The sequence below is a fragment of the Actinospineispora acaciae DSM 45401 genome (assembly GCF_000620785.1).
Classification (GTDB): Bacteria; Actinomycetota; Actinomycetes; order Mycobacteriales; family Pseudonocardiaceae; genus Pseudonocardia; species Pseudonocardia acaciae.
In genome coordinates this window covers 1-41,434 of the sequence record NZ_JIAI01000031.1, presented here as the reverse complement: position 1 = coordinate 41,434, position 41,434 = coordinate 1, and the positions used below count along the sequence as shown (strand labels likewise).

Here is a 41,434-nt window from a genome sequence, read left to right as displayed (position 1 = left end):
GTGTGCCCGGTCTCGTTGGTGGGGAACTGGGTGCGGGAGGCGGCGAAGTTTGCGCCTTCGTTGCGGGTGTATGCGCATCACGGTGGTTCGCTACCGGTCAGCGCCGTGTTCCTTCTCTTGTCCGTGCGGCGCTACCGGTGGCTGAACACCCAGGTGCGCAGCAGCGCGAACCGGGCGGCGGTGCCCAGTGCGGACGCCGCCACCAGCACGAGCAGCTCCAGCGCCCGCCCCGGCTCCGGCACCAGCGCGTCGAGCAGCAGCAACGCCCCGGAGGTGAACGCGTAGTACAGCGCGAACACCAGCAGGCCCTTGGCGTGCACCCGGCCGGTTCCGGCACGAGCCCCGAGAAACGTGAGCCGTCGGTTGGCCTCGGTGTTGAGCACGGTGGTCACCACGAGAGCGGCGAGGTTGGCGGCCAGCGGCGCCAGCGCCTCGCGCAGCAGCGCGTACAGTGCCACGGTCAGCGCGGTGCTGGCCAGCCCGATCACCGCGAACCACAGCAGCTGCCGGCCGGTCCGCGCCCGCCTCGCACCCGGGGCGAGCACCGCGTCCGGGTGGGTCGGGGCCAGCTCGGGCCGGCGGGGCAGCCCGGCCACCCGGGCGTCGCCGTTCGCCTTGGCCAGCGCCACCCGGCACAGCCCGCGCAGGTCCTCCCACGCGGTGCCGACCACGTCGACGCGGCTGTCCACGTCCTCCATCCAGTCCACCGGCACCTCGTGGATCCGCAGCCCGTTGTGCTCGGCCAGCAGCAACAGCTCGGTGTCGAAGAACCACGACCCGTCGCGCACCGCGGGCAGCAGCGCGCGCAGCACGTCGGTGCGCGCCGCCTTGAACCCGCACTGCGCGTCGGAGAACCGCGCGCCGTGGCCGAACCGCAGCAGCGCGTTGTAGCACCGCGACACGACCTCCCGCCGCACGCCGCGCACGATCCGCGCGCCCGGCGCCAGCCGGGACCCGATGGCGATGTCGGAGTGCCCGTTGAGCAGCGGCGCGACCAGCGGCAACAGCGCGTCCAGCCCGGTCGACAGGTCGACGTCCATGTAGACCACCACGTCGGCGTCGCTGCGCCCCCACGACTCGCGCAGCGCCAGTCCACGCCCCTTGGCGGCCAGGTCGAGCACGCCGACACCGGCGTACCGCCCGGCCAGCGCCCGCGCCACGGCGGCCGTCGCGTCGGTGCTGGCGTTGTTCACGATGGTGATCCGCCACGGCACCGGGAACCGCTCGCTGAGGTACCTGTGCAGGGTCCGCACGCAGCCCGGCAGCGCGCGCTCCTCGTTGTACACCGGGATGGTGATCTCCACCGTCGCCGTGCCGGTCACGCCGTGGCGCCCCGGCGCCTCCGCTGCCACGCTCACGCCTCACCCGCTTCGCTCGGCCGTCCGGGCCCGGTTTCGAGCCCGCGCCTCCAGGTATGACGCGGCCGGCTGAAGCCCTCCCTGAGCGCCGCTGGACATCGGCTGAGAACCCGAGGGCTACCGTCGGCCGAATGCGGGACGACACCACGATGACCGCCTGGCACGAGTGGCAGGAAAGCCCCTGGGGCCGGCTGCGCTACACGCTGGCCGAGACGAACCTCGCCAAGCACCTCGACGGCCTCGACGACGGGCCGCTACGGATCCTCGACCTGGGCGGCGGAGACGGCGCCGACACCGTCCGGCTGGCCGAACGCGGACACCACGTCACGATCGTCGACAACGCCCCGGAGATGCTCGCCGCCGCGACCCGGCGGGCCGTCGGCGCCGACGTCACCGAGCGGGTCACCCTCATCGAAGCCGACGTCACCGAGCTGCCCCACGACATCGCCGACGGCCGCTACGACCTGGTGCTCTGCCACAACCTGCTCCAGTACCTGGACGACACCGCCGCCGCCCTCGCCCGCGCGGTCACCGCGCTACGGCCCGGCGGCGTGCTCTCGGTCATGGCCGTCAACCGCCACGCGACCCCGCTGAACATCGCCGTCCGCCAGGCGGACCCCACCGCCGCCCTCGCCGCGCTGGACACCGACCGGACGCGAACCGTCACCTTCGACACCACGATGACGCTGCACACCGCCGAGGAGCTCGGCGAGATCCTCGACCGGCTCGGCTGCCCGGTCACCGGCCACTACGGCATCCGCACGATCTGCGACTACATCACCGACGACGAGCGCAAGCACGACCCGGCTTTCTTCGCCGACCTCGAACGCCTCGAGCTGGCCCTCACCGGCCGGCACCCGTACATGCACACCGCGCGCCTGTTCCAGCTCATCGGCCGCAAGCACCCGGGCTGACACCCGCACCCGCAACCGGCCGCAGGAAGCGCACCAGGATCGTCCGCAGGACCGCCCGCTCGGCGGACGGGTCGAGGTCCGGATCGAGGCTGGCCCGCGAGATCAGCGCGTCGACCAGCGCGGCGACCCACCCGGCCGCCGCACTCGGCGCGACACCGGGATCGATCAGCCCGGCGTCGGCGGCCCGCTCGACCAGGACGGTCAGGCCGTCGCGCAGCGCCGCGTCGGTGCGCCGGATCAGCTCGGCGAACTCCTCGTCGCGCGCGGCGTGCGCGGCGGCCTCCAGCACGAGCCGGACGACGCCGGGGTGCATGACCTCGTCGGCCCGCTCGGCGACGAGGTCGAGCAGTGCCACCCACGGGTCGGCCGCCGACATCGACGCCGCGAGCCGGTCGGCGGTCTCCCTGGCGTCCTCCTCGAAGATCGCCGTGAACACCGCGCGCTTGCTCGGGAAGTAGTAGAAGAGGCTGCCGGAGCTGATCCCCGCGGCCCGGCAGATGTCCGCCGTGGTGGTCCGTTCGAAGCCCTTCTGGGCGAAGCACCCGGCGGCGGCGTCGACGATCGCGCGACGCTTGGCCGCCTGTTTGACGGGGTCGACGGTCCTCATCGCTCGGCGGGCGGCTCGTCGTACCAGGGACGGCCGTGCTCGGCGAACGCCCTGGACAGCTCGGTGCGGCCGAGGTCGGTCTTCTCCCTGGCGATCTCGCGGCCGTCGGTGGTGCGCAGCACCAGCTCCTTGCCGTCCAGGTAGACGGCGCCGAGGTCGGCGTCGATGCGGCGGGTCCGGTCGCCCCGGACCAGCGTGACCCGGGTCGGCGACACCGTCACGACCAGCCGCTTGTGCGCCCAGTCCGCCGCGAACAGCAGCCCGAGCACCAGCCCGCCGCCGACCGGGACCAGCGTCGCCCACGGCTGCGGCAGGTTCGTGAGCAGCTGGAACACGCCCCTGTACGGGAACGCCGGCAGGGCGCTGATCCACGCGGCGACGGCCCAGGCACCCGCGCCCAACGCGGCACCGACCAGCGGGCATCCGAACCAGGACCCGGTGCGCAGCCACGACGGCTCGTCGACGATCGTCTCCATGGCTCCATTATTAGACCGCGCGCTCGGTTTATGAAAGCCCGCGCCGTGAACTCAGCGGGTTCACAGCGAGCGTTCAGGCGAATTCCAGGCCGCCCGAGTAGACCCGGGTCATGACACGGCAACGGGTTCTGGTGGTCGACGACGAGGAGAACGTCGCGCACCTGGTCGCCTCGGTGCTGCGGTTCGACGGGTTCGAGGTGTTCGTCGCGGACAACGGCATGCGCGCGCTCATCGCCGTCGCCGAGCACCGGCCGGATCTGGTGGTGCTGGACGTGATGCTGGGCGGCTCGACCGACGACGACCCGGACGGGTTCGAGGTGCTGCGCCGGCTGCGGGCCGGCGGGTCCGGGGTGCCGGTGGTGTTCCTGACCGCCCGCGACGCGGGGCCGGACCGGGTGGCCGGGCTGCGCGCGGGCGCCGACGACTACGTGGTCAAGCCGTTCAGCCTGGAGGAGCTGCTGGCCAGGGTGCACGCGGTGCTGCGAAGGACCGCGCCGGGGCCGCAGGTGCGCGGGTCGGTGCTGCGGGTGGACGACCTGGAGCTGGACGAGGACAGCCGCGAGGTGCGCAAGGGCGACCGGGAGATCACCCTGACCACCACCGAGTTCGAGCTGCTGCGGCTGCTGATGCGCAACGAGCGGGTGGTGCTGTCCAAGTCGACGATCCTGGAGCGGGTCTGGAACTACGACTTCGGCGGCAACGCCAACATCGTCGAGAGCTACATCGGCTACCTGCGCAAGAAGGTGGACACCGACGAGCCCAAGCTGATCCACACCATCCGGGGCGCCGGCTACGTGCTCAAGGCGCCCCGGCCGGCGCAGCGGGCGTGAGCGCGGGTCGGCCGTGAGCCTGCGCGCCCGGATGGTCATCGCGGTGATGCTCCTGGTCGGGGTGGCGATCGGGACCGTCTCCACGATCACCTACGTGGCGCTGCGCGCGTTCCTGGTCTCCCGGGTGGACAACCAGCTGGTGGCCACCCCGCCCGACCTGGTGGACCGGGTCTGCTACCGGTCCGACGGCGACCTCCCGCCGCCCCCGCCGCCGCCCACGCCGCACCGGCCGTTCCTGGTGGTGCGGCTGGACTCCGGCGGCGAGCCGCTCGGCCCGTGCGTGGTGAACCTGCTGTCCCGGCCGCTGCGCCCGTCGCCGTCGGACAACGTCCGGGTGATCGTCGACCGGGACCGCCCGACGCTGATCACCGACGACCAGGGCGTCGCCGCGCGGGCGCTGGCACGGCCCAGCCCGGGCGGCGGGTACCAGGTGGTGGCGATCTCGCTGGACGACGTGGACGCCACCCTGAACCGGCTGCTGATGCTCGAGCTGCTGGTCGGCGGGATCGCGCTGGCCTGCACCGGCGTGGTCGGGCTCTGGGCGGTGCGGTGGGGCATCCGCCCGCTGTCCCGGGTGACCGGCACCGCCCGCGCCGTCGCCGAGGAGGTCTCCACCGGGCGCGGCGGGCTGGGCCGGCGGGTGCCGGCGGCGCCGGCCGGCACCGAGGTCGGCCAGCTCGCCGAGGCGTTCAACACCATGCTCACCGCCGTGCAGACCGAGGTCGCCGGCCGCCAGGACAGCGAGCAGCGGATGCGGCAGTTCCTGGCCGACGCCTCGCACGAGCTGCGCACCCCGCTGACCTCGCTGCGCGGCTACGCCGAGCTGATCGGCCTGCGGGAACGCCGCGACGGCGTCCAGCGCGACCCGGAGTCGGCGGACGCGCTGCGCCGGATGACCGACGAGGGGGCCAGGATGTCCCGCCTGGTCGAGGACCTGCTGACGCTCGCCCGCTCGTCGAACACCCGCAACGGCCGCCCGTGCCGCGACGAGCCGGTGGCGGTGGACGAGCTGGCCGCCGACGCGGTCGCGGACATCCGCGCGGCGCATCCCGACCGGGAGGTCAGCCTGGACGCCCGCCCGGGCGCGGTGGTGCGCGGCGACCGCGACCAGCTCCTGCAGGTGCTGTTCAACCTGCTCACCAACGCGGCGGTGCACACCCGGCCCGGCGGCCCGATCCGGGTCCGGGTGAGCACGACCGACACCGAGGTGCGGGTGGAGGTCGCGGACGACGGCCCCGGCCTGACCCCTCGGCAGGCCGCGCACGTGTTCGACAGGTTCTGGCGCGCGGACACCGCGCGGACCAGGGCGCGCGGTGGCTCCGGTCTGGGGTTGTCGATCGTGGACACGCTGGTCAGCGGGCACGGTGGCACGATCGACTTCGACACCACCCCGGAGGCCGGCACCCGGGTCACCGTCCGGCTGCCGGCGGCGAGCTGAGGTCGTAGACGGTGTAGTCGCCCATCGTGGTCGCCCGGTAGTGCGCGCGGACCCAGTCCTCGATGCGCTGCCCCGCCGTCAGCTCGCCGCCCGCGCCGCGCGGCGGGGTGTGCGTCTGGTGCGGGCTGACGAAGTAGCGGACCTCGCCGCGCGCCACCCAGTCCTGGAACTGCTCCGGCGTGGGGGCCGGGTCGCTGCCGTTGAACCCGCCGATGTCCATCACCGCCGTGCCACTGGCCAGCGCCAGCCCGCCCGCGTCGTCCGAACCGACGGCGGCCGCCGCCCACCTGGTCCCCGCCGACCGCAGCAGCGCGACCAGCGCGGGATCGTCGACGACCGCGGCACCCGGCCCGCCCCGGGCGACACCGGGAGCGCCGGGGGCACCCGGAGCGCCGGGCATGTCCAGGCCGTTCGCCGGCCCGGCCGAGATGACCCCACCCCGATACGCCCTCAGCGCGGTGTCCGCCGAGTACCCGACGGCCCCGCCGGCCACCGCCACCACCGCTACCAGCGCGACCACCATGACCCACCTGCCCCGGTGCCGCACCAGCAACAACGCCACCGCCAGGCCCGCGCCGCCGAGCACCGCGTAGCACAGCCACGGCAGGAACTCCGGCGTCCGCCCCAACAGCACGACACCCGTGACCGCCGTACCCAGCACACCGGCCGCGAGCACGCCGCGCGCCGCCGGATGCTCCCGCCGCGCCCACACCTGCCCGCCGCCGACGGCCAGCACACCGGCCAGCCCGGGCGCCATCGCCGCCACGTAGTACGGGTGGACGATGCCGCCCATGAAGCTGAACACCGCGCCGTGCACCAACAACCACAGGCCCCAGAGCACCAACCCGGCCCTGGTCCGGTCCGTCCTGGGCGCCCGCCTGGTCAGCCACAGCCCGGCCACCAGCGCGAGCACCGCGGCCGGCAGCAGCCACCCGATGTTCCCGCCGAAGTCCGGGTTGAACATCCGGGCGATCCCCGGCGACCGCCCGAACCCCGGGCCTCCCGGGCCGAGAATCACGACGTGCGGATCGCCCGGCCCAGGCCCCTGCGTGGGTCCGCCGACGGGTCCAGGCCCAGGCCGCGGTCCCCCACCCCGGCCGAAGATGCGCCCCAGCCCGTTGTAGCCCAGCGCCAGCTCCAGCAGCGAGTTGCCCTTCGAACCGCCGATGTACGGCCGCGACGACGCCGGCCACAGCTCCACCAACGCGACGTACCACCCCGCCGAGACGACCATCGCCACCGCCGCCCCGGCGAGCTGCCCGACCCGCCGCCGCCAGCTCACGTCCGCGACCAGCAGGTACACCCCCACCAGCGCCGGCACCACCAGCATGACCTGCAGCATCTTGGCCAGGAACCCGAAACCCAGCAGCACGCCCGTGGCCAACACCCACCGCGTCCCGGCCCGCCTCCCCGCCGCATCGATCGCCCGCACGGTCGTGTAACCGGCCGCGACCATGAGCAGCACCAGCAGCGCGTCCGGGTTGTTGTACCGAAACACCAGCACCGCCGCCGGCGTGAACGCCAGCACCGCCGCCGCGCCGAGCGCCACCCCCGCCCCCGACCACCGCCGCACCGCCGCGTACAGCAACGCGACCGAGGCCACCCCCATGACCGCCTGCGGCAGCAACATCGACCACGCCGAGAACCCGAACAGCCGCCCCGACAGCCCCATCACCCACAGCGCCGCCGGCGGCTTGTCCACCGTGATCACGTTCCCGGGATCCAACGACCCGAACAGCAACGCCTTCCAGGACCACGTCCCGGCCTGCACCGCGGCGGCGTAGTACGAGTTCGCCCACCCGGACGCCCCCAACCCCCACAGGTAGCCCACCGCCGTCACGGCCAGCAGCCCACCGAGCGCGGGCCGCTCCCACCGAGGTCGGGCTCGTACGGGCGAGATGACTGTCTCGATCATGCCAACCAGCCTCGACGGGCACGCTGGACGAGAGATGGACCAAACCTGAACCCCCGCTGAGAACCCCCACTTTCAGCCCCGCCGCACCGCGGGCCCAGCCCACTCCCAGCTTCGCCCGTTTGACTCCGCACCGCGCCAAAGGCGCACTCCCCCGAAAGAAAGGGACCTCCATGTCACGCAGATCATCGCTGGCCCTGCGCGGGCTGCTCCCCGTCGCCGTCGCGTTCGGTGCCGTCGCCCTGACGACCACCTCCGCCTGGGCCGACCCGCCCCGCCCCCCGCACGGTCCAATCCAGATCAACGACGACCAGTGCACCCGCGACCACGGCCGCATCGTGATCGACCGCAACGACCACCGAACCCGCCGCTGCGAAGGCGGCCCCCACAACGGCCGCGAAGTGATCGTCAAGCGCTAGCCATCTGATCGCCCGCACACCCGGTTCGTGCCCGGCACACCTGCTTCAGCGCGTGTGCGACGTACGAAGTGGGTGTGCGGGCTACCCCTTGTACGCATGCCGGAACTGGATGCTGATGCGGGCGGCGGCGGTGCGCGCTTTGGGCACGGAGTGCCGCCAGGTCCGCTGGCAGCTGCCGCCCATCACGAGCAGGTCGCCCGGCCCGGGCAGGAACCGCACGGACGGCCCGCCGGCGGCCGGGCGCAACCGGAACGGCCGTACGCCGCCCAGCGACACCAGCGCCACCGTCGCGGTCTCCAAATCACGGGCCACCCGGTCGCCGTGCCAGGCCACGCTGTCCGCGCCGTCCCGGTACAGGTTGGCCCCCACCTGCGTGAACTCCACCCCGTACCGGCCGGACAACACCGTGGCCATCCGCACCAGCACCGGATCCGGCAGCTCCGGCCGCTCCGCGAGCACCCACCGGTGGGTCAGCCGGGGCTCCACCACGGTGCGCTCGTACATGTGCACCTCGCGCCCCCGCCAGGGCGTCCGCTCCAGCATCGTCTCGAACAGCGCGTCCGCACCCCGCACCCAGCCCGGCACCACGTCCACCCACGCGCCCTCCGCCAGCTCGGAACGGCGCAGCCCGGTAAACCCCGGGTCGATCGCCGGCGCCTCGTCACCGCCGCCGAACAACGACGGCTGCCACGCCAGCGGACCTACCACACCTTCGACACTAACCGCGTCAAGATGGCTTTATGACCAACATCCCGGACGGATACGAAGACCTCCTGGAACGGCCGAACTTCGGGCACCTGGCCACCGTCAGGCCGGACGGCAACCCCGCCGTGACCCCGATGTGGTTCTCCTGGGACGGCGAGCTGCTGCGGTTCACCCACACCACGCGCCGGGCCAAGCTGCGCAACATCGAGCACAACCCGCACGTGTCGCTGTCCGTGCTCGACCCCGAGAAGCCCTACCGCTACCTGCAGGCGCGCGGCGTCGTGGAGAGCATCACGCCGGACCCGACGGGCGCGTTCTACGTCGAGCTGGCGCACCGCTACGGCCGCCCGGACCCGGCCCCGCCGCCGGACTCCCCGGACCGCGTGGTCATCGCCGTGCGCCCGTTCGCCTACTCCAAGCAGTAGACGGGGGGTCAGCCCTACCTCGGATTGGCGGGTCCACCCACCCCGGCCGTAGGGGCTGCTCGATGGTTGAGCGCCGCCGAGCCGGGCATCCTTCCCAGCATGCCCACCTCGATCACCACGGTGCCGATCCTGAGCCCGCTCGACCGCTGTGACAGGTGCGGCGCCACCGCCCAGGCGAAGGTCGTCCTGGCCGGCGGCGGCGAGCTCCTGTTCTGCGCACACCACGCCCGCGAGCACGGCCCGCGCCTCAACGAGCTGCAGGCCAAGCTGTTCCTGCAGCTGACCTAAGGCGTGTCCCGTGGATCATCCAGCCGGCTGCGCGGCGCCCAGATCGCGCCTCGCGGCGTTCTCGTCGCCGCCGATACAACCCCGGTATCGGCGGCTCCTCGGCCTTGCGAGCCACAATCTGGATCACCGCTCGCTCGGCATAGATCCACGGGACACGCCTTAGCTACTTGCCGATCAGGCCCTGGGACTGCAGCCAGTCCGTGGCGACCTGCGCCGGGTCGCCGCCCTTGACGTCCACCTCGCCGTTGAGCTTCTGCAGCGTCTGGGTGTCCAGCGCCTTGGCCAGCTTCTCGAAGATCGGGCCCAGGGCGGGGTTCTTCTGGTAGACGGAGTCCTGCAGCGTGAGCGCCGGGTTGTAGATCGGGAAGAAGTGCTTGTCGTCGTCGAGCACGGTCAGGCCCAGCGCCAGCACCCGACCGTCCGTGCCGGTGGCCTGGCCGAAGTTGCACGGGCTGTGCTTGGCCATCGCGTCGTAGATCGCGCCCTCCTGCAGGGTGGCCAGGTGGGCGGGCTCGACGGTGAAGCCGTAGGCCTTCTGCAGGCCGGGCCAGCCGTCGTTGCGGCCGGCGAACTCGCTGGCCACGCACATGGTGGCCTGGGCGGGGTTGGCGTGCACCAGCCGGGCGAAGTCGGACAGGTTGGCCACGCCGAGCTGCTTGGCGGTCTCGGTCTTCGCGGCCAGCGCGTAGGTGTTGTTCGCCGTGGTCGGGGTGAGCCACTTGATGTGGTTCTGGGCGAGGTCCTGCTTGGCCACCTCGTCGTACTGCTTGGCCGCGTCCGGGACCGGGTCGGTGTGCTTGAGGAAGTTGATCCACGCCGTCCCGGTGTACTCCCAGTACATGTCGACCTGCTTGTTCTGCAGGGCGGTGCGGACGATGTTGGAGCCGGACAGGCCGGTGCGGTCGATGACCTCGGCGCCGGCCGCGCGCAGGGCGTGGACGGTGATCTTGCCGAGGATCTGCTGCTCGGTGAACTCCTTGGAGCCGACGGTCAGCGTGGCGCCGTTGAGCGAGGCGCCCTCGGCGAGGCTGCCGGGCTTGACCTCGCTGGCCGTGGAGCTCAGCGAGCAGGCCGACGTCACGGCGGCCAGGGCGACGACCGCTCCGGCCAGTGCGAGCTGTGGGCGCATTGTGGTTCTCCTTACGGGCGGGGTTTACAGGCCGTGCGGGCGCAGGAAGCGCTCGGCGAGTCCGGCGAGCCAGTCGATGGCCAGGGCGAGCACGGCGGTCAGGACGCTGCCGGTGAGCAGGATCGGGGTGCGGTTGACGGCGATGCCGGTGTTGATCAGGTCGCCGAGCCCGCCGGCGTTGGTGAACGCGGCCAGGGTGGCGCTGCTGACGTTGAAGATCAGCGCGACCCGGACGCCGGAGAGCATCACCGGCACCGCCAGCGGCAGCTCGATCCGGAACAGCACCGTCGCCTTGCTCAGCCCGATGCCCCGGCCGGCGTCGATCAGCGCCGGGTCGATGCCCTGGATGCCGACCATGGTGTTGCGCAGCACCGACAGCGCCGAGACCAGCACCAGCGCGATGATCGCCTTTTGGAAGCCGATGCCGATGGTGACCGCCAGCAGCACCAGCACCCCGATGGTCGGCACGGCCTGCCCGATGTTCGCCAGCGCCATCGGGACCGGCACGAACCGGCGCAGCCGCGGCCGGGTGAGCAGCACCCCGAGCGGCACGGCGATCACGATGACCAACACCGTGGACACCGCGACCAGCTCGAGGTGCTCGACCAGCTGCGTCCCGATCACCCCCGGGTTGATCGCGCGCGCCTCGATGGTGTCGAGCCGGAGCCTGGACAGGTAGAAGTACAGCGCCGCCAGCACCGCGAGCAGCAGCGCCGGCGTGGCCCACAGGCTGGTCACCCCGGTCCGGCCGCCGCCCTCGGTGGTGGCGCGGGCGGCCTCCGCCCGGTAGAGCGGGCGGCTCATCGCTCCGGGTCCAGCGACGGATCCAGCGACGGGTCCAGCAGCGGGGCGCCGTCCGGCGGCTCCGGGTCGGGGTCGTGGGCCAGGTGGTTGCGCACCACCGCCGCCCAGGTCAGCACCCCCACCGGCGCGCCGCTCTCGTCCAGCACCGCGGCCATGTCGTCGCGGGCGCGCAACATCGCGTCCAGCGCCTCGTAGACGCACTGGTCCGAGCGGACCACCGCGATCTCGCCCCGGCTCGCGCCGCTGGCCGGGTCGTCGATCGGACGCAGCCAGCCCTGCACCGTCCCGCTGTCGTCGACCAGCAGCCGCCGCCCGGAGCCCTCGTCGTCCGAGGGCCGCTCCCCCGCGCGGACCACGTGCACCGGGTCCAGGTCCACCGAACCGACCGGGTGCAGCCGCAGCCGGCGCATCGCCGCGCCGGACCCGATGAACGCCGTGACGAACTTGTCGGCCGGCGCGGCCAGGATCCGCTCCGGGGTGTCGTACTGGGCGATCGCCGCGTTCTCGCCGAACAGCGCGATCCGGTCGCCGACCTTGACCGCCTCGGTGACGTCGTGGGTGACCAGCACGATCGTCTTGCGGATCCGCTCCTGCAGGTTCAGCAGCTCGTCCTGCAGCCGCTCCCGGGTGATCGGGTCGACCGCGCCGAACGGCTCGTCCATCAGCATCACCGGTGGGTCGGCGCCCAGCGCGCGGGCCACCCCGACCCGCTGCTGCTGGCCGCCGGAGAGCTGCTTGGGATAACGGCGGCGGTAGGCGGCCGGTTCGAGCCCGACCAGGTCGAGCAGCTCGTCGACGCGCGCGGCGATGCGCTCGCGGCTCCAGCCCAGCGTGCGCGGGACCAGCCCGACGTTCTCCGCGATCGTCATGTGCGGGAACAGCCCGACCTGCTGGATGACGTACCCGATGCGCCTGCGCAGCTGGTCGGGATGGACCCGGGTGACGTCTTCGCCATTGAGAAAGATCCGGCCCGAGCTGGGCTCGGTCATCCGGTTGATCAGCCGCAGGGTCGTCGTCTTGCCGCATCCCGACGGCCCCAACAGCACCACCGTCTCGCCGGCGGCGACGTCCAGCGACAGCTCGGCGACGGCCGGGCGGTGCTGGCCGGGGTAGTGCTTGCTGACCTTGTCGAGGCGGATCATCGGCGTGCCCGAGGGTCCGCTCGGCGTGATCGGCACGATCGGGGCGCGGGGCTCGGTCGGTTCGGTCGTCGGTTCTGTCATCGAAGCCCCCTCGAGGTGGTCAGTCGGGCGATCACCACGAACATCAGGTCCAGCGCGAGCGCCAGCACCGCCACCGCGACGGTCCCGACCAGCGCCTCGTTGAGCGCGTTCGCGCCGCCGAGCCTGGCCAGGCCGTCGAAGATGAGCTGGCCGAGCCCGGGCCCGCTCACCGCCGCCGCGACCGCCGCGATCGCCACGCTCATGATCGTGGCCACCCGCACCCCGGTCAGCACCACCGGCCACGCCAGCGGCAACCGCACCAGCCGCAGCCGCCCGCCGCCGCTGAGCCCGATGCCCATCGCCGCGTCCGTCACCGCGCCGGGCACCGACTCCAGCCCGGCCAGCGTGTTGCGCAGGATCGGAAAGATCGCGTACACCACCAGCGCGGTGATCGTCGGCCCCAGCCCCAGCCCGAGCAACGGGATGAGCAGCCCGAACAGCGCCAGCGACGGGATCGTCAGCAACGACCCGGTCAGGTTGACCACGAAACGGTTGACCCTCGGATAGCCTTCCAGCGCGACGCCGAGCCCGACGCCGATCACGGTGGCGATGCCGACGGCGATCAACACCACCTCGGCATGCTGGACGAACAACAGGACGATTCGGGGCCATCGCTGGGCAAGGTAGTCACTCAAGCTCATAGATGTGCTCCCTCAGCGTCGACGGCCGTCGGCAGCAGGTTACCCAGGTCAGCCAGGGCGGTGGCCCGGTGGAGTGGCGGACCGTGCCCGGTCCGTTACTGACAGCACGGCTCGGTAGCCCTAATGGGGCTGGCTAGAGCAGCAGGTCGCCCTCGCGCTCGTTGCGCCGGGCGGCGGCGTCCAGCGCATCGAGATCTACCTCGACACCGATCCCCGGCCCGGTCGGCAGTGTCATGCGCCCGTCGGTGATGGTGAACGGCGCGGTGATGATGTCGCCGGTCAGGTACTGGTACACGGTGTCGATGGCGTAGCCGATGGCCGGCGTGGTCGCGGCGAACTGCAGGTGCACGGACGTGGAGATGCCGACCTCGCCGCCGCTGTGCAGGTTCATCCCGTACCCGAACGTCTGGCACAGGCCGGCCAGGCGCTTGGTCGGCGCGATGCCGCCCCAGCGGTGCACGTCGCCGTGCACCACGTCCACCGCGCCGAGCCGCACGGCCGGGGCGAAGTCGTCGAACTCGATCACGCACATGTTCGTGCACAGCGGGATGTTCACCCGCGCCCGCACCGCCGCCATGGCTTCCAGCCCGGCGACCGGATCCTCCAGGTACTCCAGCCCGACCGCCTCCAGACGCCGGCCGAACTCGAGAGTGCGCGGCACAGTCCAGTGCGCGTTCGGGTCCACCCGCAGCGCGATGTCCGGCTGGCCGGCCCGGATGCGTTCGAGCAGCCGCGCGTCGTGCTCGACGTCCGTGGATCCCTTGATCTTGAACACCCGGCCGCCGTCGGTGGCGCGCACCCGCGCGATCTCGTCGAGCAGCGCGTCGGCCAGCTCGTGGGCGCCGGACGGGTCGCCGACCAGGCCGGGGGTGAGGACGGTGGTCACCTCGACGCGGTCGGCCATGGCGCCGCCGATGAGGTTGGCGATCGGCTGCCCGGTGGCCTTGCCGATCAGGTCCCAGCGGGCCATGTCCACCGCGGCCAGCGCGGCGGCCCCCAGGTAACCGTGGAAGTACGGCACCATGTGGAGCTCCTGCGCCGAGCGCTCCAGCGCGAACGGGTCCACCCCGCGCAGTCGCGGGAAGATCCGCTCGACAATGGCGGCGACCGGCCGGCCGTGCATGGTCTCGCCCCAGCCCTCCAGCCCGTCGTCGGTCCGCAGCCGCACCACCGTGCGCGTAGTCCCTGCCCGCACCTCGAACGAGCTGGTGAACGGCCGGTTGTACGGCACGTTCACCGTCCACACCGTCAGATCGTCGATCTTCACAGGGTGGCCTCGTCGAATGCGCGCAATGCTCCCGCCACCGCGGCGACCCGTTCGGCCAGCAGCCGTTCCCCGGCGTCGGCGCTCGCCCCGGCCGTCGGGTCGGTGGTGCCGCCGCTGCGCGCCCACTCGCCGTGCCGCTGCATGTTCAGCCCGGCCGGCTCGCCGCGCGCGTGCAGCGCCGGCGGGCCGAGCGGGGCGGTGGTGTGCCGGTCGGTGCGGACCAGCTCCGGGCGGACCGCGAGCGCCAGGCTCGCCTCCCACCAGCCGGCGTGGCCGGGCACGTGCGCCCCGTCCGGCACCGGTTCCGACGCGCCGCCCGGGGCCACGTCCCAGTAGTTGCAGCTCGCCACCGCGATCGGCAGCGACAGCACGACCTGCTTGGTCACCGCCCTGACCGTCTCGTCGTTCCCGCCATGCCCGTTGACCAGCACGAACCGCCGGAACCCGCTTTCGTACAGGGACGAGATCAGGTCGCGGAGCACGGCGGCCAGCGTCTCGGGGCGGACCGAGGCCGCGCAGGCGAACAGGTGGTGCTGCGAGTTGCCGTAGTACACCGGCGGGGCCAGCACCAGCGCGCTGGCGGTCGCGGCCCGTGCGGCGGCGCGGCGCAGCACCGTGTCCACCAGCATGGAGTCGGTCAGCAGCGGCAGGTCCGGCCCGTGCTGTTCGATCGAGCCGACCGGCAGCGCGAGCAGTGCGTCCGGCGCGATGCGCGCGACGTCCTCACGGGTCAGGTGCCCCAGCTCGTACACGTTCTCAACCACCGGCCACCGCCCCGCGCCCGGCCACCGCCGCCCTGGCCGGCAGCTGCTCGATGTTGCCCAGCAGCACCAGGTAGCAGACGATCCCGATCGCGATCATGATCGCGGCCGCGACGAACCCTGGCGCGAAGCTTCCGGTCGCGGCGACCAGGAACCCGGTGACGATCGGCGCGGCCGAGGCGAACACCTGGTTGGTGAAGTTCAGGATGCCGCCCACCCCGCCGACGCTGCCCTCCGGCGCGATCAGCGCGACGCAGCTGGAACCGACCGGCGCGGACGCGGACAGCCCGCCGAGCCCCAGCGAGATCCAGGTCACGGCGGCGACGGCGTTGTCGGTGGTCGCGGCGAACAGCACGCACAGCCCCATCACCATGCCGCCGATGAGCACCGCCTTGCGCACCCGGTTCGCGTCGTGCCCGCGCGCGATCAGCTTGTCCACCAGCAGCCCGCCCACCAGCACGTCCGCCGCGGTGGCCACCAGCCACGGCACGGCGGTGTAGAGCCCGCCCTTGAGCACCGTCATGTGCATCTGGTCGACCAGGTAGCTGGGCAGCCAGGTCAACAGCATGAAGAACGCGTAGCCGTAGCAGGCGAACCCGAGCGAGAGCCCCCACACCTTGCGCTGGCGCAGCAGGTAGCCGAGGTTCGACACCTGGTTCGGCGGCACCACCGTCTCGTCCTGCGCGCCGCCCTCGGTGATGTAGCGCAGCTCGCCGTCGGACAGCTTCCCGGCCCGGTGCATGTCGCGCGGGTTCCGGTAGAACACCCAGAACGCGACGGCGAACAGCACGCTCACCACGCCGCACACCACGAACGCCGACCGCCAGCCCCAGCCCACCACCAGCACCGACATCAACGGCACGCCGACGACGTTGGAGAACTTGGCGGCGCCGTCGAACATCGCCGTACACAGCCCCCGCTCGTGCCTGGGAAACCAGTACCCGGTGGCCTTCTGCGAGGACACCAGCGCCGGCGCCTCGGAGATGCCGAGCAGGATCCGCGACAGCATGACCAGCCCGAGCCCGCTGACCGCCGCCGTCATGAACGTGGCCACCGACCACAGCACGGTGGTCAGCCGCATCAGCCAGCGCACCCCGATGCGGTCCATGAGCAACCCCATCGGGATCTGCATCAGCCCGTACGACCAGGCGAACGAGGAGAACAGGATCCCCAGCTCCGCCGGCGAGAGCCCGAAGTCCTGCCGCAACCCCGGCGCGGCCACCGACAGGTTGACCCGGTCGAAATAGTTGATGAGCACGCCCACGCCCAGCATGAGCGCGATCGCCCAACGAACCCTGCCCCGCGCTTCAGAAGCCATCCACACACCCTGACTTTTGCATTGCAAAATGCACTTTTGCAGTTCAGCCAGAATAGACGCCACACCGCGAGCGATGTCAAGGATGCGCCGCGGAACGCCCGGCCGCCCACCCAGCGCCGAGGCCCCATTCCCGAGACACTGTCGGCCAGCCCGGATGACACGAGTGTGGGGAGGCCAGGCGTGCCGATGTGGCTACGCGCGACCCTGCTGGTCGCGATAGCCGTGTGGAGCCTCTACGTCGGCTTCCGCAACGAGAAGCGAGTACTGGCCCGCCTCGCCCGCGCCGCCCGGGGCTCCGTCCCGCGCGCCATCGGCGTGATCACCGCCTACTTCCTCGCGCTGGTCGCGGTGCTCGCGGTGTTCGGCCTGCTCGCGTCGATCACCCACAGCGCCGGCTGGCCGACCGTCACGATCGTGGTCCTGTTCATCGGCCTCACGCTCACCGCCCCGTTCCTGTGGATCCTCGCCCCCGCCGAGGCCCACGGCCCCACAAGCTCGGCGACCTCCTTCCTCGACCTGCGCCGCCGGGGCGCAAAGAAAGGCGTGGCCCGCGCCATCGCATACCTGGCCGTGGCCTACCACTTCCTCCTGCTCTTCCCCGCAATAGGCGGCACCGCCATGGCCATCATCATGATCGTTTAGTCGCTACGCCCATTTCGCACGCCTGGCAGCGCTGTCCCGGTCGATGTCCTCGACGGCCTCGGCATCCAGCCCCAGATCGATCCGCATGTGGCGTCGCAGCAACCGGTACTGGCGTTGTCCTTCGTCCCATTCGGAACGGAGCGCGCCTTTGTCGGCGTCCGTGGCGAGCAATGCCTCGACATGACGAAACCGCGGCTCGCCCGCTTCTTGGATCAGCCGGCGGACCTCCTCCGGCGCGAGAAGGACGGCCGGCCCGAACGACTCCCGGACCTTGCCGCGCACCTCGCGCAGCTCGGCCACGTCCGCCGGATCAAGATCAAGCCCACGCAACCGCGCCAGCCTCGCCGAATACATCGCCATGTCGAACGCCTCGAACGCGCTGACCAGCTGCGCGTACGCCGCCGAGCGGGCTTCGTACGTCCGCGCGTCCCGTTCCCGCCGCCAGCGCCGCTCCTCCCGCTCCGACTCCTCCCGCAGCCGCCTGGCTTCACGCCGACTGGCCAGAACCTGCGTCACAACCACACCACTCAGACCAAAAAAGGCCACCAGAATCGGAATCCACACAGGCACCTGCGAACCCATGCGCTCACACTAGTGACGAAGAGACCATTTCCCCTCACGTGACCCAGCTCATATGAACACGACCCAACCGGACAGCGATCGCCAGGATCGTCCCCCTCGTCAACCCGAGCAATGGGTTGCCGAAACCACTGGGGGAGCGATGTATCCATCCGCACCGGACCCGGCTTTCAACCCACCGATCCCCGCGTACGTCCCGGCCCCGCGAAAGCACGGTCCGCACCTGTTGTGGATCGTCTTGAGCTGGGTGCTGTGCGTCGCGCTGGTGGTGGTCGCGATCATCACCTTCGTCGGCACCATCACGAGCGCGGTTCCGACCACGACCTTCGCCGGCGGCGAACGGGCCACCGTCACCCTCGACCCGGCGAACAGTCCGGCCCTCTACGCCACCGGCGACCAGACCAGCCGGTTCAGCTGCCAGATGTTCAGCCGGTCGCCGGCGCCCCCGGGCTGGGAGCCGCTGGTCAAGCCCACCGTCAAACAGTCGGTCAGCCTCGGCGGCGTCGAGTGGGAGCTGATCAGCCACATCCGCGTCCCGACACCGGGCGAGTACCAGGTGACCTGCGAGAGCGAGCGCCCCCTCCGCTTCGGCGTCGGGACGAACCCTCACCTCGGCGCGGTACTGCCGACGCTGATCCTCCTACCGCTGCTCGGCCTCACCCTCGCCGTCGCCACGACGATCATCGTGCTGGTCAAACGCAACTCGGCCCGTCGACGCCCCTGACCGGCGTCATGACGACAAGAAGACCGCGGCCGCCTCATCGGCGAGCGCATCCGAACGTGGGGCCTCCGTATCGGTCTGCGCCAGGTGCAACAGCCCGAGGATGGCCGCGTAGGCCACCCGCGCCCGAGACTCCGCCCGCTCCGGCGACAGCCCGAGCTCCCGATAGGTCCGAGCCAACAGCTCCAGCCGTGCCCGGTCGACCCGTCGAACCGCGTCCCTGACCCGAGGGTCGTTGCGGTCACCGAGCAGGCTCAGGTGCACCGACGGCGCCAACGGCTGAACGGCATGCACCACCGTGGTGAGCAGCTCGCGCAACCGCCGTTCCGGATCGGTGATCGCGGCGAACTCCGCGAGCCCCTCCTCACCATGCCCCCGCACCCACTCGTCGAGCGCCGCCGCAATCAGCTCGTCCCGGTTCCGGTAGTGCGCATAAAAGCTGCCCTTGGTCACCCCAAGCGTCCGCGCCAACGGCTCAACCGCCACCGCGACCAACCCACCCGCCGCGATCGCCTTCAACGCCGCCCGCGCCCAGTCCCGGGCGGACAACCGCGCCGACTCCCTCACCACCCGCAACAAGATACGCCACCGTATTGACGCTCCTTCCACCCGCAAGATACGCTACCGTATCAATACGCCAGCGTATCAATACGCCACAGTATCCAGGAGCGATCAATGCAGCGCCAGAACGTCCGCCGAGTGGTCACCGGCCACGACCCCCACGGCAAGGCCCACGTCGTCGACGACAGCCACGTCGAGCCCATCACCTCCGACCTGCTGCCCGGCTACGCCGCCTACCGCCTATGGGGCCGCGACGACCACCCCACCTTCCCCAACGACGGCTCCCCACCCCCCGCCGAGGCCTACTTCCCACCCCCAGACGGCTCCCGCTTCATGATCAACGTAATCCCCCCAGGCAACCCACTCCCCCCTCCGACCCTCGACACGGCCAAAGCCCTGGCCGAGCTGGAGCAGCAAATGCCGGGCGCAATGGCCGCAATGGAACCCGACACCCCCGGCATGCACACCACCGACAGCATCGACTACGTAGTCGTCATCTCCGGCGAAGTCACCCTGGACCTGGACGACGGCGACCAGACCGAACTACGAGCAGGCGACGTCGTCATCCAAAACGGCACCCGCCACGCCTGGCGCAACCACGGCCCCAACCCCTGCACCATCATCGGCATAGCCATAGGCGCCCACCGCACCCAGCACCGACGCTAGTCAAAACCCAACGCAACCACGCCGAGTCAAGAGGAGCTCGCACCGTGGGGGGCTTGGGGGGTTCGACCCCCCAACATCATGAACCCGACCCGGTCTGCGCTCTCCGCAGACACAGAACCCCAGAGGGTGGAGCTGAGGGGACTCGAACCCCTGACCCTCACACTGCCAGTGTGATGCGCTACCAGCTGCGCCACAGCCCCGTTGGTGACCAACCTACCCCAGGCTACCGGCCGCCCGGACTTTGGGGGGCCACTTGGCCGGCCGTTCGCTATACGCTCACCCCCCGTGAGCATCGACGCCCCCTCCCCGCCGCCGCTGGTCGACCCCGACGCCGAGGGGTGTCCGCCTGAACAGCGGCGTGAGCTGCAGGAACGGCGGCTGCGGGAGCTGGTGGACCGGCTGCTGGCGGCGAACGGCGTGCAGGCGGAGCGGTTGCGGGCGGCCGGTGTCACCGCAGGCGCGGGCGTCTCGCTGGACGAGCTGGCGAAGCTGCCCACGGTGGCGAAGGCGGACCTGTGGGAGCACTACCCGTGGGGGCTGATCGCGGTGCCGCGCGAGGACGTGGTGTGCCTGCACGGCTCGTCGGGCACCAGCGGGCGGCCGTCGCTGGTGCCGTACACGGCGGTGGACGTGTCGATCTGGGCGGAGGTGATGGCGCGCGCGCTCGGCGGCGCGGGGGCGAACCGGTCCAGCGTCATCCAGGTGGCGTACGGGTACGGGCTGTTCACCGGCGGGCAGGGGATGCACCACGGCGGGATGCGGCTGGGCGCCACGGTGCTGCCGCTGTCCGCCGGGATGACCGACCGGCAGCTGCGGATGCTGGCCGACCTACGCCCGGACATCCTGTGCTGCACCCCGTCGTACGCGATCTACCTCGGCGAGGCGCTGCGCGCGGCGGGCACGCACCCGGACGAGCTGTCACTCCGAGCGGGCGTGTTCGGCGCCGAACCATGGACCGAGGGGATGCGAACGCAGATCGAGGCGCTGCTCGGGCTGCGCGCGCTGGACATCTACGGGCTGTCCGAGATCGTCGGCCCGGGGGTGGCCTGCGAGTCGCTCGACTCGGCGGGGATGCTCAACGTCGCCGAGGACCACTTCTACGTGGAGGCCATCGACTCCGACGGCAACCCTGTCCCGGACGGCACCCCGGGCGAGCTGGTGTTCAGCACGCTGACCAAGACCGGGATGCCGCTGCTGCGCTACCGCAGCGGTGACATCGCCACGCTGGCCGGCCCGGCGCCGGGTTCGCCGCGCACGCTGCGCCGGATGAGCAAGCTGCTCGGGCGCCGCGACGACATGCTGGTCGTGCGCGGGGTGAACGTGTTCCCGACCGAGATCGAGGCGGTGCTGCTCGCGGACGAGAGGGTCAGCCCGCACTACCTGATCGTGGAGGACCGGCGGGAGCCGGCGCGCGCCGAGCTGCGGGTGGCCGTGGAGCCGATGTCCACCCCGTTCGACGCCGAGCCGCTGCGCGCGGAGCTGACCGGAGCGCTGCGCGAGCGGCTCGGCGTCGGCTGCCAGGTGTGGGTGGTCGAGCCGGGCACCGTGCCGCGCACCGAGGTGGGCAAGGCGCGGCGGCTGCTGCGCGTCGGCGAGGGCGAGCAGGTGCCCGAGCCGCTGCGCGGACTCTTCTAACGAACTACTTGGTGATGTTCTTCAGCCAGTTGTCGTCGCCGAGGTCGGCGCGCTTGCCGTTCACCATGATCGTCGGGGTGCCGAAGCTGTCCCGACCGGGCGCGCGCAGCGAGGCGTCGCCGCCGGCCCGCTGGGTCTCCACCTGGACCGCCCGCAGGTGCTTGCTGGACGTCACGCACTGGGCGAAGCTCGCCGGCGCCTTGACCTGTTGTGCCATCTCGATCAGCTGCTGGTCGGTGTAGCCGGCCGAGCGCTCCTTGGGCTGCTCGGCGTAGAGCTTCTCGTGGTAGGCGCTGAACACGCCGGCCTCGGCCGAGCAGACCACCGCGTTCGCGGCGCGCTGGGAGTAGCCGGGCGGGGTGGTCAGGCGGTTCAGGATGGCCACCGGGTGATACCTGACCTGGATCTTGCCGTCGTTGATCGCCTTGGTCAGGTCGCCGCCGTAGCTGGACTCGAACCGGCCGCAGATCGGGCAGAGCAGGTCCTCGTAGACGTCCACGGTGTTCGGGGCCTTCTTGCCGGCGACCACCACGGCGCCCTCCAGCGCGACCGGGTAGTTGCCGGCGGTGCTCGTGCCAGAGCCGCCGCCTCGGAACATCGCGATCGCCCAGCCGACCAGCGCGGCGACGACGATCACACCGATCACGATGTAAAGCACGTTGCGGCTGCCGCTCTTGGTAGTCCCAGCCACCTCTACGAACCTCCTCCACCCGGCGACGAGCCGTCGTCGTCCGGAGCCAGTACGCCGTCCAGCGCCAGCCAGGTGCGCGGACGAATGATCAGCCAGACCGCGAGCGCGAGGAACCCGGTGTCTCGCAGCAGTTCCGTACCGTAGCTGGTGTCACCTGGGGCAACCTCACCGCCGCCGCCGAAGCACCCGCAGTCGATGCTCAGCCCGCGCGCCCACGCCTGCGCCACGCCGGCCATGAACAGCACCAACACCACGCCGGAGAGCACCGCGACCAGCCGGGTCCCCACCCCGAGCAGCAGCAACAACCCGAGCGCCAGCTCGAACCACGGCAGCAGCGTGGCCACCGGGTCGACCAGCGCGTCGGGCAGCACCTGGTAGGCGTGCACGGCGGCCCAGGTCTGGTCGGCGTCGGCCGCCTTGATCACCCCGGAGGCGAACCACACGGCGGCGAGCCCCAGCCGGACCACGGTGCCGGCCACATCCAGCCGACCGGGTCGCGTCTTTCCCGCGCGTTCCGCGATCGTCGTCACCCACGCAGAGTATCCGCGGCCGGCAGAATGGATGGTCGGAGGTGGCGGATGAGCGGGGACAACCCGACCGCGGTGGCGCACGGGCCGGACGAGATCGGGCACACGCACCACGACGTGTCCGGCGGGTGGCTGCGGCCGGCGGTGTTCGGCGCAATGGACGGGCTGGTGACGAACATCGGCCTGGTCGCGGGCGTCGGCGGTGGCGGGGCGCCGCCGAAGGTGATCGTGCTGACCGGCATGGCCGGCCTGGTCGCCGGGGCGTTCTCCATGGCGCTCGGCGAGTTCGCGTCGGTGGACACGCAGAACAGGGCGGTTCGCGCCGAGGTGGCCGTGGAGCGCGAGGAGCTGCGCCGGCACCCGGACGCCGAGCAGGCCGAGCTGGCCCAGATGTACCGCAAGATGGGCCTGTCCGACGACACCTCCGACCGGCTCGCCGAGGAGGTGCACCGCAACCCCGAGCTGGCGGTCAAGGAGCACATCAGCGCCGAGCTGGGGGTGGACCCGGACGAGCAGCCCTCGCCGTGGACGGCGGCCGTGTCGTCGTTCTTCTGCTTCGCGGTGGGCGCCCTGTTCCCGCTGCTGCCGTACCTGTTCGGGCTGCGCTCGCTGCTGGCCGGGCTCGCGGTCGGCGGGGTCGGGCTGTTCGCCGCGGGCGCGGTGGTGGCCCGGTTCACCGCCCGCCGGTGGTGGCGCAACGGCCTGCGCCAGCTCGCCTTCGGCGTGATCGCGGCCGGCGCCACCTACCTGGTCGGCCTCGCCATCGGCGTCACCGTCACCGGCTAGCGAACCCGGGTGGGGAGGGTTTCGGGCGCGCGAAGCCAGGCGGCGAGGGCGAGCAGCGGTATCGCGCCGGTCAGCGCGAACGCGGCGCCGTAGGAGGATGCCTCGGCGACGGCGCCCGCCACCACGGGCCCGATGATGGAGCCGAGGTCCGAGACCATCTGGAAGCCGGCGAGCACGGGCCCGCCGCGCCCCTTCGGGCCGATCACGTCGGCCACCGAGGCGTTCATCGACGGCGAGAGCAGGCCGCTGCCGATCCCGCCGGCCAGCGCGGCGACCAGGAACAACGCCAGCGAGTCGGTGAACCCCAGCCAGGCGGTGAACACGGCGGTGAGCACCAGCCCGACCAGCAGCGGCGGCTTGCGGCCACCGCGGTCCGCCCAGCGCCCGGCCACCAGCAGCGCCGCGCCGTTGCCGGCGGCGAACACGGTCAGCGCCAGGCCGGCCCAGCTCGGCGCCTGCCGCAGCGCCTCCACGACGAACAGCGGCACCAGCGAGACCCGCACGCCGAACACCGCCCAGCCGTTGGCGAAGTTGGCCAGCAGCGCGGCCCGGTAGCTGGGGTGACGCAGCGCGTCGCGCAGCTCGGAGCGCCGTGAGCCGTCCCCGTCCGGGTCCGGCCCGGCCGGCGCGGAACGGCGCAGCAGCAGCCCGGTGACCACGGCGGTGACCACCAGCGCGACCGCGTACACCACGAACGGCGCGCGCAGGCTCACCGCGACCAGCCCGCCGCCGACCAGCGGCCCGGTCACCGTGCCGAGCAGGAACCCGACCGACCACACCCCGGACGCCCTGGCCCGCGCCCCCGGCGGCGCCATCCGGAACAGCAGCGACATCGACGACACCGAGAACATCGTCGACCCGACCCCGCCCAGCGCCCGGAACAGCAGCAGCTGCCAGTAGCTCTGCGCCAGCGCGCAGGCGCCGGTGGACGCGGCCACCACGGCCAGCCCGAGCAGGAACACCCGCCGCTCCCCGAGCTTGTTCACCAACCGGCCGCTGACCGGTGCGAACCCCAGCCGGAACACGGCGAACGCGCTGATCACCAGGCTGGCGGCGGTGATCCCGACGTCGAAGCTGCGGGCGAACGTGGGCAGCGCGGGCGCCACCAGCCCGAACCCGACAGCGACCAGGAACGCCGCCCCGACCAGTACCCAGACCTCACGGGGCAGCCGCGGTTGACGGCCCTCGTCGTTCACTCCCGGGAGAGCCCGGCGAACAGGTCGTCCTCCCAACCATGCTCGGACCCCCGACCGGCGGGACCGCGCTCACCGCGCGCCAGCTGGAAGTGCTCCAGCCCGAACTCCTCGCGCTTGACCAGGTCGGCGAAGAACCCCTCGTCCAGATTCACCTGGCTGCGGTGCGCGCCCAGTGCGGCGATCTTGGCGGGCAGGTAGTCGCGCCCGTCGATCCGCGCGGCGATCGCCTCGTCGGGCACGCCAGGCATGTCCTCGGCGATCTCGAACCCGATCTCCTCGGCCATCCGGAGCACGGCGGCGCGCGGGATCGCCGTCCAGTAGACCTTCCGCACCCGCCACGGCTCGCCCAGCTCGGGGGCGTAGCCGGGGTCGGCGGCCGGACCCAGCGCGGCCATCGTCACCCGGTGCGCCTGGATGTGGTCCGGGTGGCCGTAGCTGCCGTTCTCGTTGTCGGTGACGACCACCGTGGGCCGCTCGGCGCGCAGCACCTCGACCAGCGCGCGCACCGCCTCGGCCAGGTCCGCGCGGGCGAACGCCCTCGGGTCCTCGTTCTCCGGCGTGCCGGCCATGCCGCTGTCCCACCACCGCCCGGCGCCGCCGAGGAAGGCGTGGCGGTGCACCCCCAGCTCGGCCAGCGCGGCGGCCAGCTCGCCCTCCCGGTGCTTGCCCAGCTCGTCGGGGTCGGCGGTGCGCAGGTAGGCCAGGTCATCGGTGACGACCTCGCCGTGCTCGCCCCTGGTGCAGGTCACCAGGGTGACCGGCACGCCCTCGGCGGCGTAGCGGGCCATGGTGGCCCCGGTCGGGATGGCTTCGTCGTCGGGGTGGGCGTGCACCAGCAACAACCGGCGCGACACGGTCAGGGCTTTGCTGCTCGACGGGCTGCTCGACGGGCTCACGGGCTGAGTCGACCACATACCGCCGACAACACCGAGACATATATGCGCTATTTCATGGGTTTGCCGGCCGCCGAGGATGCCGCCGCGACGACGGCGACCCCGAGCGCACCGAGCACCAGGTTCGCGTACAGCTCGTAGCCGTCGAACAGCCCGGTCCGGTTGATCAGGAACGGGCCGAGCCAATGGCTCCCGCCCAGGTGGTCGACGACCCCGCCGGCGCCCTGCAGCACCATGAGCACGCCCAGCACCCGCAGCAGTACGCGCATCTGGCCGACGGTAGCCGTCGATGATCGTCGGGCGCGTCGGCCGGACGGCCGGGGGGCGTCGACGAAGGTATCGGCGGCGGCGACTTCGGGTTGAAGGTACGGGCGGTGGGCTTGGGTACGGGCCGTGCGGAGGTAGGTTCGCGGCCGTGAGCGAGGCCAGCGGGCGGGCACGGCGCACCGGGCACGACTGGGCGGTGGACATCGCCGCGTTCGTGTTCGCGGCCGGCTTCGGCGGGCTGCTGTCCGCGCTGCGCATCCACGAGGCCCTCGTCGCGGAGTGGATGCTCGCGCTCGACCAGGTGCTCGGCGCGCTGAGCTGCGTCGCGCTGTGGCTGCGGCGGCGCTGGCCGATCCGGGTGGCGGTGGCGACGCTCCTGGCCACCGCGGTGTCCGAGACCGCGGGCGGCGCGTCGGCGGTGGCGTTGTTCACCGTCGCGGCGAACCGGCCGCCCCGGCGGTCGGTGCCGCTGGCGGTGCTCGGGGTGGCCACCATCGTGCCGTTCGCCATGTTCCGCCCGGAGCCCGGGCTGCCGCTGTGGTTCCTGTTGCTGTTCAGCTCGGCGGTGACGTTCGCGGTGCTCGGCTGGGGTTTGGCGGTGCGCCACCGCCGGCAGTTGCTGGCCTCGCTGCGGGAGCGGGCGGCGCGCGCGGAGTCGGAGGCGGCGCTGTGGGCCGAGCACGCCCAGGCGCAGGCCCGCGAGCAGATCGCGCGCGAGATGCACGACGTGCTCGGGCACCGGTTGTCGCTGCTCAGCGTGCAGGCCGGCGCCCTGGAGTACCGCCGCGACGCCAGCCGCGAGGAGATCGCGAACGCCGCCTCGGTGATCAGGGCGAGCGCGCACCAGGCGCTGCAGGACCTGCGGGTGGTGATCGGCGTGCTGCGCGCGCCGGTCAACGAGCTGCCCCAGCCCACCTTCGCCGACCTGGACGACCTGGTCGCCGAGTCGCGCGCCGGCGGCATGCCGGTCACGCTGCGCACCCGGATCGACGGCGGCATCGACGGCGGCGAGGTTCCGGAGGGCCTGGGCCGCACGGTGTACCGGATCGTGCAGGAGGCGCTCACGAACGCCCGCAAGCACGCGCCGGGCGCCGAGGTCACCGCGTACGTGGACGGCGCGCCGGGGCACGGGCTGAACGTGGAGGTGTGCAACACGCTGCCGGCCGGTGCCGGCCCGTCGCCGGGGTCCGGGCTGGGCCTGATCGGCCTCGCCGAGCGGACCGCGCTGGCCGGCGGCTACCTGGCGTACCAGCACGGCGCCCGCTGGCGGCTGTGGGCCTGGCTACCGTGGCCCGGTGAAGGATGACGCCGTGACCGACGACGACCGGGCGCCGGTGCGGGTGCTGCTGGTGGACGACGACCCGCTGCTGCGCGCCGGGCTGACCATGATGCTCGCCGGCGCGGCCGAGCTGAGCATCGTGGCCGAGGCCGGCGACGGCGCCGAGGTGCCCGACCTGGTCGCCGGGCACCGCCCGGACGTGGTGCTGATGGACATCCGGATGCCCGGCACCGACGGGCTGACCGCCACCGAACGGCTGCGCGCCCGCCCCGACGCCCCCGAGGTGATCATCCTGACCACCTTCGACGCCGACGAGCACGTGCTGCGCGCGCTGCGGGCCGGCGCGGCGGGGTTCCTGCTCAAGGACACCCCGCCGGCCGAGATCGTGACCGCCGTGCTGCGGGTCGCGGACGGCCAGCCGGTGCTCTCCCCCTCGGTGACCAGGCGGCTGATGTCCCGGGTCGCCGAGTCCGACCGCGACCGGCGCCGCGACCGCGCCCGCCAACGGCTGGCGCTGCTCACCGACCGCGAGCGGGACATCGCGGTGCGGGTCGGCGAGGGCAAGCCGAACATCGACATCGGCCGCGCGCTCTACCTGAGCGTGCCGACGGTGAAGACGCACATCTCCCGCATCCTCACCAAGCTCGACCTGAACAACCGCGTCCAGATCGCCCTACTGGTCCACGACGCCGGCCTGGTCGACGAGCCCTGACCGCGCGCCCCAGTAGTCCGGCAGCTCGATGCCGTCGGCGGCCCTGCGCAGCGGACGCATCGACAACGCGACCAGCTGACGCCGGAACGGCAGCCGGCTCATCGCGCGCATCACCTGGATCGCGCACCAGTTGCCGAACCGGGTGCCCTTGCGTTTCGCCGCGCTCAGCGCGAGCGCCTGGTTGGCCTCCACGAAGCCGGCCATCCGCTCCTGGTACCGCTCGAAGCCCCGCGCGTGGTTCCCGTCTCCCGCCGAGGCCAGCTCGCCGGCCAGCACGTACGCCCCGACCAGCGCCAGGCTGGTGCCCTGGCCGGACAGCGGGGACGGGCCGTACGCCGCGTCGCCGACCAGCCCGATCCGCCCCGACGACCACCGAGGCAGCCGCACCTGGCTCATCGCGTCCAGGTAGAAGTCCGGCGCGGCCCACATCGCGTCCAGGAACTCCGGCGTGCGCCAGCCGACGCCGGCGAACCGCCGCGCGATCAGCCGCCGCTGCTGGTCGGGGTCGCGCAGGTCGACCTCGCCCGGCTCGACGGAGAACCCGAACATGATCCGTGACTGGGTGTTGCGCCGGGCGCTGTACGCCCCGACGACCTTGCGCTCGGCCAGGTGGAACTCCTGCCACCTGTCCAGCCCGAGCAGGTTCGGCGCGCTGAACACCGAGATCGCCATGCCGAGGTGGCGCAGGAACCGCTCCTCCGGCCCGAAGGCCAGCGCCCGCACCCGGGAGTGCTGGCCGTCCGCGCCGATCACCATGTCGAACCGCCGGCTGCCACCCCGCTCGAAGTCGACGTACACCCCGTCCGGCCCGTCGCGCAGCGCGGTGATCGAGTCGTCGAACAGGTACTCGGTGTCGTCCCTGGTCGCGCCGTAGAGCAGCTCGACCAGCTCGTCGCGCATCACCTCGATGTCCGGCCCGTCCGTGGCCCCGCCGGTCAGGGTCAGCTCGGTGAGGCTGACCAGCGGACGCCCGCCGGCGTCCACGAACGACATGCCACGCATCGCCGTGCCGGCCGCGCGCACCCGCTCCAGCAGGCCCATCCACCGCACCACGTCGATCGCCGCGCCCCTGATGTCGATCGCCTGGCCTCCGGTTCGCGGCGCGGGCGCGCGCTCCACGATCGTCGTTGTGAACCCGTACCGGCGCAGCCAGAAGGCCAGCGCGGGGCCGGCGACGCTACCGCCGGAGATCAGCACCTCACGATTCCGCATATACACTGTATAAGTGCACTACCCAGCGTACGACAAGGCGAATCGATAGCTCGCACTAGTACACTAGTTCTGACATGCGGGACGGCTGACGCCCGCACTAGTACACCCCGGAGGCAGGATGCCGAAGCCCCCATTCGTCCGGATCGCCGACGAGCTGGCCGCCCGCATCGACGCCGGCGAACTCCGCGCGGGCGACCGGGTCCCGTCCACCCGAGAGATCACCCAGACCTGGGGCGTGGCCATGGCCACCGCAACCAAAGCCCTGGCCCGCCTCCGCGAACGAGGCCTGGTCCACCCCCAACCCGGCCGCGGCACGCTCGTAACGGCCCGCGAGTCGGGGCTCTCACCACACCGAGTCGCGCGTCCCAGCACACCTCCCAAGCAAGACGTCACCGCCGAGCGCATCATCCGCCTCGCCATCGAGATCGCCGACGCCGACGGCCTGAGCGGGCTGTCCATGCGCCGGATCGCCACCGAGCTCGGGGTGCCCACCATGTCGCTGTACCGGCACCTGGCCGGCAAGGACGCGCTGCTGGGCGGGATGTACGACACGGTGTTCCGCGACGCGCCACTCCCCGAACCGCCGCCGCAAGGCTGGCGGGCCTGCCTGGAGCTGGCCGGCCGCGCCGAATGGTCGCTCTACCGGCGCCATCCGTGGCTGGCCACGGCCGTCTCGCTCACCCGCCCGCAGCCGACACCGCACGCCATGCTGCACACCGAGTGGGTCCTTCGCGCCCTGGACGGCCTCGGTCTCGACGGCCAGACGATGCTGCACGTCGCCGTCACCATGCACGGCTTCAGCGCCGGGCTCGCGGTCAACGTGGAGATCGAGAACGCCGCCGTCCGCGACACCGGCCAGAGCGCGGAGCAGTGGCTGGAGGCACGCAACACCGTGTTCGACGACATCCTGCGCAGGTACCCGATGCCGATGCTCACCAGTATCACCGCCGCGCCGGAGCTGAGCGTGACGCTGGACGACCTGTTCGAGTTCGGCCTGGCCCGGCTGCTGGACGGGTTCGCCGCCCTGCTCCCGCCCACCCCATGAGAGCTGCCCAAACGGCCGGTGTACGGCCGCATTTGCGGTGTTATCGTCCGAGCGTGAGTTCGGCAAGCGGATCGACGAGGCCGGCCGGTCCGAGACCATGCAAGATCGCCGACGCGCTGGCCGCCGTCGGCGACCGCTGGTCGTTGCTGATCATCCGTGAGGTCGCGCTCGGGGTGCACCGGTTCAGCGACATCCGCGCCAACACCGGGGCGCCCCGGGAGATGCTCACCGCCAGGCTGCGCAAGCTGGAGAAGGTGGGCGTGCTGCGGCGCAGCCGCTACCACGAGCACCCGCCGAGGGACGAGTACCTGCTCACCGAGGCCGGGCAGGACCTGGGGCCGGTGCTGCGCGCGCTGCGCCGCTGGGGTGAGAAGCACACCTGAGGCGGTCAGGCGGCGCCGGTGCGCAGCTTGTCGAAGGAGCCGAAGGTGTCCATCGCCTGCCGCAGCGACTCCGCACCGCGCGCACAGACCCCCCGCTCGTACTCCGCCAGCGCCGGGATCAGCTCGCGCGATCCGTCCCGCACCTCCACCAGCGCGCGGCACAGCAGGTCCGCGTCGATGAACGCCAGGCTCGCGCCGAGCCCGCCCGGCGGCACCGGGTGGGCGGCGTCGCCGAGCAGCGTCACCGGCCGGGTCGGCCACGGCGTCACCGGGTCGCCGACCCTGATCGGACCGAGCCCGCTGTTGCGCCGGTCGGCCTGGCGGACCAGCTCGCGCAGCTCCGGATGCCACCCGTCGAGCAGCTCCAGCAGCGCGGCCAGCGCGGCGTCCGGGTCGTCCTCCAGCCCACGAAGATCACCCGGGTGGCCGACCGGGATCATCAGCACCCAGCGCAGGTAGCTCGGCGTCTCCGGCAGCCGCACGTCCGGCGCCAGCTCGGCGGCGGCCAGGTGCGGCGGCCGGCGAAACGGCATCTTCCCCAGCATCAACTGCAGGTCCGGCGAGGTGACCATGGTGCTCCAGCCCGGCACCAGGCGCGCGAACCGCTCGGTGAGCGGGGTGCGCCCGATCGCGCCGAACCTGTCCAGCTCGCGCACCCGCACCGAGGGCACCAGCAGCCGGCGCACGGCCGAGCCCATCCCGTCCGCGCCGACCACCACGTCCGCGGTCTCCTCGGTCCCGTCGGCGAACCGCACCCGCACCCGGCCGTCGGCAAGCTCGTCGTACCCGTCCAGCCGCTTGCCGAACGCCACCCGCTCGCCCAGCCCCGCCAGCAGCAGGTGCCGGAGCACGTGCCTGTCGAACAGCGTCCCCTCATCCCGCGCCGGCAGCTGCCCGACCACGTTCAGCCCGGGGTCGACCACCCGCCCCGGCCCGTCCAGGTCCCCGCCGACCGCGTCCAACAACCGCCACAACCGCTCCGGCAGGCACCGCCGCAGCGCCGCCAGCCCGTCACCCCCGAGCCCGACCCGATATCCCTGAAACCTGGCCTCGACGCCGGCGTCCCGTTCCCGCACCCCCACCTCGAACCCGGCCCCGACCAGCCGCTGCGCCAGCCCCAACCCGCCGAGCCCGGCCCCGATCACGATCACCTTCACGTCCGCGCTCCCCTCTGTCTTTTCGTGTGAACTTAGTTCACGTATACGCCGTTCACGCTAGAACGTGAGGGATCGGCTGGCAAGCTGTGCCGATGTCCCGACGCGACGAGGTGCTCCACGCGGCCCTCGACCTTCTCGACGAGGTGGGCCTGGACGCGCTCACCACGCGCCGGCTCGCGCACCGGCTCGGGGTCCAGCCCGGCGCGCTCTACCGCCACTTCGACAGCAAGCGCACCCTGCTGGCCGCCCTGGTCGACCACCTCGTGACCAGCAGCAATGATCCAGGAGCCCTCGCGCCCACCGCCGGTGACTGGGCCGCCCAACTCCGCGCCGCCGCCACCGGCTACCGGGCCGCCCTGCTCACTCGCCGCGACGGCGCCCGCCTGGTGGCCACCCACCTGCGCCCGACCCAGGCCACGGCCCGACAAACCTGGAACCGCCTGCTCGGCATCATGCGCGACGCCGGCCTGCCCGCCGAGGACGCCGAGCTGGCCGTCGACACCGTCTTCGCCTACGTCAACGGATTCGCCATCGAGGAACAGTCCCGCGACGGCTTCCCGCAACCCGCCGCCCGCCGCGCCTGGCGCGACGACGGTTTCCAGGCCGGCCTCGACCTCATCCTCACCGGCATCCGCCACCGCCTCACGCCGTCGGGTGGCCGGCCGAGCCGGGTCGACCTACGGTAAGGGCCGGAACTCGGGGAGGTCCGATGACGGACACGGTCGGCGCCGGCCGCCGCGCCGGCACCGACTGGGACCGGGTGTTCCGCCCGCGCGCGGTGGCCCTGCTCGGCGCGACCGGCCGCCCGGAGAGCCTGATGGGCAGGCCGCTGCGCTGGCTGGCCGAGCGCGGCTATCCCGGCCGGATCTACCCGGTCAACCCCAAGTACGACGAGCTGGCCGGCGCCCGCTGCTACCCCACGATGGACGCGCTGCCCGAGCCCGTCGACCTCGTGCTCGCGCTGGTCCCGGCGGCGGCCTCGGTGGACGCGGTGCGCGCGGCCGGGGCCGCCGGGGCCGAGGCGGTGGTCGTGTTCGCGTCGGGTTTCGCCGAGGTCGGGCCGGAGGGGGCGCGGCTGCAGCGGCGGCTCGCGGCGGCCGGGCGGGACGCGGGCGTGCGCGTGTTCGGGCCGAACTGCCAGGGCATCTACTACGCGCCGTCGCGGCTGTTCGCCACCTTCTCGGCGGCCGCGGAGCGCCCGCTCGCGGACAGCTGCGGGATCGCGTACGTGGGCCAGAGCGGCGCGCTGGGCGGTTCGGTGCTGGACCTGGCCGCCGAGCGCGGGCTGGACCTGACCGCCTGGGTCAGCACCGGCAACCAGGCGGACGTGGACCTGACCGAGGTCGGCCGGTGGCTGGTGCGCGACCCGGAGGTGTCCGTGCTCGCCGTCTACGCCGAGTCGATCGCGGATGGCGAGGCGTACGAGCTGCTGGCGGCCGAGGCGGCGCGGGCGGGCACGGCGCTGGTGGTGCTGCGGTCCGGGCGGTCGGTGGCCGGCCGGCGCGCGGCGGTCTCGCACACCGGCGCGATGCTGGCCGACGACACGGCGTTCACGCTGGTCTCCCACCGGCACGGGGTGGTGCTGGCGAACGACGTGGACGAGCTGCTGGCCGCCGCGACGGCGCTGCGCGGCCAGCCAAGGCCGGCCGGGCGGCGGATCGCGGCGGTGAGCACCTCGGGCGGCGCCGGCATCCTGGCCGCGGACGCCTGCGAGGCCAACGGGCTCACGCTGCCCGAGCTGGCGCCGCACACCCGCCGCGGGCTGGCGCGGCTGGTGCCGGAGTTCGGCGCGCTGGCCAACCCGGTGGACGTCACCGCGCAGCTGTTCAACTCCGGGCGGTCCGCGTTCGGCGAGGTGTGCTCGATCGTCGCCGCCGACCCGTCGGTGGACGCGCTGTTGGTGCTGTTGACGATGGTCACCGGGGACGCGGCCGTCGAGCTGGCCGAGGACCTGGCGCGGGCGGTCACGGGCGTTTCGAGGGTGCCGTGCTCGGTGGTCTGGCTGGCCGGGCCGGACCGGACGGCGCCGGCGCGGGCGATCCTGGGCGCGGCCGGCATCCCGGTGTTCTCCTCGGTCACGGTGGCCGCCCGGGTGGCCGGCGCGCTGGCTCCCCACACGTCCCTCCAATCCCCCACGCCCCAAGCTGGCCTGCCGCGAGCGCCGCTGCCCGAGGACGGCTGGGCGCTGCTGGACGCCCTGGGCATCGGCCGCCCGGACGCCCGGCTGGTACACACCGCGCGGCAGGCCGCCGACGCCGCCGCCGAGCTGGGTGCCGACGGCCCGCTGGTGCTCAAGGCGGTGGCCCCGGGCCTGGAGCACAAGAGCGACGCCGGCGGGATCCGGCTCGGCGTAACCGCCGCCGAGGCGGCCGCCGTGTTCGACGACCTCGTCACGGCGGTCCCCGGCGCGACCGGCGTCCTGATCCAGCGGACCGTTCCCGCCGGGCTGGAGCTGCTGGTCGGAGCCACCGGCGGGCGGGAAGGCTGGCCGCCGCTGCTGACCGTCGGCCTCGGCGGCGTCGGCACCGAGATACACCGCGACCTGGCCACCACGCTCGCCCCGGTGACGCCCGAGGCGGCACGGGCGCTGCTGCGCGAGCTGCGCTGCTGGCCGCTGCTGGCCGGCCACCGGGGCGCGCCACCGCTGGACGTCGACGCGGCCGTGGACGCGATCACCCGGGTCGGACACGCCGTCGCGCACTGGCCGGAGCTGGCCGAGCTGGAGATCAACCCCCTCATCGTCGGGCCGTCCGGGCAGGGCGCCGTCGCGGTGGACGTACTCATGAAGGAGCGGTAGTGGGCACCATCGGACTGGACAGATCCAACGGCATCGCGATCCTGACCGTCGACTCCCCCGAAGTGCGCAACGGGCTGACCCCCGAGATGGGGCGCGAGCTGGCCGCCGCGTGCGACGAGATCGACGCCGACGGCTCGATCGGCGCCGCCGTGGTCCGGGGCGCGGGCGGCACGTTCTGCTCCGGCGCCGACCGCCGCACCTGGAAACCCGGCGCCGACCAGGCCGAGGACACCACGTTCCGCAACACCAGCGCGGTGTACCGCTCGTTCGTGCGCGTCGGCCGGCTCGCGGTGCCGACCATCGCGGCGGTGCGCGGCGCGGCGGTCGGCGCCGGCATCAACCTGATGCTCGCGACCGACCTGCGGGTGGTCGCGGAGGACGCGCGGCTGCTGGCCGGGTTCCTGCGCATCGGGCTGCACCCAGGCGGCGGGTTCTTCACCATCGCCGGGCGCACCGCCGGCCGGGAGGCGACCGCCGCGATGGGCCTGTTCAGCCAGGAGATCAACGGCAGGCGCGCGGCCGAGCTCGGCCTGGCCTGGACGGCCGTCCCCGACGCCGAGGTGGAAGACACCGCACTAGCGCTCGCCGCCGAACCCGCCAAGGACCCCGCCCTGGCCCGCGAGGCCGCCCGCTCCTTCCGCACCGAGCTCGGCCCGCCCGCCATCGGCTGGGACGCCGCCGTCGAGTTCGAGCGCGCTACCCAGATGTGGTCCCAACGCCGCCGCTCAACCCCGTGAGTGGCTAGGGCCGTCATAGCGGCCCTAGCCACTCACGGGTTATCCACAGGGGGTAGCTCATGATCTTTACACCGACGGCGTTGTCGGAGGACGAGGAGCGGCTGCGGGCGGAGGTGCGCGGCTTTCTGGCGGAGACGCTGCCCGAGGGGTTCGAGCCGGGGCTCGGGCTCGGCAGCCGGCACGATCCGGAGTTCTCCCGGAAGCTGGCCGCGCGCGGCTGGGTGGGCATGACGATCCCCCGGGAGTACGGCGGTGCGGGCGCGAGCCCGGTGCGGCGGTTCGTGGTGGTCGAGGAGCTGCTGGCCGCGGGCGCCCCGATCGCCGCGCACTGGGTGGCCGAGCGGCAGACCGCCCCGACCATGCTCGCCTTCGGCACCGAGGAGCAGAAGCGCTGGTTCCTGCCCCGCATCGCGGCCGGCGAGTGCTGGTTCTCGCTGGGCATGAGCGAGCCGGACGCGGGCTCCGACCTGGCGTCGGTGCGGACGGCGGCGACCAAGGTGGACGGCGGCTGGCTGCTCAACGGGACCAAGATCTGGACCAGCGGCGCGCACCTGAACCACTTCTTCGTGGTGCTCTGCCGCACCTCGCCCGCCGAGGACCGGCACCAGGGGCTGTCCCAACTGATCGTGGACCTGCGCGCGGAAGGGCTGACGGTCTCGCCGATCCCGTTCCTGGACGGCACGCACCACTTCAACGAGGTGGTGTTCGACGACGTGTTCGTGCCGGACCAGCGGGTGCTCGGCGAGATCGGGTCGGGCTGGCGGCAGGTCACCTCCGAGCTGGCCTACGAGCGCGCCGGCCCGGACCGGTACCTGTCCGCGTTCGGGCCGCTCAAGCACTTCGTGGCCGAGCACGGCGGTTCGTTCGACGACGAGCAGCGGGCGGCGGTCGGGCGGGCGGCGGCCAAGCTGTGGACGATCCGGCAGCTTTCGCTCGCGGTGGCCAGGTCGCTGGAGCGCGGCGCGGCGCCGGCGGTGCAGGCCGCGCTGGTCAAGGACATCGGCACGGTGTACGAGCAGGAGGTGGTGGAGTCGCTGCGGCGGGTCGCGGGCCGCGAGCTCGACCCGTCAGGGCCGGGGATGTTCGACAAGCTGCTGGCGCGGGCCGTGCTGACGGCACCGTCGTTCACCCTGCGCGGCGGCACCACCGAAGTGCTGCGCGGCATCGCGGCGAGGGGGCTGGCGAGATGACCGACGAGCTGCTGTCGTCCGCCGTCGGCGAGCTGCTGGCCGACCGCTGCGGCCGGGACGTGGTGGCGGCCGCCGAGCGGACGGGATGGGCGCCGGAGCTGTGGGCCGCGCTGGCCGAGGGCGGGTTCCCGTGGGTGTCGGTGCCCGAGCAGGCCGGCGGGGTCGGCGGCTCGGTGGCCGACGCGTGCGCCGTGCTCGAACAGGCAGGGCGGTACGCGGCGCCGGTGCCGGTGGCCGAGACCGGGCTGCTCGCCGGCTGGCTGCTGGCGCGCGCCGGGCTCCCGATCCCGACCGGCGGCGGCCCGCTGACCACCGCGCACGGCCAGGTCACGCTGCGCGCGGACGGCCGAGCCTGGCGCGCGTCCGGCGAGGTACGAAGGGTGCCGTGGGCGCGGTCGGCCACCCGGATCGTGCTGCTCGCCGACGCCCCCGACGGCCTGCACGTGGTGTCCGTCGACCCGGCCCACGCCCGCATCCAGCCCGGCGCCAACCTGGCCGGCGAACCGCGAGACACCGTGCGCCTGGACGACACCGAGGTCGAGCGGGCGCCGGCCCCGGACGGCGTCGACGCCCCGGCGCTGGAGCTGCGCGGCGCGCTGTCCCGGTCCGCGCTGATCGCCGGCGCCGGCCGCCGCGTCCTGGACATCACCGTCGCCTACACCAACCGCCGCGAGCAGTTCGGCCGCCCGGTGGCCCGTTTCCAGGCGGTCGCGGCGCACCTGGTGCGGCTGGCCGAACAGGCCGAGGCGGCCGCCATGGCGGCACGCGCCGCCGCCTTCAACGCCGCGACCGGCGAGCCGGAGTTCGTAGACGTGGCCGCCGCCAAGACCGTCGCCTCCGAAGCCGCCGGCCTGATCGCGGCCGCCGCCCACCAGGCCACCGGCGCCATGGGCATGACCAGCGAATACGAGCTGGGCCAGCTCACCAGGCGGCTCTGGTCCTGGCGCGAGGAGTACGGCGGCGAACGAACCTGGAGCACCCGCCTGGGCGCCACCCTCGCCGACACCGGAGCCGACGCCTTGTGGCCCACCATCGCCCGAGGCGCACACCGCTAGCCCGACCGGACATCCTCGCCCGACCGCAACGGGGAACGTTCCCGTCCCGGGTCGGGAAAGGTCTCGATCACGGCGCCGGCACCCGCCGGCACCCGAGACCAACGAGGAGACCGACGCATGCCCTTCCGCTCAGTCACGATGGCCGCCGTCCTGGTGGGGGCCGGCCTGGCCGTCTCCGGCGGCACCGCGCTGGCCGCCGCCCCGACCACCCACCAGGCACCGGCGAGCGCCCAAGGCTGCGGGGCCGACGGCACCCCGTGCGGCCCCGGCAAGGGCGACACCGGCAACGGGTCGGACGACGGCTGCGGCAGCGACGGCAGCTCCTGCGGCGACAAGACCCCATACATCCCCGGAAAGCGCCCCGGCTCGTCCCCCACCGACTGAGGGAAGCGTGAAATGACGATGACAGCACCGATGCTCGCGGTGGCACTCGCAATCGGGCTGGGTCTCATGGCCGGCCCCCCGGACGTGCTCGCGCAGGGCTACGACCCCTGCTACCGGCCCTCCGACAACGGCTACCAACCGGACTACGGCAGCGCGACCTGCAACCAGCCCAGCGGCGGGGGCGGCGGCGGATGGGTGATGGGCACCGACATCCGAAGCTCCGAGCACGGCTCGCGCTGACCGCCGAACAGGCACGTGTCCGCCCCGGTGGCCGACGCGGCGGACACGTGCCCCACTTCATCGGGAGGAACGATGACCACCCCGCCGGTCGAGGACGCCCGGCTGCGCCGGCGAGCCGAGGCCGGCGAGGTGCGGGCCATGTCGCGGCTCGGCTACCGGCTGCACCAGCGGTGGTCGACCAGGCCGGAGGCGCTCGCGTGGTGGGAGCGCGCGGCGTGGGCCGGCGACATCTACGCGATGCAACAACTGGCCGCCCACTCCGCCCCCGAGGACACCCACCGCTGGCAGGCGCTGCTAGACGTCACCCGCCGAGGCCCCCGCACCCACCAGGTTCCTCCCGAGGTCCGCAACCTCGCCGCCGGGGCTGCCCTGGGCGCTCACCGAGCCACCTTCGGCGACCACCCCCCAACCCCGAACCACCGCCCGCCGCTGCTCGCCGCCCTCCGCGCCCGCCTGCGCGGCCAACCCATCCGCACCCCGCCCACCTGGGTGTTCGCCCTCGGCCTCATCCAGCAAGACGACGCCACCGGCGGCCTCATCGTGTTCCCCTGGCGCCACACCCGCCTAACCCGCCACATCACCCGCGACCCCCGCACAACCGCCACCACCTACACCTACCGCCTCACCCGGGACGACGGCACCCACCTCACCCTGACCGGCACCTCCACCACCGGCCCCGAGGTCTGGGTCCTGGGCGAACAGATCGCCCGCGCAATCACCTCACTCCAACTCCCCCACGCCGCGTCCGCCCTCCACACCGGCCACCGCCTGACCTTCGGCCCCCTAGCCATCGACCTGCACGGCATCCACCACGGCCCCCACACCCTCCCCTGGCGCGACCTGACCGCCCTCACCATCCACAACGGCCAACTCCACCTAGCCCCCACCACCACCCGAACCCCCACCTCCGCCATCCCCGACCTGGACATCCTCCTCACCCTGGCCACCGCCCTCCACGAAGCCACCCACCTCACCAGTTCCGCAAACAAGTAACAATCCGCGCATGCGGCGACGTAGATGCAAAGCGGACCGGATTGCGCCGACCGATCATGCCGGCTGCCGTGATGTGCACCGCCGACCGTCGCTACCCGCCAAGCTGACGAGCCGAACCACCGCTGGTCAAAGCCAAACGCAACCACGCCGTGTCGAGAGGAGCTCGCACCGTGGGGGGCGTGGGGGGCTCGGCCCCCCAACATAATCCGAAACCCGCCCCGGCCCGCGCTATCCGCGGGCACGGGGCGGCCAAGGGTGGAGGTGCCGGGAATCGAACCCGGGTCCTCCGGCGCTTCACAAGGGCTTCTCCGTGCGCAGTCCGCTGTGCCTCTACTCGGATCCACCGGTCACGCGAACCAGCCGGTGTGACGATCCCAGTCGCTGTTTGGTGTCCCACCCGACCCCGCGACCGGGCCGAGCGGTAATTCCCCTAGCTGATGCCGGACACCGGGGCGGGGACTACCCGGACCGACAGGCTCGCAGTGCTAACTCAGGCCGCGAGGGCGAAGTTGCGCTGAGAGCCGGCGTTCACCTTATCGGTGGCGCTTAATTGTTGTGCGACGCGTGGTTAACGAGCTCATCGTCGCCTTCCTCGACACGCTTCCCCTTGATCAACGTCCGCAGTCGAAACCGTTCACCCCCTAGTTGGGTACAACCACACCAGGATAACGCCTCGCCCGCCGCGGATCATCCCCGTACTCCGTCTGACCCCGCGCCGGCGGCCGCGCTGGTCTCCAGCGGCGAGTCCTTCGAGGTCTCCCGCATGGCGACGTAGACGACCAGCGAGACCAGGATGCACCCGGAGACGTACCAGAAGAACGCCGACTCGTGGCCGGCCTGCTTGAGCGCGAGCGCGATCAGCTCGGCGGTGCCGCCGAAGATCGCCACGGTGAGCGCGTACGGCAGCCCGACGCCCAGCGCGCGGATCTTGGTGGGGAACAGCTCGGCCTTCACGATGGCGTTGATCGAGGTGTAGCCGCTGACGATGAGCAGCGCCGCCATCATGATCAGGAACGCGCCGAACGGGTTGCGGGTCTGCGCGAGCAGGGTCAGCAGCGGCACCGAGAGCAGCGTGCCGGCGATGCCGAAGAACATCAGCATCGGGCGCCGGCCGATCCGGTCGGAGAGCCGCCCGTACACCGGCTGCAGGAGCACGAAGAGCAGCAGCGCCACGAAGTTGATCAGCGTGACGGTGCTGGTCTCGATGCCGCTGGTGTTCTGCATGAACTTCTGCAGGTACGTGGTGTAGGTGTAGAACGCCACCGTGCCGCCCAGGGTCAGGCCGGCGACCAGCAGGCACTCCTTGGGGTAGCGCAGCAGCACCCGCAGCTGGCCGCGCTGGCCGGCGGTGTCCGAGCGCTCCTCGGCGCGGTAGCTGGACGACTCGTCCATGGTGCGCCGCAGCCACATCACCGCCAGCGCAGCCAGCGCGCCGACCGCGAACGCGATCCGCCAGCCCCAGGCGGTCAGCTCGGCCTTGGTGAGCACCTGCTGCAGCACGATCTGCAGGCCCAGCGCGAGCAGCTGGCCGGAGGTGAGCGTGACGTACTGGAAGCTGGAGTAGAACCCGCGCCGCCCGGTCGAGGCCACCTCCGACAGGTAGGTCGCCGAGGTGGCGTACTCCCCGCCGACCGAGAGCCCCTGCAGCAGCCGCGCGATCACCAGGATGACCGGCGCCGCGACCCCGATGCTGGCGTACCCGGGCGTGACCGTGATCAACAGCGACCCGCCGGCCATCATCGACACGGTGAGCACCAGCGCGGCCCGCCGGCCGAACCGGTCGGCGAACCGCCCGAGCAGCCACCCGCCCAGCGGCCGCATCAGGAACCCGACGGCGAACACGGCCGCCGAGTCCAGCCACTGCGCCGTGGTGTCGCCCTTCGGGAAGAAGGTGGCCGCGAAGTAGACGCTGAACGCCGTGTACGCGTACCAGTCGTACCACTCGATCAGGTTGCCGATCGAGCCCTTCACCACGTTGCTGATCACCCGGCGCTCGCCGGGCCGCACCTCGTCAGACACCGCCGTACCCCCTTCAGCGGTATGCAGTATGAAACGGAGTCTGGCCGCTCGCCCGCCGGGAGCGCTACTCCGAACGGCCCACTACGCGGCGGCCAGGCGCTCCCGCAGCCGGCGCAGCCCGTCGGCGGTGTACCGCTTGACCGCGCCGGAGCTCAGGTGCATGACCTCGGCGGCCTCCGCGACGCTGAGCTGCCACTGCAGCCGCATCACCACCGCCTCGCGCTCCCTCGGCGGCAGCTCGGCCAGCGCCGCGCGCACCGCCAGCGCGTCGGCGACCTGCGCGGAGACGTCCGGGCGCTGGCTGGGCAGCTCGGCGTGGCCGGAGTCGTCCTCGGCGACCAGCCGCTGCCGGTCCGGGATCACCGAGCGCAGCTCGCGGTTGACCTCGTTGCAGGTCGCGGTGAGCAGGTAGGCGTCCAGGTTGCTGATCTCCGGGCTGTCCTGCCGCTGGCGGCGCAGCACCTTCTCGAAGGCGCGCTGCACGACGTCCTCGGCGCGCCCGTGGTCGCCGACCTTGCGCGCGGCGTAGCGGACCAGCATCGGCATCCGGTC

46 protein-coding genes, 1 tRNA gene and 1 other RNA gene are annotated in these 41,434 nt (G+C 72.6%); 23 read left to right on the top strand and 25 right to left on the bottom strand.

Annotated features, from left to right (window positions below; all coding sequences use genetic code 11):
* Nucleotides 1-131 precede the first annotated feature (131 nt).
* Nucleotides 132-1,358 (bottom strand): glycosyltransferase, encoded by a 1,227-nt coding sequence (locus N912_RS0146655; protein ID WP_084212041.1) that lies wholly within the window; start codon nucleotides 1,356-1,358, stop codon nucleotides 132-134.
* 131 nt (nucleotides 1,359-1,489) lie between these two features.
* On the opposite strand from N912_RS0146655, the gene N912_RS0146650 reads away from it, so the two are divergent.
* Nucleotides 1,490-2,272, top strand: coding sequence for a methyltransferase domain-containing protein (locus N912_RS0146650; protein ID WP_028927830.1), 783 nt, complete (start codon nucleotides 1,490-1,492; stop codon nucleotides 2,270-2,272).
* Here N912_RS0146650 and N912_RS0146645 read toward each other — a convergent pair.
* Nucleotides 2,247-2,879, bottom strand: a complete 633-nt coding sequence (locus N912_RS0146645) for a TetR/AcrR family transcriptional regulator (protein ID WP_028927829.1) — start codon at nucleotides 2,877-2,879, stop codon at nucleotides 2,247-2,249. The two genes, N912_RS0146650 and N912_RS0146645, sit on opposite strands and share 26 nt — an antisense overlap.
* Complete coding sequence (locus N912_RS0146640) at nucleotides 2,876-3,355, bottom strand: YqeB family protein (RefSeq protein WP_028927828.1); 480 nt, start codon at nucleotides 3,353-3,355, stop codon at nucleotides 2,876-2,878. The genes N912_RS0146645 and N912_RS0146640 overlap by 4 nt, the downstream gene beginning before the upstream one ends.
* 110 nt (nucleotides 3,356-3,465) lie before the next feature.
* On the opposite strand from N912_RS0146640, the gene N912_RS59165 reads away from it, so the two are divergent.
* Nucleotides 3,466-4,185 carry a response regulator transcription factor gene (locus N912_RS59165; protein WP_037070221.1) on the top strand — a complete coding sequence of 240 codons (720 nt, stop codon included), beginning with the start codon at nucleotides 3,466-3,468 and terminating at the stop codon, nucleotides 4,183-4,185.
* A 13-nt stretch (nucleotides 4,186-4,198) separates the two neighbouring features.
* Nucleotides 4,199-5,623: a HAMP domain-containing sensor histidine kinase gene (locus N912_RS59160; RefSeq protein ID WP_051581760.1), complete on the top strand. Its 1,425-nt coding sequence runs from the start codon at nucleotides 4,199-4,201 to the stop codon at nucleotides 5,621-5,623.
* Here N912_RS59160 and N912_RS0146625 read toward each other — a convergent pair.
* On the bottom strand, nucleotides 5,595-7,538 hold the full coding sequence (locus tag N912_RS0146625; RefSeq protein WP_084212039.1) for a glycosyltransferase family 39 protein: 1,944 nt from the start codon (nucleotides 7,536-7,538) through the stop codon (nucleotides 5,595-5,597). The two genes, N912_RS59160 and N912_RS0146625, sit on opposite strands and share 29 nt — an antisense overlap.
* A gap of 170 nt (nucleotides 7,539-7,708) precedes the next feature.
* Here N912_RS0146625 and N912_RS0146620 point away from each other — a divergent pair, with 170 nt between their 5' ends.
* Nucleotides 7,709-7,954: a hypothetical protein gene (locus N912_RS0146620; protein ID WP_028927826.1), complete on the top strand. Its 246-nt coding sequence runs from the start codon at nucleotides 7,709-7,711 to the stop codon at nucleotides 7,952-7,954.
* 81 nt (nucleotides 7,955-8,035) lie between these two features.
* Here N912_RS0146620 and N912_RS0146615 read toward each other — a convergent pair whose 3' ends face one another.
* Complete coding sequence (locus N912_RS0146615; RefSeq protein ID WP_028927825.1) at nucleotides 8,036-8,662, bottom strand: alpha-ketoglutarate-dependent dioxygenase AlkB; 627 nt, start codon at nucleotides 8,660-8,662, stop codon at nucleotides 8,036-8,038.
* Between the two features lie 32 nt (nucleotides 8,663-8,694).
* Between N912_RS0146615 and N912_RS0146610 the strand changes: the two genes are divergently transcribed.
* A complete protein-coding gene (locus tag N912_RS0146610) occupies nucleotides 8,695-9,084 on the top strand; it encodes a PPOX class F420-dependent oxidoreductase (protein WP_028927824.1) in 390 nt (129 codons plus the stop codon).
* Between the two features lie 99 nt (nucleotides 9,085-9,183).
* Nucleotides 9,184-9,372 (top strand): DUF7455 domain-containing protein, encoded by a 189-nt coding sequence (locus tag N912_RS0146605; protein WP_028927823.1) that lies wholly within the window; start codon nucleotides 9,184-9,186, stop codon nucleotides 9,370-9,372.
* 163 nt (nucleotides 9,373-9,535) lie between these two features.
* Here N912_RS0146605 and N912_RS0146600 read toward each other — a convergent pair whose 3' ends face one another.
* The 7 genes from N912_RS0146600 to N912_RS59150 form a co-directional block, all read right to left on the bottom strand.
* Entirely contained in the window at nucleotides 9,536-10,501 is a 966-nt protein-coding gene (locus N912_RS0146600) for a glycine betaine ABC transporter substrate-binding protein (RefSeq protein ID WP_028927822.1), read from the bottom strand.
* A gap of 24 nt (nucleotides 10,502-10,525) precedes the next feature.
* Nucleotides 10,526-11,305: an ABC transporter permease gene (locus N912_RS0146595; RefSeq protein WP_084212037.1), complete on the bottom strand. Its 780-nt coding sequence runs from the start codon at nucleotides 11,303-11,305 to the stop codon at nucleotides 10,526-10,528.
* Entirely contained in the window at nucleotides 11,302-12,447 is a 1,146-nt protein-coding gene (locus tag N912_RS59155; RefSeq protein WP_051581764.1) for an ABC transporter ATP-binding protein, read from the bottom strand. Before N912_RS59155 ends, N912_RS0146595 begins: the two co-directional genes overlap by 4 nt.
* Before the next feature lie 77 nt (nucleotides 12,448-12,524).
* Entirely contained in the window at nucleotides 12,525-13,169 is a 645-nt protein-coding gene (locus N912_RS0146585; protein WP_028927820.1) for an ABC transporter permease, read from the bottom strand.
* A 133-nt stretch (nucleotides 13,170-13,302) separates the two neighbouring features.
* A complete protein-coding gene (locus N912_RS0146580; RefSeq protein ID WP_028927819.1) occupies nucleotides 13,303-14,436 on the bottom strand; it encodes a mandelate racemase/muconate lactonizing enzyme family protein in 1,134 nt (377 codons plus the stop codon).
* Complete coding sequence (locus tag N912_RS0146575) at nucleotides 14,433-15,200, bottom strand: creatininase family protein (protein ID WP_037070219.1); 768 nt, start codon at nucleotides 15,198-15,200, stop codon at nucleotides 14,433-14,435. The genes N912_RS0146580 and N912_RS0146575 overlap by 4 nt, the downstream gene beginning before the upstream one ends.
* The gene (locus tag N912_RS59150) at nucleotides 15,193-16,515 is read right to left on the bottom strand and encodes an MFS transporter (protein WP_051581763.1); all 1,323 of its coding nucleotides are present in this window, start codon (nucleotides 16,513-16,515) and stop codon (nucleotides 15,193-15,195) included. The genes N912_RS0146575 and N912_RS59150 overlap by 8 nt, the downstream gene beginning before the upstream one ends.
* Nucleotides 16,516-16,695: 180 nt before the next feature.
* Between N912_RS59150 and N912_RS0146565 the strand changes: the two genes are divergently transcribed.
* Nucleotides 16,696-17,157, top strand: a complete 462-nt coding sequence (locus N912_RS0146565; RefSeq protein ID WP_156994421.1) for a hypothetical protein — start codon at nucleotides 16,696-16,698, stop codon at nucleotides 17,155-17,157.
* 3 nt (nucleotides 17,158-17,160) lie between these two features.
* Here N912_RS0146565 and N912_RS59145 read toward each other — a convergent pair whose 3' ends face one another.
* On the bottom strand, nucleotides 17,161-17,739 hold the full coding sequence (locus tag N912_RS59145) for a hypothetical protein (protein WP_051581758.1): 579 nt from the start codon (nucleotides 17,737-17,739) through the stop codon (nucleotides 17,161-17,163).
* Nucleotides 17,740-17,974: 235 nt separating this feature from the next.
* Here N912_RS59145 and N912_RS0146555 point away from each other — a divergent pair, with 235 nt between their 5' ends.
* A complete protein-coding gene (locus tag N912_RS0146555) occupies nucleotides 17,975-18,460 on the top strand; it encodes a hypothetical protein (RefSeq protein WP_028927816.1) in 486 nt (161 codons plus the stop codon).
* Between the two features lie 6 nt (nucleotides 18,461-18,466).
* Here the strand turns inward: N912_RS0146555 and N912_RS59140 are convergent, their stop codons facing one another.
* Nucleotides 18,467-19,027 carry a TetR/AcrR family transcriptional regulator gene (locus tag N912_RS59140; RefSeq protein ID WP_051581757.1) on the bottom strand — a complete coding sequence of 187 codons (561 nt, stop codon included), beginning with the start codon at nucleotides 19,025-19,027 and terminating at the stop codon, nucleotides 18,467-18,469.
* A 105-nt stretch (nucleotides 19,028-19,132) separates the two neighbouring features.
* Between N912_RS59140 and N912_RS0146545 the strand changes: the two genes are divergently transcribed.
* On the top strand, nucleotides 19,133-19,684 hold the full coding sequence (locus tag N912_RS0146545; RefSeq protein WP_028927815.1) for a cupin domain-containing protein: 552 nt from the start codon (nucleotides 19,133-19,135) through the stop codon (nucleotides 19,682-19,684).
* A gap of 127 nt (nucleotides 19,685-19,811) precedes the next feature.
* Here N912_RS0146545 and N912_RS0146540 read toward each other — a convergent pair.
* A tRNA-Ala gene (locus N912_RS0146540) sits at nucleotides 19,812-19,884 on the bottom strand.
* 85 nt (nucleotides 19,885-19,969) lie between these two features.
* On the opposite strand from N912_RS0146540, the gene N912_RS0146535 reads away from it, so the two are divergent.
* A complete protein-coding gene (locus N912_RS0146535; RefSeq protein ID WP_245645950.1) occupies nucleotides 19,970-21,319 on the top strand; it encodes a phenylacetate--CoA ligase family protein in 1,350 nt (449 codons plus the stop codon).
* 4 nt (nucleotides 21,320-21,323) lie between these two features.
* Here N912_RS0146535 and N912_RS0146530 read toward each other — a convergent pair whose 3' ends face one another.
* Both N912_RS0146530 and N912_RS59135 read right to left on the bottom strand, forming a co-directional pair.
* Nucleotides 21,324-22,010, bottom strand: coding sequence for a DsbA family protein (locus tag N912_RS0146530; RefSeq protein WP_084212035.1), 687 nt, complete (start codon nucleotides 22,008-22,010; stop codon nucleotides 21,324-21,326).
* 2 nt (nucleotides 22,011-22,012) lie between these two features.
* Nucleotides 22,013-22,540 carry a MauE/DoxX family redox-associated membrane protein gene (locus N912_RS59135; RefSeq protein ID WP_245645949.1) on the bottom strand — a complete coding sequence of 176 codons (528 nt, stop codon included), beginning with the start codon at nucleotides 22,538-22,540 and terminating at the stop codon, nucleotides 22,013-22,015.
* A 48-nt stretch (nucleotides 22,541-22,588) separates the two neighbouring features.
* On the opposite strand from N912_RS59135, the gene N912_RS0146520 reads away from it, so the two are divergent.
* The gene (locus N912_RS0146520) at nucleotides 22,589-23,323 is read left to right on the top strand and encodes a VIT1/CCC1 transporter family protein (RefSeq protein WP_051581755.1); all 735 of its coding nucleotides are present in this window, start codon (nucleotides 22,589-22,591) and stop codon (nucleotides 23,321-23,323) included.
* Here N912_RS0146520 and N912_RS59130 read toward each other — a convergent pair.
* From N912_RS59130 to N912_RS0146505, 3 genes are all read right to left on the bottom strand, one after another.
* Entirely contained in the window at nucleotides 23,320-24,519 is a 1,200-nt protein-coding gene (locus N912_RS59130; RefSeq protein ID WP_037070217.1) for an MFS transporter, read from the bottom strand. The genes N912_RS0146520 and N912_RS59130 overlap by 4 nt on opposite strands.
* Complete coding sequence (mshB, locus tag N912_RS0146510; RefSeq protein ID WP_037070231.1) at nucleotides 24,516-25,358, bottom strand: N-acetyl-1-D-myo-inositol-2-amino-2-deoxy-alpha-D-glucopyranoside deacetylase; 843 nt, start codon at nucleotides 25,356-25,358, stop codon at nucleotides 24,516-24,518. Before mshB ends, N912_RS59130 begins: the two co-directional genes overlap by 4 nt.
* Nucleotides 25,359-25,462: 104 nt before the next feature.
* Entirely contained in the window at nucleotides 25,463-25,681 is a 219-nt protein-coding gene (locus tag N912_RS0146505; protein ID WP_028927810.1) for a hypothetical protein, read from the bottom strand.
* 146 nt (nucleotides 25,682-25,827) lie between these two features.
* Here N912_RS0146505 and N912_RS0146500 point away from each other — a divergent pair, with 146 nt between their 5' ends.
* Nucleotides 25,828-26,985, top strand: a complete 1,158-nt coding sequence (locus N912_RS0146500; RefSeq protein WP_028927809.1) for a sensor histidine kinase — start codon at nucleotides 25,828-25,830, stop codon at nucleotides 26,983-26,985.
* The gene (locus N912_RS0146495) at nucleotides 26,975-27,670 is read left to right on the top strand and encodes a response regulator (protein WP_169748080.1); all 696 of its coding nucleotides are present in this window, start codon (nucleotides 26,975-26,977) and stop codon (nucleotides 27,668-27,670) included. The genes N912_RS0146500 and N912_RS0146495 overlap by 11 nt, the downstream gene beginning before the upstream one ends.
* On the opposite strand, the gene N912_RS59125 is transcribed toward N912_RS0146495, so the two are convergent.
* A complete protein-coding gene (locus N912_RS59125; protein ID WP_051581754.1) occupies nucleotides 27,632-28,882 on the bottom strand; it encodes an FAD-dependent monooxygenase in 1,251 nt (416 codons plus the stop codon). The genes N912_RS0146495 and N912_RS59125 overlap by 39 nt on opposite strands.
* A gap of 118 nt (nucleotides 28,883-29,000) precedes the next feature.
* On the opposite strand from N912_RS59125, the gene N912_RS0146485 reads away from it, so the two are divergent.
* Together N912_RS0146485 and N912_RS59120 are read left to right on the top strand one after the other, a co-directional pair.
* Nucleotides 29,001-29,927 carry a TetR/AcrR family transcriptional regulator C-terminal domain-containing protein gene (locus N912_RS0146485; protein WP_028927807.1) on the top strand — a complete coding sequence of 309 codons (927 nt, stop codon included), beginning with the start codon at nucleotides 29,001-29,003 and terminating at the stop codon, nucleotides 29,925-29,927.
* 53 nt (nucleotides 29,928-29,980) lie between these two features.
* Nucleotides 29,981-30,310 carry a winged helix-turn-helix transcriptional regulator gene (locus N912_RS59120; protein ID WP_051581753.1) on the top strand — a complete coding sequence of 110 codons (330 nt, stop codon included), beginning with the start codon at nucleotides 29,981-29,983 and terminating at the stop codon, nucleotides 30,308-30,310.
* 5 nt (nucleotides 30,311-30,315) lie between these two features.
* Here N912_RS59120 and N912_RS0146475 read toward each other — a convergent pair whose 3' ends face one another.
* Complete coding sequence (locus N912_RS0146475) at nucleotides 30,316-31,467, bottom strand: FAD-dependent oxidoreductase (protein ID WP_028927806.1); 1,152 nt, start codon at nucleotides 31,465-31,467, stop codon at nucleotides 30,316-30,318.
* 92 nt (nucleotides 31,468-31,559) lie between these two features.
* Here N912_RS0146475 and N912_RS59115 point away from each other — a divergent pair, with 92 nt between their 5' ends.
* The 8 genes from N912_RS59115 (at nucleotide 31,560) to N912_RS0146435 (ending at nucleotide 38,863) form a co-directional block, all read left to right on the top strand.
* Complete coding sequence (locus N912_RS59115; protein ID WP_051581752.1) at nucleotides 31,560-32,153, top strand: TetR/AcrR family transcriptional regulator C-terminal domain-containing protein; 594 nt, start codon at nucleotides 31,560-31,562, stop codon at nucleotides 32,151-32,153.
* 23 nt (nucleotides 32,154-32,176) lie between these two features.
* Nucleotides 32,177-34,264: an acetate--CoA ligase family protein gene (locus tag N912_RS59110; RefSeq protein WP_051581751.1), complete on the top strand. Its 2,088-nt coding sequence runs from the start codon at nucleotides 32,177-32,179 to the stop codon at nucleotides 34,262-34,264.
* Nucleotides 34,264-35,001, top strand: a complete 738-nt coding sequence (locus N912_RS0146460; RefSeq protein WP_028927805.1) for an enoyl-CoA hydratase/isomerase family protein — start codon at nucleotides 34,264-34,266, stop codon at nucleotides 34,999-35,001. Before N912_RS59110 ends, N912_RS0146460 begins: the two co-directional genes overlap by 1 nt.
* A gap of 59 nt (nucleotides 35,002-35,060) precedes the next feature.
* Entirely contained in the window at nucleotides 35,061-36,191 is a 1,131-nt protein-coding gene (locus tag N912_RS0146455; RefSeq protein WP_028927804.1) for an acyl-CoA dehydrogenase family protein, read from the top strand.
* Complete coding sequence (locus N912_RS0146450) at nucleotides 36,188-37,246, top strand: acyl-CoA dehydrogenase family protein (protein WP_028927803.1); 1,059 nt, start codon at nucleotides 36,188-36,190, stop codon at nucleotides 37,244-37,246. The genes N912_RS0146455 and N912_RS0146450 overlap by 4 nt, the downstream gene beginning before the upstream one ends.
* A 117-nt stretch (nucleotides 37,247-37,363) precedes the next feature.
* Nucleotides 37,364-37,630 carry a hypothetical protein gene (locus N912_RS0146445; protein WP_156994420.1) on the top strand — a complete coding sequence of 89 codons (267 nt, stop codon included), beginning with the start codon at nucleotides 37,364-37,366 and terminating at the stop codon, nucleotides 37,628-37,630.
* A gap of 12 nt (nucleotides 37,631-37,642) precedes the next feature.
* Entirely contained in the window at nucleotides 37,643-37,870 is a 228-nt protein-coding gene (locus N912_RS0146440; protein ID WP_156994419.1) for a hypothetical protein, read from the top strand.
* Between the two features lie 72 nt (nucleotides 37,871-37,942).
* Nucleotides 37,943-38,863, top strand: a complete 921-nt coding sequence (locus N912_RS0146435; RefSeq protein WP_028927800.1) for a DUF6585 family protein — start codon at nucleotides 37,943-37,945, stop codon at nucleotides 38,861-38,863.
* Nucleotides 38,864-39,116: 253 nt separating this feature from the next.
* Here the strand turns inward: N912_RS0146435 and ssrA are convergent.
* From ssrA to N912_RS0146425, 3 genes are all read right to left on the bottom strand, one after another.
* Nucleotides 39,117-39,505, bottom strand: a transfer-messenger RNA (tmRNA) gene (ssrA, locus tag N912_RS61700).
* A 45-nt stretch (nucleotides 39,506-39,550) separates the two neighbouring features.
* Nucleotides 39,551-40,882, bottom strand: a complete 1,332-nt coding sequence (locus N912_RS59105; RefSeq protein ID WP_037070215.1) for an MFS transporter — start codon at nucleotides 40,880-40,882, stop codon at nucleotides 39,551-39,553.
* 81 nt (nucleotides 40,883-40,963) lie between these two features.
* Nucleotides 40,964-41,434 (bottom strand): RNA polymerase sigma factor (locus N912_RS0146425; RefSeq protein WP_028927799.1); only part of this gene is annotated, 471 nt, incomplete at its 5' end.

Coding starts and splice junctions, on each gene's coding strand:
- N912_RS0146650 (WP_028927830.1), top strand. CDS start 1,490: ATGCGGGACGACACCACGATGACCGCCTGGCACGAGTGGCAGGAAAGC.
- N912_RS0146645 (WP_028927829.1), bottom strand. CDS start 2,879: ATGAGGACCGTCGACCCCGTCAAACAGGCGGCCAAGCGTCGCGCGATC.
- N912_RS0146640 (WP_028927828.1), bottom strand. CDS start 3,355: ATGGAGACGATCGTCGACGAGCCGTCGTGGCTGCGCACCGGGTCCTGG.
- N912_RS59165 (WP_037070221.1), top strand. CDS start 3,466: ATGACACGGCAACGGGTTCTGGTGGTCGACGACGAGGAGAACGTCGCG.
- N912_RS0146625 (WP_084212039.1), bottom strand. CDS start 7,538: ATGATCGAGACAGTCATCTCGCCCGTACGAGCCCGACCTCGGTGGGAG.
- N912_RS0146620 (WP_028927826.1), top strand. CDS start 7,709: ATGTCACGCAGATCATCGCTGGCCCTGCGCGGGCTGCTCCCCGTCGCC.
- N912_RS0146610 (WP_028927824.1), top strand. CDS start 8,695: ATGACCAACATCCCGGACGGATACGAAGACCTCCTGGAACGGCCGAAC.
- N912_RS0146605 (WP_028927823.1), top strand. CDS start 9,184: ATGCCCACCTCGATCACCACGGTGCCGATCCTGAGCCCGCTCGACCGC.
- N912_RS0146600 (WP_028927822.1), bottom strand. CDS start 10,501: ATGCGCCCACAGCTCGCACTGGCCGGAGCGGTCGTCGCCCTGGCCGCC.
- N912_RS0146595 (WP_084212037.1), bottom strand. CDS start 11,305: ATGAGCCGCCCGCTCTACCGGGCGGAGGCCGCCCGCGCCACCACCGAG.
- N912_RS59155 (WP_051581764.1), bottom strand. CDS start 12,447: ATGATCCGCCTCGACAAGGTCAGCAAGCACTACCCCGGCCAGCACCGC.
- N912_RS0146585 (WP_028927820.1), bottom strand. CDS start 13,169: ATGAGCTTGAGTGACTACCTTGCCCAGCGATGGCCCCGAATCGTCCTG.
- N912_RS59150 (WP_051581763.1), bottom strand. CDS start 16,515: ATGGCTTCTGAAGCGCGGGGCAGGGTTCGTTGGGCGATCGCGCTCATG.
- N912_RS59145 (WP_051581758.1), bottom strand. CDS start 17,739: ATGGGTTCGCAGGTGCCTGTGTGGATTCCGATTCTGGTGGCCTTTTTT.
- N912_RS0146545 (WP_028927815.1), top strand. CDS start 19,133: ATGCAGCGCCAGAACGTCCGCCGAGTGGTCACCGGCCACGACCCCCAC.
- N912_RS0146520 (WP_051581755.1), top strand. CDS start 22,589: ATGAGCGGGGACAACCCGACCGCGGTGGCGCACGGGCCGGACGAGATC.
- N912_RS0146505 (WP_028927810.1), bottom strand. CDS start 25,681: ATGCGCGTACTGCTGCGGGTGCTGGGCGTGCTCATGGTGCTGCAGGGC.
- N912_RS59125 (WP_051581754.1), bottom strand. CDS start 28,882: ATGCGGAATCGTGAGGTGCTGATCTCCGGCGGTAGCGTCGCCGGCCCC.
- N912_RS0146485 (WP_028927807.1), top strand. CDS start 29,001: ATGCCGAAGCCCCCATTCGTCCGGATCGCCGACGAGCTGGCCGCCCGC.
- N912_RS59115 (WP_051581752.1), top strand. CDS start 31,560: ATGTCCCGACGCGACGAGGTGCTCCACGCGGCCCTCGACCTTCTCGAC.
- N912_RS59110 (WP_051581751.1), top strand. CDS start 32,177: ATGACGGACACGGTCGGCGCCGGCCGCCGCGCCGGCACCGACTGGGAC.
- N912_RS0146455 (WP_028927804.1), top strand. CDS start 35,061: ATGATCTTTACACCGACGGCGTTGTCGGAGGACGAGGAGCGGCTGCGG.
- N912_RS0146450 (WP_028927803.1), top strand. CDS start 36,188: ATGACCGACGAGCTGCTGTCGTCCGCCGTCGGCGAGCTGCTGGCCGAC.
- N912_RS0146445 (WP_156994420.1), top strand. CDS start 37,364: ATGCCCTTCCGCTCAGTCACGATGGCCGCCGTCCTGGTGGGGGCCGGC.
- N912_RS0146440 (WP_156994419.1), top strand. CDS start 37,643: ATGACGATGACAGCACCGATGCTCGCGGTGGCACTCGCAATCGGGCTG.
- N912_RS0146435 (WP_028927800.1), top strand. CDS start 37,943: ATGACCACCCCGCCGGTCGAGGACGCCCGGCTGCGCCGGCGAGCCGAG.